The sequence below is a fragment of the Gordonia liuliyuniae genome (assembly GCF_021738805.1).
GTDB lineage: Bacteria > Actinomycetota > Actinomycetes > Mycobacteriales > Mycobacteriaceae > Gordonia > Gordonia liuliyuniae.
Genome location: NZ_JAKKOR010000009.1, coordinates 114,838 through 172,508 on the forward strand (window position 1 = coordinate 114,838; position 57,671 = coordinate 172,508).

The following is a 57,671-nucleotide window of genomic DNA, read 5'->3' on the forward strand; positions in this document are numbered from 1 at the left end:
GCCGACTACGCGCGCGGCAATCCCCTGATGTTCTCCATCGACCTGTCCGACAGCGTCTGCGACGACACGTTCTGTCCAGCCGTCGTCGGTAACATCATCGTCTACAAAGACTATGACCATTTGGGAGCTACGTACGTCCGCAGCCTGAGCAGCGCTCTTTCGCAGCTGCTGGCGCAGGAACTGCCCTGGACCGGACCCCCGTTCGGCCCGTTCGACTGACCGGGCGACCCCGTCGACGATCGGAGCGCCATGACGACGATCCCGGCCGACCCGGTCGCGACATACCGTGTCCAGCTGACGCCGGACTTCGCGTTCGCCGAAGTGGCTGGCATTCTCGACCACCTCGTGAGTCTGGGGATCAGTCACCTCTATCTGTCGCCGATTCTGGCTGCCATGCCAGGGTCGACGCACGGATACGACTGGTGTCCACCGGCCCGCATCTCCCCGGAGCTCGGCGGCGCCGACGGATACCGCCTGCTGCGGGCGCATGCGAGGGCCGTCGGGATCGGGATCATCCTGGACATCGTGCCCAATCATCTCGGTGTCTTCGACTCCCACCACAACGAGTGGTGGGCCGACGTCCTGCGCCACGGGTCGGATTCGGAGTACGCCGACTATTTCGACCTCGACACCGATTTCGGCGACGGCGCGCTGTGCCTGCCGTGGCTGTCCGCAGACGGCGACCTGTCATCACTCCGTGTCTCCGACGGCGAACTGTGGCTCGGCGACCGCTACCTTCCGACGGCCGACGGCACGCTTCGACCGGGCGCGACCCCCGATGAGGTCCTCGCCGCCCAACGCTACCGGCTCGTCCCGTTCGACAGCCGCCAGATCGGCTACCGCCGATTCCTCGCCGTCAACGAACTCGCAGCACTCCGCCAAGAGGTGCCCGAAGTGTACGAGGCCACGCACGCCTGGCTCCGGGAGCTCGCGGCCGACGACCTGTTCGACGGCGTTCGCGTCGACCATCTCGACGGACTCACCGATCCCATCGGCTACTGCCGCAGACTCCGCGCCGACATCGGCGATCGACTGCTGTACGTGGAGAAGGGATTGAGCGTCGGCGAACACCTCGACCCTGCCCTTCCGGTCGACGGGACGACCGGTTATGAACAGCTCCGGCTGATCGAAAGCGCGTTCACCGCGCCGTCCGGAGCGGTCGAGCTGTCCGAGGTCTACCAGCGGATCACCGGTGACGTCGGCGACGGCGACGAACTGAACGCGCGAGCCGCGGCGTTGCGGCATGTGACGCTCGTCGACATGTTCTCCGACCGCCTACGACGCACCACCGCACTGTTCGCCCGGAGCGCACCCGAGGTGCCTGTGCACAACGTCCAGCAGGCGGTCGCCACGATGATCTCGGGCGCGCGACTCGCACGACCGGGCTACCCGTCGTCCAACCCGGTCGTCCTCGAGACGATCGCTCGTCTACGCGTCGAGAACCCGTCGATGGCCGACGGTCTCGACGTGCTCGCGCGCGCGTTCGCCTCGCCCGAGCGTGCACCACAGGCCGTCGCCCGCCTCGGTGAAGCCGTCGCAGCGGTGTCGGCGAAGGCCATCGAAGACATCGGCTACCACCGCACGTCGCGTCTCGTGTCGGCGAACGAGTTGGGCTGTACGCCCTTGGCGCCCACGGCCAATCGAGATGAGTTCCACGGCACCCTGGCGGCACGTGCCCGCGACTGGCCACGTGCGCTGACCGCCCTGTCGACCCACGACACCAAACGCAGCGAAGACGTCCGCGCACGGATCGCGGTGATCGCCCAGATCCCGCAACGCTGGACCGTCCTCGTCCTCACGCTGTGGCAGGTGGCGCCGCCGCCGCACGCGCCGACTGCCTACTTCCTCCTGCAGAACCTGATCGGCGTCTGGCCCGACTCCGGGACGCCGGGCGCGACCGTCCGGGCACGGTTCCACGCGTATGCGCGCAAGGCGATGCGCGAAGCGCAGCTCATTTCATCGTGGACGGCGGTCGACGACGCGGCCGAGTCGGCGATCCTCGACTGGATCGACCGACTGCTCACCGGAACTCCCGCCGATCTGATCAGCGACTTGGTCGCCGTCATCGCCGAGCCCGCCCGTGACGAGTCGATCTCCCGCAAGACGCTGTCGTTGTTGATGCCCGGAGTCGGCGACGTCTATCAAGGCACCCAGTGGTGGGACGACTCACTCACCGACCCCGACAACCGTCGCCCCGTCGACTACCGGCGTTCCGGCGACGACGCGCACGGTCTGGACCACCCGAAAGCCCGCATGATTGCGACGGCGCTCGCCGTCCGGCGTCGCCACCCGGACTGCTTCGGTCCCGGCGGCGGGTACGCGGGTGTCGTCTGCCGCGGTCCGAGCGGCATCCACGTCATCGCGTTCACTCGCGGCGGCGCCGACGGTGAGCCGCAGGTATTGGTCGCCGCGATCCGGTTGGCGCACACGTTCCGCGCGGGCTCCGCACGCGAGCACGCCGTCATCCCACTCCCGCCCGGCGTCTGGCGGGACGCCGCCACCGGCGCCGATCACCACGGCTCGGTCACCGCCGACGCCGTCTTCGGTGACCGCCCCGCGGTCGTGTTGGAACGGTTGTGATCAGCCGGCTGGCTGCTGAGTGGGGGCTGCCGGTGCGGGAATCGCCTGCTCGGGCTGACCAGCCGACTCGCCCGCCATGCCCGGTACGGCCTGCACGTTGGAGACTAGCCAGTCGCCGTCGGACTTCTCGAGCGTCAACTGGATGAGGGTGACAGCGTGGCCGCCGCTCGGTGCGACCGCCGATGTGCCGGTGAACTCGAAGCTCACCACGGTCACCGCACGATCCTTCGAGAACGACTCGACCATCGTCGAGTTGACCTTCGTCGTCACGTTGGCGAGCTTCTGCGTGTCGCGCCACTGCACCGTGTCCGGCGCAGACTTCTCGATCTGTTCCTTCTGTTTGCCCGTCGAGAGCGGTCCGACCTTCGCCTTCAACTGGTCGGCCGATGCGCCCTCTTCCAGCAGGACGCCGAAGTACTCGGTGACGTAGTGGGCCGACGCCGCCTTGCTGTCGTCGAACGCGTTCAGTTCCTGCTCGGTGTCGTACCACTTCCACCCGCAGAAGCCGAGCACTGCCAGGACTGCGACCACGACGATCGCCGCACCGATGCGCGTCAGCACCCGCGCCGACACCGTGAACTGTTTGCCGCCCGACGTGTCGGTGGAGTCGGCTCGAGCTTGCGCCTTCGCCTTGGCCTTCGCGGCGACCCCGGTGGCGGTTCCACTCTCGACAGGGCCCGTCTCAGCGGTCCCAGCCTCAGCGGTCCCAGCCTCAGCGGTCCCAGTCTCGGCGGATTCAGTCTCGGCGGATTCAGTCTCCGTGGTTTCCGGCTCCTGCCCGGCGTCGTCGGTAGTGTTCTCGATCTCAGAATCCTCGGGCTTCATACATCCTTCACTTGTCCAATGGAACCGATCGTGCATTCGGATCGTAGTTCGGCGGCGGTCCCGCGGTGTCGTCGCCCTTCGGGCGGGGAGCGTTCTTCGAGCCTCGAGTCTGCAGCGTCAGGTCCTTGGTCTCGCAATACAGGTTGGTCGGCACTGTCAGCTCCAAGATCTTGGTCGGGCGGACCGGTGCCATTGTGTAGTTGCAGGCAGGCCGCGGATACACCGACGCCAGCGCCCACCAGGCTCCGTCGTGGAACATCTTCTGCGCCTGAATGCTGCCATCGCGGATCGACGGGAACAGGTTCGCCAGGGTGGGAGCGCGCAACGCGCCCTGCCGTCCGATGTCGAGGAACTGTTTGAGGATATCGCTGACCGGATCGGTGATCGTCGACAGCGACCCGGCGAGCGACGTGAATTGTGCAGGACCGCGGCCCAGCAGTTCGCGGATCTCGCCGTCCGACTTCGCGACCGCCGTCATCAGCTCGTTGGTGCCGGTCGCCAGCTTTCCGAAGTCGGGTTGGACGTCGGCCGTCGTCTTGAAGATCGTCCCGAGATTGTTGATGAGCTCAGTCGTCTGCGGGAGGACCCTCGCAAGATCGGCGAAGATCACGCCGCCCGAATGGAAGATCGACTTGAGTTGGTTCGGTCCCTTGTCGTTGAGGGCGATTTCCAGTTCCTGCAGTGTCGACGTCAGCTTGGGTGCATCGATCTGGCTGATCACATCCAACGTGGACTGCAGCATCGACGAGAACGCCACCGTCACATGGGTCTGCTCGCCCATCTCGATGGTGTCGCCGTCCTCCAGGTACGGGCCCTCGTTAGTGGCAGGCGTGAAGTTCACGTACTGTTCGCCCGCCGCCGAGAGGCCGAGCGCCGACACCTTCGACTTCTTGTTGATCTTCACATCGTCGTCCAGCCGGAGGTGGACCTGGACGCTCGACGGAGTCACCTGGATGTCGCGGACTTCACCGATCTGCGAACCGCGGAGCATCACCTTGCTGGTGCCCTGCAGTCCACCCGATTCCGGGAAGTCCACCGTGACGTCGTAGGTGCCCTGCCACGGACGCCAGCTCAACGAGCCGAAGGCCAGGTACGCCAGGCCGAGGAGCATCACCACGACCAGACCGAGGTTTCCGATGATGATCTTGTGTCTGGTCAGCCACTTCTTCATCGCTGTCCCCCAGTGTCGCCGGTGATCATCGCGAGCAGACGAGCCAAGGTCACTTGGAGGGCGTGATCGCCCTGGGTGATGTCGGAGGCGTCCGGCAGTCGCGACGCCGAGTCGAATCCGACACCGGGCGAGAGCCAGAAGACCTTCGCGGCGACGGAGGCCGCCGAACTCGCCGTCGACTTGGCCCACTTCGGGGTCAGCTCGGCCACGCGGTCCGACAGCGGCCCGAAGATGGGCGCCGACTCGTTGAGCGCACCCAGCGTCGTGTTGAGGTTGACCAGCAGTTCGCTGAAGTTCTGCTTCTCCGACTTCAGGAAGTCGTTGGTCGCGGACGTCACCTTGTTCGACTTGTCGAGCGTGGTCAGGATCGAACCGACCTGGCCGTCGACGGCGTCGATGGCCGCGGGAAGCTTGTTCACCGAGGCGGCGATCTGCGACCGGCCGTCCGCGAGTTCCTTGGTCAGGTCCGCGGTGACCGCCATCGCCTTGTCGACCTCGCCAGAGTTCCGGTTGAACTTGTCGATCGCCGTCGTGAAGCCTTCGATCGCACCGTGGAGCTCGGGCGCGTTCCCACCGATCGCGGTCGACAACTCCGTGAAGATCCGCTGCAATGCGCTCACTGATCCGCCGTCGACGAGAGCCGTCGTACTGATGAGCAGATCCTCGACCGTCGCCGCAGCCGAGGTCGGACCGGTCAGCGTTCCACCGTCGCCGACGACGCCCTTCGATGGGTCCTTCGGCGGGACGAGAGCGACGAACACGTCGCCGAGCGGCGTCGCCTGACGGAGTTCGGCTCCCGTTCCGACGGGCAGGGTCACACTCTTGGACACCGACATCGTCACGTTCGCGCGATAGTTCTCGGCGACGATGTCGTCGACCACGCCGACGTCGGTGCCCGCCAGACGGACCTTCGCCTGACTCGGAAGGTTGAGCGCGTTCTCGAACGACGCGTGGACGGTGATCGCGTCACCGATGCCGCCCGGGGCGGGCAACGGGATCTGTTCCACGGTGACACCCGGGACCGCGCCGCACGCGGCCAGGCTGATCGTGGTGGCCAAGGCGACGACCGCCGCGCCGACCTTCCTCATCCGTGGCTTTCTCATCCGTGTCATTTCGTCAACAGCCCCAACAGTCCCGAGTAGATGCCCATGTCGGGACCGAAATCGTTCAAACGTCCGGTCCGGCAGCCGTTCTTGTTCACGTTGATCGCCTCACAGAGAGTCGAAGTGAGCTCGTTGTCGACCAGCGACTTGTCGAGCAGCACCGACGCGCGCCACGCACCCTGCTCGGCGGAGACCGAATTCGACAGATTCTGGAAGAGCAGCGGGGCGATATCGACCGATTCGACGACCTGCCTTGAATAGTCCGACAGGTTCGCGATGACCGCGCTCAACCGCCCGGTCGACGAGCTGATGGTGCCCGCGTTGTTCTCCAAGAACTCGGACGTGTTCGTCAGGGTGCGATTCAAGTCGTCCAGCGACGAGACGAGGCCGACCGACTGCTCGCCGAGCATCTGCGACACCGTCGTCAGCGACGACGAGAACTGCAGCATCTTCGGATAGTTGTCGGTCAACGCCGTCGTCAACTTGCTCATCGACTTGAGGATGTCGACGATCGCGTCACCGTTGTCGGCGCCGGTCTTGCCTGCCTTCGCCAACGCGTCGAGCGCTTCTCGGAGGCGTTCACCGTTGCCGTCGGCGATACCGGACGTGATGTCGACCAAGTCGGCGATCGGCCCCTCGCCCGGCTCGTCGCCGGACAGGTTCACGACCAACTTGTCAATCGAGTCGAACAGGGTGCCGATCTCGACGGGAGCCTTCGTGTGCTTGATGACGTCGTCGGCGCCGAGCGTCGGGCCGCCGGTGTAGGCAGGCGTCAGCTCTATGTGGCGGGTCGTCACGATCGACGTGTTGACGATCGCCGCGGTGGCGTCGGCCGGGACTGAGACGTCGTTGTCGACGGTCATCTCGACCTTCACGCGGGTGCCCTGCGGCTCCACCGACAAGATGCGGCCGACCGGCATGCCGAGGACGGCGACGTCGTTGCCCTCGTACAGGCCCGACACGTCGTCGAAATACGCGGTCACGGTCTTCGACTGCCCCAGCGCCGACGACCAGCTCGCGGGCACCAGGGAACACCCGGTCACGGTGATCACGGTGACCGCGGTCATCGCGACCGCTGCGACGGCCCGCCGCGTTCGGGCTCGCGTCATCGTCAGCATCCGTCGACCACCTTCGCCAGGCACAGCCAGTTGTCGGGGAAGATGCCCCACGGGAGATAGCCGTTGGCGTACGGACCGTCACCCACCAGGTTGTTGGTCAGACGGGCCGTGACCGGCAGCACCTCGAGCATCTTGCGCAGATTGTCACGGTTCTTCTCCAGGCCCGACGAGATGGTGTCCAGGTTCGCCATGACCGGCGCGAACTGATTGCCGTTCTCGGCCGCCACTGCCCGCGCCTGCTCGGTGAGTTCGGCGACGCCGTCGAGCATGCGGGTGACCAGACGCTCGCGCGTCGATATCTTCGTCGCGAGCTGGGCGCCCTGCCCGACGATGATCGACAGCTGGAACTGGCTGTTCTCCACTTGCTCGGTGACCGCCTTGGTGTCGGTGAGGAGCTGGCCGATCTGGTCGGTCCGGTTGTTGATGACCGCGGACATCCGGGTCAGCGCGTCGAGAGTGGGCTCCGCGATCGCCGGAGCACCCTTGAGCTGAGTGTTCAACGTGCGGATGCTGTTCGCGAGGTCGTCGGCTTTGATGCCCGCCAGCACCGGGGTGCCCTTCTCGAGGGTCTGTTGCAGGTCGTACGGCACGCGCGTGGTCGTGATGCGGTCGCCGTCCAACTCCTTGTCGGATTCACCGAGGACGACGTCGACGTAGCGCTGGCCGAGGAGCGTCGACATCTTGATCTCGGCGGAACCGTCCTCACGGACGGTCACGTCGTTGTCCACCTTCATCGTAACCTTCACGTGGTCGCCCGCCAGTTCCGTGTCGGAGACTTCACCGACGTCGATGCCCGCGACACGCACCTTGTCGCCGGTGCGCAGACCGCCGGCCTGGATGAAGTCGCCCGTGTACGTCTTCTTCCCGATGTTCGCCGAACTGATGCCGACGATCGCGACGAGCAGAACGATGATGCCGATCGCACCGAAGACGCCGTACCAGAGTCCACGGCGGTCGCCGAACGAGGAGCGCAAACGATTCTTCACTGGCACACCACCGAGTGTTGGGTTCCGCCGATCTGGGTGATCAGCCCCGGCGGAAGCAGGACGTCGCCGATCGAGATGTCGAGTTCACATGCATAGATGTTCAAGTACGCGCCCTGCATCATGACGAGCGGGAAGTGACCGAGGAACTCGGGAAGAACCTTGGCCATGGTGTCGAGCTTGCCGCCCTGACCGATGAGTTTGGACGTGGCTTCGCGGGCCGCGGTACCGGCGTCGCGTAGCGACCCCCGGTTCTCGGCGAGCACATCCGCGAATCCGTCGGCGGTCGTGCCGATCTGATCGATCGACTTGCCGAACGCCGCCGAATTGCCGTTGAGGTTCTCGACGAGTTTCGAGGCGCTGTCGATCAAGGTCTGCACCTGCTTGCCCTGCGACGCCAATTCGCGCATCACCACCGAGAGGTTCGTGATGATCGAGCCGAGCACCTGGTCGCGGTTCGCCATGTCGTCAGCCACCTGGCCGATCTGCGAGAGCGTCCGAGACAGCGACACCTCGTCGCCCTGGAACGTCTTGATCAGGCTCTCCGAGAGCGAGTTGACCTGTTCGGGAGTGAGGGTGTCGAAGACCGGCTGGAAGCCGGCGAGCAGCTTCGTCACATCGAACGAGTCCTCGCCGGGCAGGTGGAGTGTCGATCCCTTGTCCAGTTCCCGTCCCGGCTTGTCGCCGTCGAGGTTCAACGCGAGATACCGCTGTCCAATCAGGTTCTGGTAGCGGATCGCGGCTCGCGTGTTGGCGTAGACGTGCTGGCCGTCCTGCACCTCGAACGTGACCTTGGCACGTCCGTCGTCGAGCTCGATGTCCTGGACTCGACCGACCCGCACACCGGCCATGCGGACGTCGTCACCGGACGCCAGACCGGACGCGTCGCCGAACGTGGTGGCATAATCGGTCACTTCGCCCTGCACCGAACGGTCCAGGGTCGACCAGATCAGGTAGGTGACGAGCAGCGCGACCACCGCGAACACACCGAAACCGATCAACGGCTTACGGATGCTGTCCGTGTTCTTGCTCATCGCTGTCCCTCCTGCTCAGGCGCAACCGAGACCAGCGGCCCGAGCATCAGCTTCTCCGCGGACGTCGGCGTGCGCCCCAGCGCGGTGCCCAACGTCCTGGAGTCCCGCGACGTCGATACGCCGCGCGACTTCTTCGCATTCCGGTTCCGGTCGGGCTGCATACCGCCTTCGGGATACACCAGCAGCGGACCCGACTGCGTCGGACCGGTTCCGGTGCCCGGTCCGACACATTCCGGGCCGCGGAGCTGACCGTACGGCCCGCCGTCGTACACGGGACAGTTTTGCTTCGTGTACATCCGGTAGGCGCCGAAGTTGATGCCCAGGTTCAGTTGGACGTGCCCGTTGACGCCGGTGAAGACGCCGAGCACGCGACCGGCGAGCACGTACAGTTCACGCAAGGCCTGCGGCAGGGCGTCGGGGTCGAGCATCGTCGCACCCAACGTCGTGTTGAGATCGCGGACGACGCGTTTTCCGGCGTCTCCGTTCTTCGCGAACAGCGCCTGCGTCGTGTCGAGCAGATCTTGGCTGTTCGAGAGCAGTGCGGTGAGATCGTCCTGCTTCTCGGCGATCGTCAATGCGGGCTTCACCGACTTGCCGAGTGTGTCGAGCAGTGTGGGCGTCGAGGACGCCAGCCCTTCGACGGCGTTGGTGAAGTTGTCGAAACCCGACGGCGCGCCCGGTGGGAACTGCGCGTTGATCGTCTTCCAGTACGTGTCGAGGACCCCGACGAAAGTCGAGAAGGTGGCCCCGCCGCCGTCGAGCGCGTCGGCGATGGTGCCGAGCACCATGCCGAGATCCTCCGGCGGGACGCTGCGCAGCAGGGTCCGCAGCTCGTTCTGTGCATCCTGCAAGCGGATCGTCGGCTCCGACGTATCGGCCTTGACGGTGGCACCGTCAGACAGACGGTCGTTCGACGGGTGTTCGGGACGGATGAGTTCGACTGAGTTGACGCCGAACAGGTTCGACGGGACGGTCCGCGCGGTCGTGTTCGCCGGAATGCCCTCGGCCTGCTTCGGATCGAGCAGCATCGCGACCTCACGCTGCTGTTCCGACGACGAGCCGACGACCGAGACCGTGTCGACTTGGCCGACGATCATGCCGTTGTAGCGGACGTCCGCCCCGCTGATCAGACCGTCGCCGACATCGGTCAACGCCGCCGACACCTCGGTGTTGTCCTCGAACTTTCCTTCGTACCGCGCCCACAGGAGCCCAAGCACCAACACACCGACGACGGCGAAGATCACTCCTCGCACGAAGTACGTCGTCATCGATGGATCGCGTCCACCTGTATCGATTTTCATGGCCGCCTACCCCGATATCCTGATTCCGGCAGTCAAACCCCAGAACACGAGCGTCAAGATCAGATTCGCGAACACGATCGTGATGATCGACAACCGGATCGCGTGGCCCGCTGCGATGCCGACGCCTTCGGGGCCGCCGGACGCGAAGTAGCCGTAGTAGCACTGAATGAACGTCGTCAACAGCACAAACACGATCACCTTGATGAACGAGAAGACGACGTCGCGCGACAGAATGAACGATTCGAAATAGTGCATGTACGTTCCAGAACCTTCGCCGCTCTGCACTTGGAACATCACCTGGCAGGCGATGTAGTTCGCGGCGAGCGAGATCGCGTACAGCGGGATGATCGACAGGACCGCAGCCGCCATGCGGGTGGTCACCAGATACGGCAGCGGGCGGATCGCAATGGATTCGAGGGCGTCGATCTCTTCGCTGATGCGCATCGAACCGAGCTGCGCGGTGAACCGACATCCCGACTGCGCGGTGAACGCCGTCGCTGCGAGGAGCGGCGCGATCTCGCGAGTAGTGGCGAACGCCGAGAGACCACCGGTCAGCGGCGACATGCCGAGCAGGTTCAACGCGGTGTAACCCTCGATACCGACCGTCGCACCGCCCATCACGCCCAAGATCACCATGACGCCGACGGTGCCGCCGCCGACGACGATCGCGCCGTTGCCCCACGCGACGTCGGACAGCAGCCGCCAGACTTCCTTCTTGTAGTGGCGGAACGTGATCGGCGCGAGCGCGATTGAGCGCACCAGGAACGTGATCAGGTGCCCCATTGCGACGAGTCCGTCACGCGGACCCGCCAGCGCTTTGCGCCCCCACTCCAGCGGTTTCAGAACGGGCGGGGTATATCGAGACGCTGTCATGTCACACCACCTTCGCCGGGACGACGAGCGCGAACACCTGGGTGAGCACCACGTTCACGGTGAACAGCAGCAGGACGGAGTTGACGACCGCCGCATTGACTGAGTTCGCGACACCGGCCGGGCCGCCGCTCGTATTCAGTCCGCGGTCGCAGGCGACGACGGCCACGATGGCCCCGAATATCACCGCTTTCACCAAGGCGAATATCAGGTCCGATGTGCTCGCGAAGGACGCGAACGTCCCCGTGTAACTGCCTGGCGTGCCGCCCTGCGCGTACACGTTGAACACATAACCGGTGATGAAGCCGACGAAGCAGACGAAGCCGCACAGCAGGAACGCGACGAGCATGGTCGCCAGCAGGCGAGGCGAGATGAGACGTTGGATCGGGTTCACCCCCATGACCTTCATCGCATCGATCTCGTCGCGGATGGTGCGCGAACCGAGGTCGGCTGCGATGGCCGATCCGACGGCTCCGGCCAGCAGCAGCGAGGTGACCAGGGGTGCGCCCTGCCGGATCACGCCGAGGCCGGTTGCCGCGCCGGAGAACGACGTCGCACCGATCTGTCCGGCGATGTTCGATACCTGGATGGAGACGATGACACCGATCGGGATGGCGACGAGAAGAGTCGGAAACACCGACGTCGAGGCCATGAAGGCGCATTGGCGGACGAACTCTTTGAAGGGGAATCGACGTTTGGCGATGTCGACGATCAAGACTTTGAAGACTTCGACGAACATCGCCAACTGGCGGCCGAACGTCTCGAACGATTTGGTGATGTGCTCGCGATACCACTTGCCCGCACCGCTCGCCGACCATCTCGTACCGAGCCCGGTTCGCGTACTTACCGTTTCCGTGCTCACTCCCCTACCTTCGCGTCGTCAAACCAAGGCCGTCAGCCGGACGGGAAGATCATCCCCGACGCCCGCCACGGTCTTCCGCGAGGATTCCCGCCGATGTCCGCTAATCCGTGGATCGAAGCATACACAGTGCAGACGGTTTCGTGTGCACGGAGTCACAGATACTCCGTCTGTGTCGCGCGCCGCATACATGCGGATACACGTATGCGCAGGTCAGTAGGCATCCTGCCGCACACGGCTGGTGGTTCGACGGCCACCGCCAGTTGAATTCTGAACCGCGTCAGGTCAAATATCGGTACGCGGGCGACCCCGGTTCCAAGCGCTCGACGTTCAACCGAGATCGCGACATCCGGCTCTGCAAGCCCTCCAGTCCGGTTGGATCGCCGAGTTCGATGCCGACGAGCGCTTCGCCGGTGTCCCGGTTGTTTCGCTTGACGTACTCGAACAAGGTGATGTCGTCATCCGGCCCGAGGACCTCATCGAGGAAACGACGCAGGGCCCCGGGCTCCTGCGGAAAGTTCACCAAGAAGTAGTGCTTGAGCCCACGGTGCACGAGGGACCGCTCGATCACCTCTCCGTAGCGAGACACGTCGTTGTTGCCGCCGGAGACGAGTGAGACCACGCGGGCGTTCGCGGGCAGCGACAGCTCCGCCAGCGCGGCCGTCGCCAACGCCCCCGCAGGCTCGGCGATGATCCCCTCGTTCTGATACATCTCCAGCATCGTCGAGCAGACGGCGCCCTCGTCGACGTGCATGATCGTGACACTGCCCGGCGCCACCTCGACATCGGCGAGCTCGACGACCGGGACCGCAGGCGTCTGCGCGATACCGGCCAGATCCGGATGTGCGACGACGCGGGCGCCCGCCGCGGCCATCACGGCGTGCCCGAGTCCACCGATCCGTTTGACGGACGCGCCGTCGACGAAGGGGTCGATCACATCCAGCGTGTACGGCGATCCGTTGACCAGTGCGGCGGCGAGCGATGCCGCCCCGCTCGGTTCGACGCCGACGATCGCCACGTCGGGCACCACGTCGCGCAGATAGGTGACGATGCCCGCCATGCATCCCGCACCGCCGACCGGCAGCACGACGACGTCCGGCGCCTCGCCGAGCTGATCGACGATCTCTTCGCCGATGGTGCCCTGCCCGGAGGCAGTCCTCGGGTCGTCGAACGCATGGATCCACGTGGCTCCGGTGCGCAGCACATCGGCCTGCGCCGCCGAAGCCGCCGCGTCGTAGGTCTCGCCCACTGCGATCAGCTCGACGAATCCCTTTCCGTGCCAATTGATCCGGTCGCGCTTCTGCTTGGGGGTCGTGGTCGGCACATAGATCCGACCTTGCACGCCCATCGTCGCGCACGCGAACGCGACTCCCTGGGCGTGGTTGCCCGCGCTCGCTGCGACGACGCCTGCCGCGCGTTCGGCGTCGGAGAGTTGCGCCATCACGTTGTACGCGCCGCGGATCTTGTACGAGCGGACACTCTGCAGATCCTCGCGCTTGAGGTAGACCCGCGCGCCGGTGTCGACGCTCAGTCGCGGACACGGCTCCAGAGGGGTGCGCACGATGACGCCCGCGAGCCGCTCCGCGGCCTCGATGATGCTGCCGCGGTTCAGCCCGGGGACCGGATCGTCAATGCTCTTCGCAGCGACAGTCGGTTCTGCGTTATTCGGCCCTGCGGTTTTCGACCCTGCGCTATTCGGCCCTGCGGTTTTCGACGACGTACTCACGCGCACTATGTTCCCACCGTCGGCTATACCAGGCGTAACCGCCCCACCACACAGCGGCCGTCGCGATCGCCGCGGTCCATGCGGCGACGACGGCCGAGCCGCCGAACATCAGAACACCCACTACCAGGAGGAACCCGACGCCCACTGCCGCCAGTTTGTTGAGCGGCCACCGCGCGCCCGCGAGGTCGACGACCGGAACCGGTCGCTGCACACTCTGAATGTGGGTGGTCATAGATCCGAGTGTAGCGCATTCTGATCAAAAGTTTCGGCCACCCGAATCCACCCGTGCTCCGCGCTGAGTCGGCCGCGTCAGTCCAGGATCGTCGCCGAGCCGGACGTGACGGACCGGATGTGATCGCAGAGTCGCTCCTGTGCGTCGGCCGAGACGTCGACGACGAAGTCGACGGCGTCCGCTCCGTACTCGGTGGACCGCACCGTCGCCATCGAATGCAGGTCGGTCGCGACACGGCCTGCGTCGTCGACTCGAACCCGGAGTCGGACCACGCACGACGGCATCACCTCCTGGAGGGGAGCCGCGTCCAGCACGGCGCTGGCGCTGCCGCCGTACGCGCGGATCAGGCCGCCCGCACCGAGTTTCACGCCGCCGAAGTGGCGGACGACGACGATCGCAGTGTTCACCACGCCCCGCCGACGCAGTGCGGTGAGGATGGGTGGGCCTGCCGTGCCCGCGGGCTCCCCGTCGTCGGCCGATCGGCTCGTCTGGTGCGGACCGGAACCGATCACGTACGCCCAGCACACGTGGTTCGCTCCGGCCGACGGAACGCGCTCGATGAGCGATGCGACGTCGCCGGGCGACTCGATGGACGCCGCCGTCGCGATGAAGCGCGACTTCTTGACGGTCGTCGAGACGACGACCTCACCCGCATCCGGTCTGAGGACGAGCATCGTCTCAGGTGAGGCATCCGGGTCCGAGCAACGCCTTCAAATCGCCCATCAGCGCCGACGACGGAGTGACTCGGAGCGCGTCGGTGAGTCGCAGTTGTGTCTGCTTTCGGTCGCTGACGAGCGTCACGTGGACGTCGGATGTCCCCGGATGCCTGATCAGGATCTGTTTCAGGTCGCTCACCCGATCGGGTGTGCACCGGTTGGTCGGCAACGTCAAGGTCAACGGCTTAGTCGCGCCGACTTCGGTCAGGTCGGGAACGGCGAGATCGTTGGCGCTGATCATGAGCGAGTCCTCACGCTTGTTGACCCGCGCCTTCACCAGAACGATGTTGTCCTGCAAGAGATCCATCCCGTACGCGGTGAACGCGCGCGGGAAGAAGTAAACCTCGACACCGCCGACCATGTCTTCGATGGTGACGGCCGCCCATGGCTCGCCCTTCTTGTTGACGCGCCGGGTGACCGACGAGATGATCCCGCCGATCGTGATCTGCGCACCGTCGGCGATGCTGCCTTCCAGGAGTGTCGAGATCGACGTGTCGGTGTGGGCGGAGATCGCGTGCTCGAGCCCGGCGAGGGGGTGGCCGGATACATAGAGGCCGAGCATGTCGCGTTCGAGTGCGAGCTTGTGCTTGGTGTCCCATTCCTCGTCGGGGATCTTGACGGCGAACACGTCGCCGACATCCTCGACGTCGGCGCCGCCGAACAGGTCGAACTGGCCCATCGCTTCGGCCTTCTTGGTGCTCATCACCGCGTCGACCGCGTCGGCGTGCACGAGGAAGAGTCCCTTGCGGGGGTGTTCCATCGAGTCGAACGCGCCCGCTTTGATGAGCGATTCGGTGACCTTCTTAGTACAGGCGACAACGTCGATCTTCCCGAGGTAGTCCGAGAAGTCGGCGTAGCGCTCCTTCGCTTCGCGGGCCGCGATGATCGACGAGACGACACCGGTGCCGACGTTGCGGATCGCGGCGAGTCCGAAGCGGATGTCTTCGCCGACGGCGGCGAAGTTGGGCAGCGACTCGTTGACGTCCGGCGGCAGGACGGTGATGCCCATCTTGCGGCAGTCCGCGAGATAGATCGCCGCCTTGTCCTTGTCGTCGCCGACCGAGGTGAGCAGGCCTGCCATGTACTCGGCCGGGAAGTTGGCTTTGAGGTACGCGGTCCAGAAGGAGACGAGTCCGTAGCCTGCGGCGTGCGACTTGTTGAACGCGTAGCCGGCGAACGGCAGGACCGTGTCCCACAGGGCGGTGATCGCGGCCTGCGAGTAGCCGTTGTCGCGCATGCCGTCGGCGAAGCCGTCGTAGGCCTCGTCGAGGATCTCCTTCTTCTTCTTGCCCATGGCTCGTCGCAGCAGGTCGGCCTGGCCGAGCGAGTAGCCTGCGACCTTCTGGGCGATCTGCATGATCTGCTCCTGGTAGACGATCAGACCATACGTCTCCGAGAGGATCTCCTTCAGCGGCTCCTCGAGCTCCGTGTGGATCGGCCTGATGTCTTGCAAACCGTTCTTGCGCTTGGCGTAGTCGGTGTGCGCGTTGACGCCCATCGGACCCGGCCGGTACAGCGCCAGGACCGCGACGATGTCCTCGAAGCCCGTCGGCTGCATCATTTTGAGCAGTTCTCGCATGGCCGCGCCGTCGAGCTGGAACACGCCGAGCGTGTCTCCTCGAGCCAGGAGCTCGTAGGTCTTCTCGTCTTCGAGGGGCAGAGTGTCGAGGTCGAGATCGATCCCTCGGTTGGTCTTGATGTTCTCGATCGCGTCGCCGATGACGGTCAAGTTCCGCAGCCCGAGGAAGTCCATCTTCAGCAGGCCGATGGCCTCACAGGAGGGATAATCCCAACCGGTGATGATCGCACCGTCTTGGGCCCGCTTCCACACCGGGATCGCATCGGTGAGAGGCTCCGACGACATGATCACCGCACATGCGTGGACGCCGGCGTTGCGGACCAGTCCCTCCAACCCGAGAGCGGTGTCGTAGATGCGCTTGACGTCCGGATCAGTCTCGATCAGCGTCCGCACCTCCGACGCCTCGGAATACCGTTCGTGCTCGGGATCGGTGATCGCCCACACCGGGATGTCCTTGGCCATGATCGGCGGCGGCAGCGCCTTGGTGATCCGGTCCGCGATCGAGAAGCCCGGCTGACCGAATTGCACACGCGCCGAGTCCTTGATCGCGGCCTTCGTCTTGATCGTGCCGAAGGTGATGACCTGCGCGACCTTGTCCTGGCCCCACTTGTCCGAGGCGTACGTGATCATCTCGCCACGACGACGGTCGTCGAAGTCGATGTCGATATCGGGCATCGATACGCGCTCGGGGTTCAAGAATCGCTCGAACAGCAGACCGTGCGGGATCGGATCGATGTTCGTGATGCCCATCGCGTACGCCACCAATGATCCGGCCGCAGAACCACGACCGGGACCGACCCGGATACCGACCTCAAGCGCGTGACTGATCAGGTCGCCGACCACCAGGAAGTACGCCGGGAACCCCATCTGGTTGATCACCGACAACTCGTACTTCGCCCGATCGAGGTATTCGGTCGGCACCACTTCGCCGGCGAACCGCCGATCCAATCCGGTCATCACCTCGTGTTCGAGCCACGACTCCTGCGTGTACCCCTCGGGAACCGGGAAGATCGGCATCCGGTCGTGGTGAGTGAACACGTCCTCGTAGGACTGCACACGTTCGGCGATCTCCAACGTCGAATCACAGCCGCCGGGCACCACGTCGTCCCACAACTCGCGCATCTGCTGCGCCGACTTGAGGTAGTAGCCGTCGCCGTCGAACTTGAACCGCGTCGGATCCGACAACGTCTTACCGGTCTGGATGCATAGCAACGCCTCATGGGAGGACGCGTGCTCACGCGTCACGTAGTGGCAGTCGTTGGTCACCAACGGCTTGATCCCGAGCTTGCGGCCCACGTCCAGCAGTCCCGACCGGACGCGCTGTTCGATCTCCAGTCCGTGCTCCATCAACTCCAGGTAGAAGTTGTCCTTACCGAAGATGTCCTGCCACTTGGCCGCGGCAGCCAACGCCTCGTCCTCATGCCCCAGACGCAACCGCGTCTGCACCTCGCCTGACGGACACCCTGTCGTGGCGATGATCCCCTCGGCGTGCTCGGCGATGATCTCGGCGTCCATCCGCGCCCACTTGCCCAACTGTCCTTCGATCGACGCCATCGACGACAGCTTGAACAGATTCCGCAAGCCCGTCGCGTTCTCGGCGACCATCGTCATATGCGTGTACGCACCCGAACCCGACACGTCGTCGGACTTCTGATCTCGACTGCCCCACAGCACACGCTTGGTGTTGAACCGCGATTCCGGCGCAATGTACGCCTCGATCCCGATGATCGGCTTGATGTCGAACTTGCTCGCCGTGTTGTAGAAATCCGACGACCCGTACATATTTCCGTGATCGGTCATTCCGATCGCAGGCATCTCCAACCGCTTCGCCTCGGCGAACAACGGAGACATCTTCGCCGCCCCGTCGAGCATCGAGAACTCGGTGTGATTATGCAGATGAACGAACGACCCGGACACGCTGGCGACTCCCCGCATTGAAATTCGATGGAACGGTTCTACTGTATGCGTCGCGTACGACAGTCTCGGCCCGGCACGCCTACACGTCGCGCAGCACCTCGAGCGCGTGCTGCAGATCGTCCGGGTACTCGGTAGTGAACTGGACGCGGCGCCCGTCGGCGGGATGCGCGAACGCGAGCGAACGCGCATGCAGCCATTGCCGTTCAAGACCGAGCCGCGCCGCGAGCGTCGGGTCCGCCCCGTACGTCGGATCGCCCGCGCACGGGTGATGCAGCGCCGAGAAGTGCACACGAATCTGGTGGGTTCGCCCGGTCTCCAAGTGCACGTCCAGCAGTGATGCCGACGCGAACATCTCGAGCGTCTCGTAGTGGGTCGTCGACGGCTTGCCGTTCGAGGTGACCGCGAACCGCCAGTCCGAGCCGGGGTGTCGGCCGATCGGCGCCTCGATGGTGCCGACCGGTGGATCCAGATGGCCTTGGACGATCGCGTGGTAGACCTTCTCGACGGTCCGATACTTGAATGCTCGCTTGAGGACCGTATACGCGTTCTCGGACGCCGCCACGACCATCACTCCCGACGTGCCAACGTCGAGTCGATGGACGATGCCTTGGCGTTCCTGCGCGCCGGACGTCGAGATCCGGAAGCCCGCGGCCGCGAGCGCGCCGATAACGGTCGGCCCCGTCCAGCCTTGCGACGGGTGCGCGGCGACGCCCGGCGGCTTGTTCACCACGACGATGTCGGAGTCGTGGTAGATCACGTCGAGATCTTCGACTGGCGTCGGCTCGACCGTCAACGGCCGCTCCGGTTCGGGCAGGGTGACGTCCAACCAGGTGTCGGCGACGAGTTTGTGGGCCTTGTCGACGGCAACGCCGTCGACCGTGATGTCGCCTGCGTCGGCGAGCCCCGCCGACACCGTCCGCGACAGCCCGAGGAGCCGAGCGACTCCGGCGTCCGTGCGCATGCCGTGGAGCCCATCGGGCACTGGCATCGCTCGTGAGTCACGCATCGTCGCCATCCTTGTCGTCGGCGGTCCCGCCGCGGGTCGCGTCAGTTGTCCCGGCGCGGGTCGCGTCAATTGTCCCGGCGCGGGTCGCGTCAATTGTCTCTGCCGGACTCTTGCGGGCCGCCCAGCCGGACCGGGTGCCGTCGTAGTCGTAACCGAGGAGGGTGAGGACCACCAGCAGCACGGCGCCGCAGACGACCGCCGAGTCGGCGACGTTGAACGTCGGCCACCAGTCGCCGACCTGGATGAAATCGACGACGTGACCGCGCAGCGGACCCGGCGCGCGGAAGATGCGGTCGGTCAGGTTGCCGATCGCGCCGCCCAGCACCAGTCCGAGACCGATCACCCAGCCCGTCGAGACGAGTCGTCGGCTGTATCGGATGATCCCGATGACCACAGCCAGTGCGACGAACGTCAGCACCCACGTGTATCCGGTCGCCATCGAGAACGCGGCTCCGCTGTTGCGGATCAGTTTGAACGTGACGAAGTCGCCAATCACGTGTGTCGGATTCCACGGGTCGAGCCGGGCGACGGCCAGTGTCTTAGTCACCAGGTCCAGCACGTAGGCGATCACCGCCACGAGGGCCAGCAGCGCGACTGTCCGGGCCGTGCTCCGCCCGGCGGGCCGGGTGCCGCCGTCCCCGGTCTCGGTTTCACTCATTCCACGATTGTCCACGATCGAGGTTCGTCACACCGACGCTGCCCTCGCTGACCCGTCGCTCGTGCGCGGTCACTACTCTCGGAGCGGTGAGTGTCACGCCGATCGCGTCCGTCGCGAACCCGCACCAGCCGTCGTCGAAGAGACGTGTCGTCGCCGCATTGGCGGTACTGCCCGTGGGCGTCGCCGTCGCCCTGAGCGGATGCTCGTCCGACGACGCAGGCACCGCCGACTCCGGGCCGTGTGCGCCGTCGTCGAGTGTGGGCAGCGAGGGTGTTCGCCCGATCCCCATCGCGCCCGCCGAGGTCCAGGTGCTCGACGCCGGGGCCGGTGATCGCGCGGTCCTGACACCGAGGCCCGACGCGGCCAGCCCGCAGACGGTGACGTTGACGACCGATTCGACGGAGGCGTCGATCACTCCGGGTGACGACAACGCGGCGTCGATCCAGCGGACCCAGCAGGAGTTGAGCACACCGATCACCGCGCGGGTCGTCTGCGACGACCCGTCGAATCTCGAGTTCACCATCGGCACGCCGACGAGTAAGGACGCCGAGCTAACACCCGAGCTCGATGCGATCGCCGGTTCGGCCGGCGGGGTGACCGTCGCCGACGGGTTGAGTGTGCGCTCGCTGCGACTGTTCCCGAACGAGGAGTCCGGGTCGCCCGCACGCAGCGCCCTCGAGCAGTCGTTCTCGGGGGCCCTCGACCAGTCGGTGCCCCTCCCTGCCGAGCCGGTCGGCGTCGGTGCCCGCTGGCAGTCGGTGCGGACCGTCTCGTCGGCGGCCACGATCAAGCGGACGACGACCGTCACGCTCACCGAACGCACGGGCGACACGGTGAAACTGGCGGTCGCCGTCGACGAGGTGCCGGTCGACTCGGTGTTCCGGATCCCGGGGTCGGCTCAAACGTTGGCGATCAACCGATACTCGATGGCGGGCACCGGCGACATCACCGTCGATCTCTCGCGCATCCTCCCCGTCGCAGGGTCGATCACGACCAAGGGGGCGCGTGAACTGGTCGGTGACGCGAACGCTGCTCCGCTGTTGCAGCAGAACGAGTACACGGTGGGCTGGAAGTCGTGACCCGCGGGGAGACGCCGTGACGGGCAGAGGGCCCCTCACCGTGTGGTGAGGGGCCCTCTGCGAACGTGGTCGCCTCTAGCTCGACTTCTTCTTCGACGCCTTGGCGCTGCTCGACGGCGAGTCGTCGGCGCACAGCACGCTGTCGACGTCGTTGGCCGACAACAGCGGGCACACCGTCGACTTGGACAGCTTCCACCGACCGTTGTCGTAGACGATCGCGGCGTCGATCGGCTGCGCCGGGTTGCCCGGAACCTTGACCTCGACCTTGACCTTGGCCTTCTTCGGGCCGTTCTTGGTCACCGGCGGCTTGATCTTGTAGGTGACGTCCGGGTTGTCCTTCGCGGCCTTGACCAACTGGTCGAACAGCTTCGGGTCCGCCTCGGACCCTTCGACGAGCTCGGTCTTCTCGGACGCGTCGACCTTCGGGTCGAGCGCCGTCTCGAGCATCTCGTTGAGGGCCTTGATGCTGGGCACCTTGTTCGGATCGGTCATACCGCCGTCGGCCGACGACGTGCTGCCTGATGCGGCGCTCGTCGACGAACCTGCGGTGGGCACCGGAGGCAGGTCCGAGCCGCCGTCGTCAGAACCACACGCAGCGGTTGCAGCGACCGCGGCGGCCACGATGGCACCGGTCACGAAATTGCGAATCTTCACGGATAATCCTCACGTCTGGTTCTGCGCGGGACCTTGGTCTGGCCCCCGAGCCCACCCCACTATGCCAAAAGGTCGCGCGGCTGCGCATCCGGGCACCTGACGCACCGTTCGTCACACCCGTCCCGCGCGCCGCCGTCGACCAGGGGGCATCGCGCCGCGACAAGTGCAAGAATCGGGCCATGAGCCCACGCCAGGTTGTGATGATCACCACCGGCGGCACAGCCGCCTCACGCACCACCGACGACGGGGCGGTCCCCGTGCTGTCTGCGCAGGATCTGCTGCCCGACACGGCCGCTGACGTCGTCGTTCGTCCGCGCGAGTTGATGGCAGTCGACTCGTCGTCGCTGACTGTGCGCGAGCAGTTCGACATCGTCCGGGCCATCGCCGCGGAGTTGTCCGACCCGGCGGTGGACGGCGTCGTCGTCACGCACGGCACCGACACCTTGGAAGAGACGGCGTTCCTCGCCGATCTGTTCGGCGACGACCCCCGACCGGTGGTGTTCACCGGAGCACAACGTCCCGCCGACCACCCGAGCCCGGACGGTCCAGCGAACATCGCCGCCGCGGTCGCGCTGGCGGCTGACCCCTCGGCTCGGGGGCGCGGAGCGCTAGTCGCCCTCGGCGGCACCGTCCTCGCCGCTCGTGGCGTGTTCAAGACGTCGACGACCGCTCTGCGTGCTTTCGACACCGTGCATGCCGAGTTGCCCCGCCCGATCGTCGCGGAGTCGGTGCCCACACGTCCGGCACGGGTCGACCTCCTCGCGCTCTACCCAGGCGTGTCCCCCGGCACCATCGCCTCCGCGGTCGAACAGCGGGCCGCAGGAATCGTTCTGTCCGCCACGGGGTCCGGCAACACCCATCCGGACATCACCGCACAGGTGAACCTCGCGGTGCAGCGGAACGTCCCGGTGGTCGTCTCGACTCGCGTGCCGTACGGCGCCGTCGAACCGACCTACGGCGGCGGAGGCGGCGGCGTCGACCTGATCCGCGCGGGCGCGATCTTCTCGCCGTGGCTGCGCGCGCCGCAGGCACGCGTAGCACTCATCGCGCTGCTGTCGACCGGCGCCGATCGGAACGCGATCGAAGCCTTCTTCACCGCATCGTCACCGCGTTAGGCGACCGGTGAGGCTCCCTGCCCGGTGACCCGCGGCCCGTCGTCACAGATCCCAGTCCAGGCTGTCGAGCGGATCCGCGCGTGTCAGGAGGGGTTCGGGCAGGCGGAAGTTCCGAGTACGGCCCGGCCCGGTCGCACGCGTCTCGAAGCGGACGGTGACGAATCCGTGTCCGCCGCCCTGCACCCAGCCGTGCCCGTGCTCGGGGTGCGCGACGTCCGTGCCGGTGGGCCAGTCGTCCACCGCAGCGGGCCCGCGCGGGATCTGGACGCTGGTCGGGGCGGGTGAACTCTCGTCGTCCTCGTCGGGGGCGGCGTCGAGTTCGGGAAACAGCGAGTCCTGACGGACGTCGTCGAGGCCCGAGTAACCGACACCGACGAGCCGGACCGGCCCGATGTCGAGTGGATCGAGCATCACCCGGTAGGCGGCGGCGGTGAGGGCACCCAGGTCGGTGGTCGCGGTCGCCAGAGTCGACGACCGGGTCAGTATCGACATGTCGCTGAGTCGGTGTTTGACGACGACGGTACGGGCGCCGCGACCGTCGTCGAGGAGTCTGCGGTGCGCGTGCGAGGCGGCAGACGATACGGCCGCTCGCACCCCGGTGAGATCGATGATGTCGGTGGCGAACGTGCTCTCGGCGCTGATCTGTTTGGCGTCGGCGCGCTCGGCGACCGGGCGGTGGTCGATACCGTGCGCGAGGCGGTGCAGTGCGGGTCCGACGGTCGCTCCGAGCACCGAGGCCACCTCGGTCTCCGACAGCGCGGCGAAGTCGCCGATCGTCTCCACGCCCAGGCGTCCGAGCCGCTCGCCGGAGACGGGGCCGATCCCCCACAGTTTGCGGACCGGAAGCCCGTGTAGGAACTCCAGTTCCGTGCTCGGGAGGATCGCGCGCAGCCCGTCGGGCTTCGCCACCCCGGATGCGATCTTGGCGATCTGTTTGCCCGAGCCGAGTCCGACGGAGGCTGCGAGCCCGGTCTCGTCCCGGATCGCGGCGCGCATCGCCGTCGCGAACTCTTCCGCTTGCGCCGCGCTCGCACCGGCGAGTTCCGGTGGTTCGCCGAATGCCTCGTCGAACGACAACGTCTCGATGACGGGCGTGAAGCGGCGAACGATCTCGAACACGCGGCCGCTCACCACTCGATAGACGGATCCGCGCGGCGGCACGACGACGGCGGCCGGCCCGATGAGTCGGCGCGCCTCGTGCATCGGCATCGCCGATCGGGCCCCGTACACCCGAGACTCGTAGCTCGCGCCTGCGACCACACCGCGTCCGCCGGACCCGCCGACCACGACGGGCCGACCGGCCAGAGTAGGTCGGGTGAGTTGTTCGACGGACGCGAAGAACGCGTCCATGTCGATGTGGAACACCCAGCGTGAGCTGCGCTCAGCGGCGGAGGCGTTCACCACCGCTCACGGCACAACGCCAGAACTCGTGGATCACTGGTGACGAATCGGTCGACCTCTTCGCCCGCGTCGCAGCGCAGTAACGAGATGGTCGCCGAATCCGGCCGGAGGGCGGCCACCTCCCAGACCGCGCCCGCGTCTTCCCAGCGCTGCAGGCGCGCGAGGTCGTCGGTGCTCATACGGTGATCTTATCGCCGGTCACGCGCCCGGACTGTGGCTGGTCGGCCTGGTCATCTCGCCCTCGGCACGGCCGGTAAACTCAGGCGAGTGAATTTCACTCGATACGTCGCACTCGGCGACTCGTTCACGGAAGGGGTCGGCGATCCCGACCCGGCGCTCCCCAACGGCGTCCGCGGGTGGGCGGACCGCGTCGCTGGCGCGCTGACGGCCGTCGACCCGGACACCCGGTACGCGAATCTCGCGATTCGCGGACGCAAACTGGTGCCGATCGTCGACGAGCAGGTCGACACCGCAGTCTCGTTGAATCCGAACCTTGTCACCATCCACGCGGGTGGCAACGACATGCTGCGGCCGGGCGTCGATCTCGACGCGCTCGGCGAGGTCTACGACGAGGCAGTCGGCAGGCTCGTCGCGACCGGCGCGACAGTCGTCATCTTCACCCCGCACGATCCCGGGGCGTCGAAGTTCTTCCGGCCGCTGCGGGGCCGCTTCGCGATCATGGCCGAGATCACCCGCCGGATCGCCGACCGTCACGGCCTGGTGCTCGTCGACTACTGGCGGATCCGCGATTTCGACGACATGCGCATGTGGGCGTCGGATCGCCTCCACATGTCGTCCCAGGGACATCAGCGGATGGCGATCGCGGTCCTCGACGCGCTCGGCGTCGCCCACGACCTGGAGCCGTTACCGCTCCCCGACTCCATCCCGGCGGGCGCAGCCGAGAATCTGCGGTGGACTCGTGAGTTCCTCGGTCCGTGGGTCGGTCGTCGCCTCCGCGGCACGTCGAGCGGTGACGACCTCGAGGCGAAGTACCCGACCTGGTCCGCCGCACCTGCCTGACAGCCGTTCACGCCTAGGGCGCGAGACGATTGTGCCCTAGGCACCACCATTGTGCTCAGGGTTGAACCCTGAGCACAATGTCGTGCCCTGGGCGCAATGTCGTGCCCTGGGCATGCGCGACTAACCGCTGACTACACCTTCGCGATGTCGGCGCTCACGCCGTCGCCCAATTCGATCGAGCCGGGCTCGCCGGTGCCGACGTCGAACGTGGTCGCGAGGACCTCCCCGGCGATCAACTCGGCGTGAGTACGCGCCGACTCGACGGCGTCGGCGGGCACCACGAGACGCACCGAGATACGGTCAGACACCTCCAGCCCCAGGTTGCGGCGCGCGTCCTGCAATTCGCGGACACGGTCCTTGGCCCAGCCCTCGGCTTCGAGTTCCGGTGTCACCTTCGTGTCCAGGACGACGAGGCCTCGCCCGCCCGGCATCTCGGCCGTCGAATCCGGCGACGCCGCGACCAGCTTGCGAGTGAACTCCTCACCGCGCAGTTCGATACCGTCAGCGACGACCACCTGATCGCCGGTCTCCGCGTCAGTCCCGAACTCCCAGTTCCCCGACTTCACCGCCTTGATGGCCCGCTGCACGTCCTTGCCGATCCGCGGCCCGGCGGCACGAGCATTCACCGCGACCTCGACCCGACCGTACGCACCGACATCGGTCGACAAGTCGACGGACTTGACGTTCATCTCTTCGGCGATCAGGTTCGCGTACGGCTCCATCGCCGCCGCCGTCGGCGACGCGACCGTCAGCCCCGGCAACGGCAGCCGCACACGCAGCTTGTTCGCCTTACGCACACTCGACGCGACCGAGCACACCGATTGGATCTCGTCCATCGCCGACACCAGCTCGGGGTCCGCGGGCAACTCTGTCTCGGTCGGCCAATCCGCCAGGTGGACCGACCGCTCGCCGGTCAAACCACGCCACATCGCCTCGGTCGCCAACGGCAGCAGCGGAGAGGCCAGGCGGCCGGCCACCTCGAGCACCGTGTACAAGGTGTCAAACGCGTCCGGCTCCTCGCCCTGGCCCGCCCAGAACCGTGCGCGTGAACGACGCACGTACCAGTTGGTCAGCGACTCACAGAACTCGCGGAAGCTCTCGCACGCGCCAGCGATGTCGTAGACGTCGAGCGCCTGGGTCATCTCGTCGCGCGTCGACGCCAGCTTCGCCAGAATGTATCGGTCCAGGACGTTATCCGAGTCGGTGCGCCATGTGGCACGACGGTCCGCGTACAGCTGCAGGAAGCTGTACGCGTTCCACATCGGCAGGAGCGCCTGACGGACGCCCTCGCGGATGCCTCGCTCGGTGACGACGAGGTTGCCGCCCCGCAGGATCGGCGACGCCATCAGGAACCACCGCATGGCATCGGAACCGTCCCGGTCGAACACCTCGTTGACGTCCGGGTAGTTGCGCTTGGACTTACTCATCTTCTGACCGTCGTCGCCGAGCACAATGCCGTGCGCGGCGACCGTCTTGAACGCCGGACGGTCGAACAGCGCGGTCGCCAGCACGTGCAGGTTGTAGAACCAGCCGCGCGTCTGACCGTTGTACTCGACGATGAAATCGCCCGGATTGTGCGGCAGCTGGTCGCCGCCCCCATCGAACCACTCGGTGTTCTCGAAGGGATAGTGCACCTGCGCGTACGGCATCGACCCCGACTCGAACCAGCAGTCGAGCACCTCGGGTACACGACGCATCGTCGACCGGCCCGACGGGTCGTCCGGATTCGGTCGCGTCAGTTCGTCGATGTACGGCCGATGCAGATTGTCCGGACGCACCCCGAAATCGGCTTCGAGCTCGTCGAGACTGCCGTACACGTCGACACGCGGGAACTCCGGATCGTCGGACACCCACACCGGGATCGGCGCCCCCCAGAAACGGTTGCGACTGATGTTCCAGTCCTTCGCGCCCTCGAGCCACTTGCCGAACTGGCCGTCTCGGATGTGCGACGGCGACCAGGTGATCTCCTGGTTCAACTCGAGCATCCGCTCCTTGATCGGCTGCACGGCGACGAACCACGACGGGACCGCCATGTAGATCAACGGCTTACCCGACCGCCACGAATGCGGATACGAGTGCTCGATCGTCTCGTGCCGCACGATGCGGCCCTGTACATTCGACCCGCTCGCTGCGCTCCCGGCGTCGGCGGCCTTCAAGTCCTTGATGATCACCGGATTTGCGTCGAACACCATCATGCCCTCGTACGGCGGAACCAGCGACGTGAACCTCCCGCCCGGATCGAGCGGCTGCACCACCTCGATACCGTTCGAGGTCGCGACGTCCATGTCCTCTTCACCGAAGGCCGGGGCGAGGTGAACGACTCCGGTGCCGCTGTCCGTCGTCACATAGTCTGCGAGCAGAAAGAGGTGGGAGTTCGGATGCCCCACGAAGAAGTCGAACGGCGGCGTGTACGACAGCCCGGCCAGGTCGCGACCGGCGTAGGTCGCCACGGTCTCCGGTTCCGGTAGTTCTTTCGCGTACGCGCCGACGAGCGCCGACGCGAGCAGATATTCTCCACCGTCGGCCGTCCGGACATGCGAGTACTCCACGTCCGGGTGGACGGCGATCGCGAGGTTCGACGGCAGCGTCCACGGCGTCGTCGTCCAGATCAACGCGTTCACGCCGTCGAGTGCGGCGAGCGGCGAGTCCGCGGCCACAGCGAGCGGCATGGTGACGGTCAACGCCGGATCCTGACGCATCCGGTACGCGTCGTCGAGCTTCGCCTCCTGATTGCTCAGCGGCGTCTGCTCGTACCAGGAATACGGCAGCACGCGGTAGCCCTGGTAGATGAGCCCCTTGTCGTTCAGCCGTTTGAACGCCCACATGACCGACTCCATGAAGTCCACGTCGAGCGTCTTGTAGTCGTTGTCGAAGTCGACCCAGCGGGCCTGACGCGTCACATAGTCGCGCCACTCGCCGGTGTAACGCAGCACGGAGTCACGGCAGTAGTCGTTGAACTTCGCGACGCCCATCGTCTCGATCTCCGACTTGTCGGTGATCCCGAGTTGCCGTTCGGCTTCGAGTTCGGCAGGCAGACCGTGCGTGTCCCAACCGAATCGGCGATCGACCTTCTTACCGCGCATCGTCTGGTAGCGCGGGACGACGTCTTTGACGTACCCGGTCAGCAGGTGACCGTAGTGCGGCAGTCCGTTCGCGAACGGCGGACCGTCGTAGAAGACGAACTCCTGCGCACCTTCACGGTTGGCGATGGACGCCTTGAACGTATCGTCGGCCGCCCAGAAGTCGAGAACCTTCTGCTCGAGGTCGGGAAACGACGGAGCGCCGCGTCCCGCGCCGCCGGTCAGGTCGACGATCGGGTACACCGGGCTCATCGGAGTGTCAGGGGTCTGCTCGCTCATGCGGTCTCCTCGTGCCTGCTGATCTCTCAGCGCTTCCTGGCACGGGGACGCTCGCCTACGGCTCGCGCGGTACCACCCCGCTTGCCGCGACCCACACTCTGACGTGTGGCGCGGCCTCTCATCTGACACGGCTGTGACGGGCCTGCCCGTCCGGTTCTACTGGGGCGTGAACGCCTGTTCTTCCGGAAGCTCCCCGGTGATAGCCGGATCGATGCTGACTGCTGTAGACCTTACCTGTTGTCGGACTCGTCGTCAGACGGGGCTTCGGCCGGAGCGGCGGCCGGAGCGGTGTCCGACGGTGGGGCTTCGGCCCGGCGCTCACCGGTATCCGCACCGTCGTTGTCGCGGTACACGAACTGCATCGCGGGCAGCGTCGGATCGGAGGTGTTCACCACCAGGTTCTCCGACTGCTCGATGCGGCGCCTGCGGCCGACGTATCGGTCGGAGTCGACGTCTTCGGCATCGGGCCCGGTGGGCGCAGCGCCCGATGGGGTCTCGAAGGACCCGCTCGCGGGCGCCGACGCATCCGCACCGGGGGCCGCGGTCGACTGCTGGCCGGTCTGCACCGGGAAGGAGCCGGTCACCGACCGGATGTAGTCGTTGGCGTCACCGGTCTCGTCGACGGGAGCCTGCGACGACGCGTCGCCGACCGCACTGCCGTGCGCGTCCGGCGACACGATTGAACCCAATCCCGGCGAACCCAATCCCGGCGAACCCAGGCCAGGCGTCGCCGCTGCGTCACTCTCCCACGTCGGGGTGTAGCCCTGCGTCACCGGGGCGACGACTTCGGTCGCGTCGTCCGCGGCTCGGGCGCCCGGACGTCCGGCGTCGAAGTCCGCACCCCTGGACTGGATGTCGGCGGACTGGATGTCGGCGGACTGGGCACCAGCCGCATCGTCGGCGTCGGCGATCAGCGGTTCGGCACGGGCGGCCGACTCGCGGCCGCGAATCGTGAAGAGCGGTTCATCCTCGACGCCGCCTCGGCCCCGCTTGTTGGCGCGGAGGGTGTCGTACAGCAGGATGAGCAGGCCGACGACACAGACGACGATGCAGCCGATGGCGAGCCAGAAACTCGACTGCATCAGTGCGACGACGAGCAAGACGAAGCCGATGAGGGTCATTCCCACGGCAATTGTCAGCATGGGAAGTTCCTCATCGGCTCGGTCTGATCAGTTGTGACGGCCACGTCAGCTCTGCTGGTAGCCGCCGTCGAAGCCCTGGCCCTGCCCGGACTCCGCGGGCGCGGCGCTACCGCGCTGCTGCAGTTCTTCCAACTGCGACTCCAGGTAGGTCTTCAGACGCGTACGGTACTCACGCTCGAAGGTCTTCAACTGCTCGATCCGACCCTCCAGCACACCGCGCTGCTGGTTGATGGTCGTCATGATCTCGGTGTGCTTCTGCTCCGCGTCCCGCTGCAGGAAGTCGGCGCGCTCCTGCGCCTGACGGACCTGAGTCTCGGCACGCGTCTGCGCGTCGGCAAGGAGGGCTTCGCTGCGCTGGCGGGCGTCGGCGAGGGTTGCGTCGGCGTTGCCCTGGGCGTCGGCGACGAGTCCTTCGCTGCGCTGGCGAGCGTCGGAGAGGAGTCCGTCCGCCTCACTGCGTGCCGAACCGGTGACCCGGTCGGCGGTGTCCTGCGCGAGAGCGAGGATACGAGCGGCACGGCTGCTCGCCTCATCGTCGGTGGCAGGCGCCTGGGTGGGTGCCGCCGCTGCTGCGGGAGCCGGGGTCGGCTCCGGCGTCGGAGCGGGCGCAGCAAATGCCTGCGTCTGAGCGGGCCCTGCGGCGCGAGCTTCGGCGAGCTCGCTCTCCAACTCGCTGACGCGCTGCTTGAGATCGTTGTTCTCGTCGATCAGGCGTGCGAGTTCCGCCTCAGCGAAGTCGAGGAATTGGTCGACCTCGTCCTCGTTGTAGCCCCGCTTGCCGATCGGCGGTTTACTGAACGCCACGTTGTGCACATCAGCCGGTGTCAGCCGCATTTGCCGAGTCCCCTCTTACCTTTCGTTCGCATCCGGGTGGATGCGAGATCGTCCGCCCGGGCGAACACGTCTATGCGACGATTTTCATCGCCATTCCATTAATACCAGTACCACTACGTCACTAGCGTGTCATCTCGTCACTTCAGGACCAAGTGTCGCCGGAAGCCTCCACCAGTTCGACATCGAAACTCGATCGAATCGTCATCTGGCCCTGTTATGCCACGGCGTCTACTTGCACGGAATCTCGTCTGGCCTGCGCCGATGGCAGCATTTGCTCGACACCGATGGGGCCTACGGTCCGGCTCGCGGATCACGTGACGGACGCGTACGCGAAGTGCTGTGTGATCTCCATTCCTATCGACACGACGATGAGCACAATCAGCAGAGATAGATCCAGACGAACGGCGCCGAGATTCAGCGGCGGGACGACGCGGCGCAAGAATTTCACGGGTGGGTCGGTCGAGGTGAACACGACTTCGATCGCGATCACGGACGGACCTTTCGGTCGCCACCGTCTGGCGAACGACTGCACCGTCTCGAGCACGAGCCTCGCGAGGAGCAGCATCGTGTAGACGAACAGAACGAAATAGAGGATCCACAGGAAGGACGTCACCCTACAAGGGTGCCTGATGACGAACGACAACGCCGCGTCGACGCGCCCGTTGGCGCGTCGACGCGGCGCCGGGCACAGCCGCCCCCCCCCCACAAGACAGGGTGGGGTACCCCCTCGGGGGCCGTGCCCCCCCCCCCCCCCCCCCGGGCCCCGCCCGGGGGGGGGCCCCCCCCGCGGCGCGAGTCACTGCCGACACCGACGATCAGGACTGGTTGGAGAACCCCGTCTCAGCGATCCGTCGACGCTGTTCAGGCGTCACGTCGATGCCTGCGGGCGAGAGCAGGAACACCTTTGTGGCGACCTTCTCCAGCGAGCCGCGCGCGGCGAACGCGAGGCCGGCAGCGAAATCGACGAGGCGCTTGGCGTCGTCGTTGCTCATGTCGACGAGATCCATGATGACCGGGTTGCCGTCGCGGTACCGCTCGCCGATGGTGCGCGCCTCCGAGTAGTCGGCCGGGCGCAGAGTGCTGATCTTGCCTGCCGCGTCACCCATCGGGTCGACCTCCATACGGGGCTCGGGAGCGATCGCGTTGGCGCCGCGCACGCTGAGGGTAGACGGGCGGTCGAGCGGCTCCAGTCGTGAACGAGCCGGAACCTCGTCGGACAGGCGGCGGGACGGGTGCGCATCGGCCATGTGGCGCGATGCACCGTACGGACGGCTGGCCCGGGGCGCGTACCCGCGTGCAGCCTCGAACCGCTCCTCGCGAACCGGAGCCTCGAACTCGATCTCGCGGTAGCCGGCTTCGCGGTACTCGCCGCGGTACTCCGGCTCACGGAGTTCTCCCCGCACCATGTCGCCCCGCACCATGTCATCGCGGTAGTCGTCGTCGTAGAACGGCTCCTCGCGCATCGCGTTAGAACGGTACTTCTCCATGTAGGTGCGCTCGCGCGCACTGAGCGGAGCGCCGTCGCCGGGCTCGTCGAAGTAGTCGTCTTCGTACTCGTTCGGAGGCACCATGCCGAAATATGCCTTGAACTTCTGCATCGTCGTCATCGGAAGCCTTTCTACGGATGCGCGAGGTGGTTGTGAAAGTCGGGGTCTACTGATCCAGATGGTTCTGCTGTGGCCAATGTGACTAAGGGGAGAGTATCGGCCTCGCGCCCATGATTGCGGTTCCGACACGCACACACGTCGATCCGTGTGCGATGGCCTGTTCCAGATCACCGGACATCCCGGCTGACAACTCGCGCGCGCCCGGATGGTCGGCGACGAAGCGTTCGCGAATGCCAGCGGCCCTCGCCATCGCCTCTTCCGGCTCCAGACCCAACGGTGCGATCACCATGAGCCCGTCCAACCGCAGTTCGTCCGCGTGGCCGGCGACCCGGTCCGCCGCGCCGCGCAGATCGGACTCGACCAGTCCCCCACGTTCGGGATCGCCGTCCAAGCTCATCTGTAGCAGGACACCGAGCGGATCGGTCCGCTCACCGTCGTCCAGGCTGCGTCGTGCCGCTCCCCCGAGCGCGTCGACCAGGTCGATCGAGTCGACAGAATGCACACGCCGCGCCCACCGGCTCACCGAACGCGCCTTCTTCCGCTGCACTCGGCCGATCATGTCCGCGTCGAAGACAATGTCGCCACGATCGGCGCGGATCTGCGCGACCTTCCGGCTCGCCTCCGGCTCACGGGACTCACCGAACTCGCGGACCCCGAGATCGATCAGATGCTCGACGTCTGCTGCGGGGAAGAACTTCGTGACGACGAGGAGGGCGACATCGCCGTGGGCGCGGCCCGTGGCGCGTTCGGCGACGGCGACCCGCTCACGTGCCGCCGCGAGCGCCGTCGCGAGTTCGGCGCGGCGGCCGCCGGTCACTCCGAGTCCATCCAGATCACCGATGCGATCCGGCCGGTCGGCGCACCGCGTCGATGACTGAACAGGCGCGTGTCGGTGATCGTGCAGCGCGGATCCGCGGCGACAGCCGCGACTCCCGCCACGATCAGCTGCCGCCGGATGCCTGCGCGCAGGTCAAGGCCCGCGGTTCCCTTCGCGGTCCGCACCGCGCTGCCGGGGAGATGCTTCTCGACGTCCGCCTGCATCGCAGGCGGGACCTCGTACTCGTCGCCGCTGGCGGCGGGGCCGAGGAAGGCTCCTATGCGCTCGGGCTTCGCCCCGAGTTCGATCATCTTGTCGAGCACCCGCGGAACGATCCCGATGCGTGCGCCGACCCGTCCGGCGTGGACGGCGGCGATCACACCGGCCTCGTCGTCGCTGAGCAGTACCGGGACGCAGTCTGCGGTCAGCACGGCCAGGACGAGATCGGTCTGCGTCGTCACGAGTGCGTCGGTGACCGGTACCGGCGCGGCGACGGGTCCCTCGACGACGGTGACCGTTCGCGAGTGGACCTGCTCCATCCAGACGACGCGATCGGGCCCCACCCCGAGATCACGCGCCAGACGGGCACGGTTGTGTGCAACGGCGTCCGGGTCGTCGCCGACATGGTCACCGAGATTAAACGAGTCGTACGGCGCCTGCGAGACGCCACCGGCCCGCGTGGTCACGGCACGACGGACCTTGAAGGTCATGCGTTGTCTGGTCCTTCTACTTCATGAAGTCGGGCACGTCGACGTCGTCGTCGTCGAAACGGAGCGAGTTGCGGCGCGGCGCGGGCTCACCGAACGGGTTCCCGGCCTTCTCCCGGTTGCCTCCGAACAGCGGATCGTCCTTGGACGCGGGCGTCGTGACCTCGCCGGCACTGGCGTTGGCGACCGACCCCGAGCCCGCAGCCGGAGCGGCCGCTGCGGGCGTCTCGGAGCGTTTGCGCGAGGCGCTGCCGTCGAAGCCTGCGGCGATGACGGTCACCCGGACCTCGTCACCGAGGTTGTCGTCGATCACGGTGCCGAAGATGATGTTGGCGTCCTCGTGCGCGGCCTCCTGCACCTGTGACGCGGCGTCGTTGATCTCGAACAGGCCGAGATCACTGCCGCCCGCGATCGAGATCAGCACGCCGCGAGCGCCTTCCATCGACGCTTCCAGAAGCGGCGAGTTGATCGCGGCCTGGGCGGCCTTGCTGGCCCGTCCCTCGCCGCGTGATGCGCCGATGCCCATGAGCGCACTGCCCGCATCGCTCATGACGCCCTTGACGTCGGCGAAGTCGACGTTGATCAGGCCGGGGGTGGTGATCAGGTCGGTGATGCCCTGCACGCCGTTGAGCAGAACCTCGTCGGCGCTGCGGAACGCGTCCATCAGCGACAGTTGCGAGTCGCCGAGCTGGAGGAGTCGGTCGTTCGGGATGACGATCAGCGTGTCGCAGGACTCGCGGAGGGCGGTGATGCCGTCGTCGGCTTGGTTGCCGCGTCGCTTGCCCTCGAAGGAGAACGGTCGTGTGACAACGCCAACGGTCAATGCGCCCAGCTTGCGTGCGATCGACGCGACGACGGGCGCGCCGCCGGTGCCGGTGCCGCCGCCCTCGCCCGCGGTGACGAAGACCATGTCGGCACCCTTGAGGAGCTCCTCGATCTCGTCACGCGCGTCCTCGGCCGCGGCACGGCCGACGTCGGGATTGGCACCCGCGCCGAGACCGCGCGTCGAGTCGCGTCCGATGTCGAGTTTGACGTCGGCGTCGGAGATCAACAGGGCCTGCGCATCGGTGTTGATCGCGATGAATTCAACGCCTTTGAGTCCCTGCTCGATCATGCGGTTGACAGCGTTGACACCGCCGCCGCCGATGCCGACGACCTTGATGACAGCCAGGTAGTTGTGGGGTGGCGTCATGATGCCTTCCTACTTCGAACTCGAACCCTAAAGCTCAACCAAAGGGTTATAGTTATGTCAAGTACTTGCGCTGTGCTCAACGGTATTGACTTCGCCCGGCCACGCCGTGCAAGGCGTCTGGGCGTGTCGCGATTCGCCACCGGAATTGTTCGCCCGGGCTCAGAACACTGCGTTCCCAGCACACGGGACTCCGGAACACGGTCAGAACGCAGGGACGCTCTCCGTCACTTGACCGCCGGATAATCCGGGCTCGACACGTTGAACTCGTCGCCTTTGAGCCTGAGGATCTGACGGAGCGACTCGGCCTTCTCGTCGTTCTGGGACGAATCGCCCCACACCGCACGGCGTTCGCTGTCGAGGACGAGCGTGATGTCCACCGGCGACGACGCCTCGATCGACGCCGTCCGATCGTGTAACCACTGCGGAAGCGCCTGCGCGACCTTCAGCACGGCCGTCGTCGTCGGATCCTTCGGCCCCGGATGATCGGTGACGAGCGTCGGCAGCCCGGCGAAGGTCGACGGCAGCGACTTCCGGTCCGGGAAACTCTGGTACGTGACGCCGAGCCGGTCCATCACGGCGACCTTCCCGTCCTGATCCACGATGGCGACGGGGACGCGTTCAGTCACATCGATTGCGAGCGTCGACGGATACTCCCGCTCGACTGTCACCTCTTCGATCGCGGGCAGCACGGCGATCCGGCTTGCGATCGCGCCAGTGTCGACCTGCAGGAGCGGTGTGCCGGTCGGCGCCTGCGCGACGCGCAGTATCTCGGTCTCGTCGACGACCTTCGCGCCGACGACGTCGACGTTGCGGACCGACATGAGCGGGGTGAGATAGGCGACGGCAACCGCGGAACCGACGACGATCAGCGCCAAGACCAGTGCGACGATCACCGTCGCACGGCTCGGACGTCGACCGTTCTCGCCGCGGCCGCGGCGAGAACTCATTCGCTCGCAGCCAGCGCCGACAGGATCGACGCGGCCTGCATCGTGATGTCCCCCGCACCGATCGTCAGCACCAGATCGCCGCGTCGCGCGCGCTCGGCGACCGCACCAGCGATCTCGGACATATTCGGCACGAACGCGGCGGGCACCGTCACCTGGTCGGCGATGAGGAGCCCGCTCACTCCGGGCTGCGGAGCCTCCCTCGCCCCGTACACGTCGGCGACGAGGACCTCGTCGGCGAGGCTGAGGGACGCCGCGAACGCGGAAGCGAACTCGGCGGTACGCGAGTACAGGTGCGGCTGGAAGACGGCGATCACCCGGCCGGAACCGTGACGGACCACGTCGCGCGCAGCCTCCAGCACCGCGCGGACCTCGGTCGGATGGTGTGCGTAGTCGTCGTAGACGTCCACTTCGCGTTCCCGCCCGCGGAACTCGAATCGCCGGTGGACTCCACCGAACCCCTCGATTCCGTCGGCCACCGTGTCGGCGTCGACGCCGGTGCGCACACAGCCGACGAGCGCGCCGAGCGCGTTGAGTGCCATGTGCCGTCCGGGCAGCGTCACTTCGAGCGACCGCTCGACGACGCCGTCGATGATCGGCGGGTGCAGCCGGACCGCCGACGTGCTGCCGGCTCCGCGCGGGGTCACTTCGAGCAGTTCCGCGACGAGCGGGACTCCTGGAGCCAGGTCGGCGTGGGTGCCCGCCCCGTAGCCGAGTACGGCCACTCCCCGATCGGCCAGCGGGGCCGCGCACCGACCGCCGAGCGCCGCCGATCCCGGATCGTCCAGGCACAGCACGAGGCTGCCGCCCGGGCGGATCTGCGAGGCGAACGCGTCGAACACGTCGACGTATGCGGCTTCGGTCCCGAAGAAGTCCAGATGATCGACTTCGATGTTGGTCACGACGACGACGTCCGGCGTGTACTTCAGCAGCGAGCCGTCGCTCTCGTCGGCTTCGGCGACGAACACGTCACCGCTCCCGTGATGGGCGTTGGTACCCGACTCGTTGAGCTCCCCGCCGATGGCGAACGACGGGTCGACGCCGCTGTGCTGGAGGGCGACGACAGACATCGACGTCGTCGACGTCTTCCCGTGTGTGCCGGACACGAGCAACGTCCGATAGTCGGTCATGAGCAGTGCGAGGACTTCCGGGCGGTACAGGATCTCAATGCCGCGCTCGCGTGCGGCGACGAGTTCCGGGTTGTCGTCGGGGATCGCCGCGCGGGTGGTGACGACGACGGTCGGCCCGCCGTCGAGCAGGTCAAGGGCCGACGGGGCGTGGCCGACCTGCACGAGGGCTCCCCTCGTGCGCAACGCGAGAATGCCGCGGGAGTCCTTGGCGTCAGAACCGGACACCTGCCCGCCGCGAGCGAGCAGGATTCGAGCGAGGCCCGACATGCCTGCTCCGCCGATACCGACCATGTGGACCCGGGCGAGCTGCGTGGGCAGCTGCTGCGGTGTTGCGGGCGCGGTCATCGGCTTCTTCTCTCTCGTGCGAGTTCCAGTGCGGCGTTCGCGACCGCGACGGCGGCGTCGCGATGGCCGACGCCCGCAGCGGACGCGCCCATCGCATCCAGTCGGTCGGTGTCGTTGATGAGCGCCGGAATCTCGCGGCCGACCCATTCGGCGGTGACGACGTCGTTGTCGACGATCACGCACCCGCCGACCTGTTCGACGGGCAGCGCGTTGAGCCGCTGCTCCCCGTTGCCGTGGGGAAGCGGAACGTACACCGCGGGCAGTCCCGTCGCGGAGATCTCGGCGACAGTCATCGCACCGGACCGGCACATGACCAGGTCCGCGGCCGCGTACGCGAGGTCCATCCGGTTGAGGTAGCTGACCCCGACGTACGGGGGTGCTCCGTCCGGCGAGATCGGGTCGATCGAGTTCTTGGGTCCGTACGCGTGCAGCACGCCGACTCCGGCGGCCCCGAGGGCGGTCGCGGCGGGCGCGACGGCCTCGTTGAGCCGTTGTGCGCCTTGAGAACCACCGAAAACCAGGAGCGTCGGCGTGTCCGGGGCCAGACCGAAGAACTGCCGCGCCTGGGCACGGATCGCAGCGCGGTCGAGGGTGGCGATTGCGCCGCGTACCGGAATTCCGACGACCTGCGCGTCCGCGAGACCGCTGTCGGCGACGGCGGCCAGCACTCGATCGGCGAACTTGGCGCCGACCTTATTGGCGATGCCCGCGCTGGCGTTCGCCTCGTGGATGACCACGGGCAGCCGACGTGACCGACGCGCGTGCGCGCGCGCCGCGAGGTACGCGGGCAGTGCCACGTAACCGCCGAAACCGACGACGACGTCGGCGTCGACCTCCGCGAAGACCTTGCGGGTCGCGGCAACCGACCTGGCGACACGCCATGGTGTCTTGGCCAGCTCGACACCGGGTTTACGCGGCAGCGGAACGGGCGGGATCAGTCTAAGGTCGTAGCCGCGGTCGGGCACGATCGTCGTCTCTAACCCTCGCGTGGTGCCGAGGGCGGTGATGCGCGCGGCCGGCTCGAGTCGGCGGACCGCGTCCGCGACGGCGAGCGCCGGTTCGATATGGCCTGCCGTTCCGCCTCCCGCGACGACGACGGACAACGGCCTCACGCCGGACCCACTGTTCTTGCTCACCGGCGCCTGTACTCCCGTTCGTTCAGCCAATCGTCGCCGCGGCCTCGCCGCCTGTCTCGGCGAGGCTGCGACCGGTCACGCCGGAACGACTCCGGCGGTGTCTCAGACTGCCGGGCCGACCGGCCTCTCCCGCCAGGATAGTGGATCTCACCGGACGAGACCGAGCCCCGCCGACGCGGCGCGGCCTGCGTCGGGCGCGACTGCCGGGCACGGACGGGCGCGGGTCGCCGTCGGTCGCTCTGCGTCGTACGGCGACGTTCGAGACGGTCGCGGAGCTGCTCGGCGCGTGGCGGACGGTACATCTCGGGGACCGGCAGGCGTAGGACTCGCGAGAGTCCGCGCGGACGGGCTGCGCTGATCGCGCGGACCGCGTCCGGTTCGTGTCGGGCCGCCGTCGCGAGCAGACCGAGCATCGTCAGCATCGTCAGCATCGACGTGCCGCCATTCGATAGAATCGGCAACTGGATACCGGTCACCGGAAGCAGCCCGACGACGTACCCGATGTTGATGAACGCCTGTACCAGGAACAGCACGGTGATCGTCGCGGAGAGCAGCCGCAGGAACGGGTCGACCGAGCGGCGGGCGATGCGCATGCCGACCCAGCCGAGCAGCAGGAACAGCGCGACGACGGTGAGCGCACCGATGAGGCCGAGTTCCTCACCGATGATCGCGAAGATGAAGTCGTTGTGCGCGTTCGGCAGATAGTTCCATTTCGCGGTGCTGCGGCCAAGGCCGACGCCGAAGACACCGCCATTGGCGAGCGCGTACTGCGCCTGCGTCGCCTGGTAGCCGTCACCGAGCGGATCGTCGGTGCGGCCCAGGTAGCTGAACACGCGGGCGGCGCGGTAACTCGACGACAGCGCGAGCACGACGGCGATCGCGATGAATCCGATGGTGAAACCGCCGAACACCCGGCCGGGCAGCCCGGCGAACCACAGGAGCGCGCCAACGATGAGCGCGATGATCATCGTCGTCGACTGGTTCGGTTCGAGGATGATGAGCGCACAGATGAGGACGCCGACCGGCACGAGCGGAAGGAGCAGTTCCTTGCCGAAGGCTCCGACGCTCCGCCGTGACGCCAATAGGTGTGCACCCCAGACGCAGAGCGCCACCTTGACCAACTCGGACGGCTGGACGGACAGGCCTGCGACGGAGAACCAGCGGCGAGCACCGTTGACGGTGACGCCGATGCCGGGAACGAGCACGAGGACCAGCAGCAGCGTCGCCACCATGATCCCGACGGTCGCGAACCGACGGAAGAAGCGGATCGGGACCTTCAGCGTCCCGTAGAACAGGACGAGTCCCAGCGCGGCGAAGATCGCCTGGGTGGTGACCATCCCGTACGCGGAGCCGTCTTTGGCGTAGCCTTCGACCGACGACGCCGACAGGACCATGATGAGCCCGAGGACGGTCAGGATCACCGTCAACGACAGCACCATGTGGAACGACGTCAGCGGTTTTCCGAGGAGCGTCTTGACGCCGTCGCGGAACGTCGTCACGACGCCGCGGACGTCGACCGACGACATCGACAGGTTCAGGCTCCGAGACGAGGACTTCTCCGGGCCATCGAGCCCCGTTTTCCCCTCCGGCCCCGTTTTCCCCTCCGGCCCCGTTTTCCCCTCCGGCCGAGTCGAGTCCTCCTCGTCGTCTGGCGTCTCGATGTCGAGGAAGTCGTCGAGGTCGCGAGCCACGTCGGTACTCGTCTGGTCGGTACTCGCCTCGTCTGATCCGGTACGCCGTCGACGCGCCCCGGGTACCCAGGCGCTCATCGGCGTCGCGCGTCGGCGAGGGCGGCGGATGCGGCAGCGAACGAATCGCCGCGCACCCCGTAGCCCGCGAACATGTCCAACGATGCGGCCGCGGGCGCCAAGAGCACCGCGTCCGCGCCGCGTCCGCCGCGAGCGTCTGCCTCTGCCAACTGCCAGGCGGCGGAGACCGCCTGAGCCATCACCGCGTCGGCACCGTTCGCGCCGGTCGCCGTGATGGCGGAAGTGTCGTCACCAGTCCGCTGAGTCATCACCGAACCATCGTCCCCTGTGAATACTGTGACTGCTGGGACTTTTGGGGCGTGTCGCCGGATCGCATCGAGAATGATCTGGCGATCTGTCCCGATCGCGACGATTCCGGCCAGCCGATCCGCGTTCGCAGTGACGAGATCGTCGACCGCCGCGCCCTTCAGCAAACCGCCCGCGATCAGGACCACCCGGTCGAACGCGGCGATGGCGGCGTGCGCCGCATGCGGGTTGGTCGCCTTCGAGTCGTCGACGAAGACGACGCCGTCGATGTCGGCGACGACCTGTCCGCGATGCGCCCCGGGCGTGAATCCCGCGAGCCCTCGTTCCACCGCATCTGCCGATACGCCCGCCGCACGCATGAGAGCGGCTGCGGCGAGGGCGTCGGCCAGCCCCGACGGGCCGACGGGTCGGACCCGGTCGGCGGCGATCAACGGGACCGGAGCGCCCGCGAACGCACGGTCGACGAGGACGCCCTCGATCACCCCGAACTCGCCGGCCGACGGAGTGCCCGCGGTGAACCCGACGCGACGCGAGCCGTCGCCGACCGGGAGTCGAGAGGCGACGTCGTCGTCGAGCCCGACGATCGCGACGTCGCCGAGGAGCGCCCGCTGTTTAGCGTGCGCGTACGCGTCGAACGACCCGTGCCAGTCCAGGTGGTCGGCCGCGACGTTCAAGACGAGGCCTGCGGTCGGACGGATCGACGGAGCCCAGTGCAACTGGAACGACGACATCTCGACGCACAGAACGTCCGCACGCGGCTCGGCGCGCAGCGCCTCGACGACGGTCAACCCGATGTTTCCGCAGGCCGCGACGGCCAGTCCCGCCGTGTCCCCGATGGCTTCGGCCATCGAGGTGGTCGTCGTCTTGCCGTTCGTCCCGGTGATCACCAGCCAGGTGCGCGGCTCGCCGTACAGGCCTGCCCGATCGACGCGCCAGGCCAGCTCGACGTCTCCCCACACCGGGATGCCCGCCTCGGCCGACGCGACGAGCAGCGGATCGTCCGGCCTAAAGCCCGGCGAGACGACGATCAGGTCCGTGTCCGACGGAGCCCGCACCGCTCCGTCGTCGAAGACGAATGCATCGGGCCCGACCGTCGCGACACCGCGCGCACTCAACTCGGGGTCCATCGCGCCGTCGACGAACTTGGTGTCGAGCATCGTGACCGTCGCGCCTTGGTCGGCGAGCAGGTTCAATACCGCCAGCCCCGTCGCACGAGCTCCGGCGACGAGCACCCGCGCGCCGTCGAGTGTGAGTGGCGCCGCGACGTCAGCCGGCATGCGAAATGTACTCGCCGTAGAACAGAGTAAGGCCGAGCGCGCACGCGATCGCCGTCAACAACCAGAACCGGATGATGACGGTGGTCTCAGCCCACCCGCCCAACTCGAAGTGGTGGTGGAACGGCGCCATGCGGAACACGCGTTTGCCGGTGGTCTGGAAGAACGCGATCTGTACGACGACGGAGACGATCTCTGCGACGAACAGCGCGCCGAGGACGACGGCGAGCAACTCGGTCTTCGTGGTGATCGACAGACCAGCGACGAGTCCGCCGAGAGCCAGCGACCCGGTGTCGCCCATGAAGATCTTCGCCGGCGCGGCATTCCACCAGAGGAAGCCGAGGCATGCGCCGCCCGCGGCGACGGCGACGACGGCGAGGTCGAGCGGGTCGCGGACCTGGTAGCAACCGGCCTTGTCGTCGGTGGCGCCGAGCAGTTCACACGACTGCCGGAACTGCCAGAAGGTGATCAGCACGTACGCGCCCATCACCATCGCCGCCGATCCGGCGGCGAGACCGTCGAGTCCGTCGGTGAAGTTCACCGCATTCGACCAGGCGGCCACCACGAGCCAGCAGAAGAACACGAAGCCGATCGCCGACAGCGAGATGACGTTGATGTCGCGGACATACGAGAGGTGTTCGCTGGCAGGAGTCAGTTCAGCGCCGTTGCGGAACTGCAGGAGGAGGACACCGAAGATGATCGCGGCCAGGAACTGCCCGACCGACTTGGCGGTCTTGTTCAATCCGAGGTTGCGCTGCTTGCGGATCTTGATGAAGTCGTCGAGGAATCCGACGATGCCCAGCGCCGTCGCCAGACCGAGCACGAGTAGGCCCGACGCGCTCGGCCCCGACCCGTCCTGGATGTAACCGACGAGGTGCGCGCCCAGATAACCCAGCCACAACGCCGCGAGGATCGCGACGCCGCCCATGGACGGGGTGCCCCGCTTGGACTGATGACTCTGCGGCCCCTCGACGCGGATCTCCTGGCCGAAGCCTTGACGAGAGAAGACCTTGATCAGTACGGGGGTGAGCAGAATCGACACAGCCAGCGAGATCGCTCCCGCGATCAGAATCTGGGTCACAGCTGGAAGTCCTCACTCGTCGAGAGAAGTTGAATTCTGAATCTATCGTGACGGCGGCCCGGTGCGACGCATCGGGTGACCCGTCGCGCGTCGGAGATCACAGGTCTACGATCCTGACCTGCAGTCCTGCCCTGTTCTGCCAGTATTCGAGAAGAGTGGTGGCGAGATCGTCGGGGCCGGCGACGACGGCGACGTCGCCCGGCCCGGGCGCATAGCCAGGCTCGGTCCGCATGTGCTCGACGGCGTCGGCGGGGGTCGCCACGAAAGCGGCCTCGTCGCCCCACGAGCCCTCCATGACCGCGCCCTGGTGGAGCGCACGGACGATGCGCGTCTGCCCCACCGCGATGATCTTGTCGACGGCTACCCGGACGGCTTGTCGGCCAAGACCGTCGTGCGCGACCGCGCGCGCATTGTCGTCGAGGCACTCGGGGTCGGGGAGTTCGCCGAACACCGCCCACGTACGTCGCACAGGCTCGTCGCCGGTCCCGCGATGCTGACTTCCGGCCCCGGATTCGGCTGCCACCGCGACCATCTCACGTAGGAGCCGTTTGGCGTCGGCTACGTCGGCTCCCGAGTCGGCGATCAGCACGTGCAACGGCTCGGACGACGTCGTCCGCGCGGCCAGAGCGTCGGCGAGCACGAGGCGGTCGTCGAACGGATGCGTGACGCCCGCGATCTCCTGGCCGGTCTCGTGCCCTTTGCCCGCCACCAGGACGACGTCACCGGGTTCGGCCCACTCGACGGCGGCGGTGATCGCCGCCCGCCGATCGCCGATCTCCCGGACGTCGATGGCTCGACGCTCGCCGCCGGGCGTCCGGTCCGCGCCCGCGATGACCGCTGCGCGGATCGCGGCGGGCTCTTCGTTGCGCGGGTTGTCGTCGGTGACGATCACGAGGTCCGCACCGCGCGCGGCGGCCTCCCCCATCAACGGTCGCTTCTCAGTGTCGCGATCGCCGCCCGCCCCGAGGACCACGCCGATCCGCCCGGACGACTGTGCGGCGAGCGTGGCCAGGACTGCGTTCACGGCTGCGGGCTTGTGCGCGTAGTCGACCACCGCGAGAAAGTCCTGACCGCGCTCGATCTTCTCGACACGCCCCGGCACGCTCACCTGCGCCAACCCGTCGATCGCCCGGTCGACGTCGACACCGGCCTCGGCTACGGCCGCGACGGCGAGCAGCGCGTTCGCGACGTTGTACGCCCCGGGAAGCGGAACCAGCAGGTCGTGTTCGGCGCCCGTCGGGTCGACGGCGCGCACCCGCTGACTGCCCTGCCCCGACGGGGCGGTCGCCAGGACGCGCCACCCCCCGGTGCCACCGGTACCGGTCGACACGGTGACGACTCGGCGTCCGCTGTCGGCGGCGACGGCAGCCATTCGGGACCCCCACTCGTCGTCGACGCAGACCACCGCCCGTTCCGCGCGCACGCCGGAGTCGGCGGCGAACAGACGCGCTTTCGCGGTGAAGTACTCGCCCATCGTCTTGTGGTAGTCGAGGTGGTCCTGCGACAGGTTCGTGAACGCGCCGACCGCGAAGCGACAACCGTCGACGCGGCCGAGCGACAACGCGTGGCTGGACACCTCCATCACGACCGCGTCCGCGCCGCGCTCGAGCATGACGGCCAGCAGACGCTGGAGGTCGGGGGCCTCCGGTGTGGTCAACTCGCTCGGAATCGGTTCCCCGTCGAGCCGCGAGCCGGTCGTGCCGACGATGCCGACGCTCGCTCCGGTCGCCCGCAACGCGGCTTCGGCCAGGTAGGACGTCGTGGTCTTGCCCGACGTGCCCGTGACGCCGATCAGGGTGAGCGACGACGACGGGTCGCCGTAGACCCGCGACGAGAGTGCTCCGAGCACCGAACGCGGGTCCGGGTGGACGAGGACGGGCAGGTGCGCGGCACGACCGACGGCCCGGACGATCGCGAGACCCGCCTCGTCGGTGAGGACGGCGACCGCACCGGCGTCGAGCGCCTGCTCGACGAACTCTGCCCCGTGCCGCGACCGGCCGGGCATGGCGGCGAACAGATCGCCGGGGGCACAGCTCTGCGCCCGCAGGGTGGCGCCGGTGACGTTCACGCCGTCGGCGAGGCCGTCGACGTGAACGTCACCGGCGCGTTGCGCGAGTTCCGCGATGCCCACCGGCTCGGTCGTCCGCGGTCGAACCGTGTGCGAACCGTGGTCTGCGTGCACTGCGCTACCCCTCTCGTCTCGGCGGCCGCTCGTCACGGCGGCGCGTCGCCGCCGCACCCGCCTGCCACCAGGTGTTCGGAAGATGAATCTACCGCGACTCGTGCGCGGCCAGGACTGCAGACGGCAGTCAGGACTGCAAACTGCGGTCAGGACTGCAAACGTAGGCGCGGAGCCGGCTCAGCCGAGTACGGCACGCGCTCGTGTTGCAAGAGCCACTTGCCGATCGTGCCGAACAACGGCGCGGCGCTCTGCCCGCCGGTGCCGTCAGAACTCCGAACGGGATTGTCCATCATGAGACCGACGACGTACCGAGGCTTCTCGGCGGGCAGGATGCCTGCGAACGTGATGTTGTAACTCGACCGCGAATAGCAGTTGCATTTGGGATCGACCTGCTGGGCGGTCCCGGTCTTACCTGACGTCTGATAGCCGGCGATTGCTCCGGACGCGCCGGTGCCCTGCTGCGGCCCCTCGTCGTCGTCCTGCATCACGGCCCGGAACATGTCGCGCACGGTGTGCGCGGTGCCCGGCGACACGACTCGCACCGATTCGGGCTCGTCGCCGCCGGTGATGATCCGGGGCGTCACCCGCACGCCGTCGTTGGCGATGGCCTGGTACATCGACGTCATCTGCAGCAGAGTCATCGACAGTCCCTGGCCGATCGGCAGGTTCGCGAACGAGCCGCCGGACCACTGACTGAGAGCGGGAACGGCGCCCGGGCTCTCGCCGGGGAGTCCGACGCCAGTCATGGCGCCCAGACCGAATTTGCCGAGCATGTCGGCGAATCGCCGTTCGCCGACCCGCTGCGCCAGCATCAGGGTGCCGACGTTCGACGACTTCCCGAAAATGCCGGTGGTCGTAAACGGCGCGGTGCCGTGCGGCCACGCGTCGTTGACGGTGATTCCCGACATACGAATCGAACCCGGCACCTGCAGGACCTCGTCGGGGTTGGTGACTCCATACTCGATCGCTGCGGACGCGGTGACGACCTTGTTGACCGATCCCGGTTCGAACGGCGAGGTGACCGATCGGTTGCCGCGGTCGGCGTCCACCTGCTCGTCGGCGGGTATCGCCGGGTTGAACGTGTTGTCGTTGGCCATCGCCACCACCTCACCGGTGTGGCTGTCAAGGACGACCGCGGAGACGTTGTTGGCGCCCGACGCCTTCTTGGCCATGTTGACCTGGGTCTGCACGAACCACTGCACGTCGGCGTCGATGGTGAGGCGGACGGTCTCGCCGTCGACCGCCGGGTGCACGTTGCGACTGCTGCCGGGGATGACGGCTCCGTCCGCACCCTGGTCGAAGGTCTCGGTGCCGTCGGTGCCCGCGAGGACCGATTCCATCGACGACTCGAGACCTTCGGCGCCGTTGCCGTCGTAGTTGACGTCGCCGACGAGGTTCGCGGCCAGCGATCCGCCGGGGTACACGCGGATGCTCTGCGGGTCGGCGCCGACCTCGGGGAAGTCCGTCATGATCGCGCTAGCGACCTCAGGGGTGATCGATCGGGCAAGATACACGAAGTCTTTGTCCGAGGACAGCTTCGCGAGGAGGTCTTCGGTGCTGATGCTTCCGCCGAGGGCCGACGACACGCCGGCCGCGATCTCCTTGAGGCGGGTGTCCACGTCGGGAAGCGTCGGGTCCTTCTCGTGCTCCTCGGCGATCGACTTACGGACCGACTTGGGCAGGAACGTGAGTGCGCGGGCGTCGTCGGTGTGCGCCAGTAGCTGGCCGTTGCGGTCGACGATCGAACCGCGGGTGGCGGGCAGGACCTCGGTGACTGTGCGCTGCTGCGCGGCCTGCGCCGAGATGGAGTCCGCGGCGATCACATGGACGTACACCATCCGACCGGCGACCAGCGCACACGCCAGCGCGACGATCACCCACATCATCCGTTGTCTGCCGATGAAACGCTTGGACGGCGCGGTGTCGAGTTCGGCGAGCCGATCGTCCTCGGGCCCGGGCTCGGTGACACCAGCCGTCGATCGTGCGCCCGGCCGGAAGGCCGGCGGGCGCATGGAACGGGATCGGGTCATGATGGTCGATTCTGCACCGCGTCAGCGCGGAGGTTCGGTATTACGTTCCGGCGTGGCGTCCGCAGGCGGAGTGACATTCGTCCGCGGAGCACCCACCTGGCGTCGACCGTCCGGCGCGGGGCGCACGTTGGGGTGCGGTCCGTTCGTCTGGGTGGTCTCGGTCGGGGTGGTCCGGGTCTGGGTCGGCGTGGTCTGGGTCGGCGTGGTCTGGGTCGGGGGTGCAGGCGTCGACGGCGTGGCGGGCGTGGGTGTCGCCGTGGTGCCGGTGGTCGGTCCGGCGCTTGACTCGGTGTCATCTGAGCCGTTCAGGCCCTCAGAGTCGTCGACGCCTTTCGGGTCGATCTTGTCCACCGGGTCCGGAGCCGGATTCAGGTCGGGTAAGCGCTTCCCGTTCGATGCCGTCGCGGCTCCGACCTTCCGCGCCTTGCCGTCGGCTCCGATGACGATCTGGACGGATCCGTCACTGGGCACCATGCCGAGTTCGCCCGCCTTCGCCGCGAGGGCGGGGGCCGAATCGGCGAGGTCGTGTTGGCGTTTGAGGTTGTCGCGCTTGTCCTGGAGCGTCTGGTTCTGTTTGCGCATGGCATCGAGGGCGTACGAGTCCTGCGCGGACTTCGTCGTCAAGTACAGGGTGAGGCCGAGCGCGCCGACGATGAGGAGCAGCACGGGAAAGACCAGCGGGATGCCGCCGACCCGCTTGCGAGTGACGGCAGCGACCGCGCCTTCGGGGGCGAGGCGACGCTCGCGCCGGTTGAGTGCACGCTGGGCGGCCTTCGACCTCGTGGCGCGATCGGCTGTGGCGGATCCTCGGGTCCGGCGTGCCGTGCTCGCGTGGGCCCGCGGCCTCGGGGCCCGGTCCCCGCGCCCCTTCTTGCGATCGTCGATCACTGTGCTCATCGCGCTCCCCCTTCGTTCACTGACGTCCCCCGACGTCTGCCGTTACCCGTTCGATGGTCCGGATACGCACCGGCGCCGACCTCGGATTCTCTTCTCTCTCTGCCTCATCGGCCTGTTCCGCGCCCCGTGTGACGAGCGCGAACCGGGCGGCCGTGCCCGGTAGATCCACCGGCAGCCCGGCCGGGGTGGTGTTGCGGACGACCTTCGCGAAGTCGCGTTTGACGATCCGGTCCTCGAGCGACTGGTAACTCATCACGGCGAGCCGTCCGCCGACCGCCAACAGGTCGAGGGAGGCCGGGATCACACTGCGCAACGATTCGAGTTCGCGGTTCACCTCGATCCGCAGCGCTTGGAAGGTGCGCTTGGCGGGATGTCCTCCGGTTCGCCGGGTGGCCGCCGGGATCGTCGCGTACAGCAGTTCCACCAGCCGTCCGGACGTGGTGAACGGCTCGATCGCCCGCTCGCGCAGGACCGCCGACGCGATCTTCCCGGCAAATCGCTCTTCGCCGTACTCGCTGAGGACCCGAGCCAGAGCTCCGTGGTCGTAGGTGTTCAAGATGTCGGCCGCGGTCATGTCGTCGTCGGCGTTCATCCGCATGTCGAGCGGGGCGTCGACCGAGTAGGCGAACCCGCGGTCGGGCCGGTCCAGTTGCATCGAGGACACACCGAGGTCGAGGAGCACTCCGTCGACCGAGGCCAGCCCTGCTTCCGCGGCGACGGCGCCGATCTCGTCGTAGCGCGCGTGGTGGTACACCAGCCGGTCGCCGTACGACGCGAGTCGTTCGCGCGCGATGTCGATCGCCGAGGTGTCGCGGTCGATCGCGTGGACGGTGAGTCCGGGCAGCCTACTCAAGAAGTACTCGGCGTGACCGCCCGCTCCGAGGGTTCCGTCGACGAGGACGCTGCCGGCCGCGTCCTCGGCCGAGCGGGTGAGCGCCGGCTCCAGCAGTCGGAACATCCGCTCGGCCATCACCGGCACGTGGCCGTGTTCGCCGTGCTGACGTTCGTTCACCGTGTCCTCCCCTGCGTTCGCCGTTGCCGCGTACTTCTGGCGGATACGACGCTGCGGTGAGGCGGGGTCCCCGCCCGAGCGCACCTGGCGTTGGGGAAGTACGTCAGGGTCGATCGGGCCGAGGCCTCATCTCACCGCAGGTGTCGTCGTATCGTGTTCAGTTCGTCGAGCTTTTCGTTCTTCTCTAGGTGGTCCGGGTCGTCTAGAGGATTGAGTCCAGGGCCGCCGAGCCGGCGCTCGAGAACGCTTCCTCGTGTGCCGCCTGGTACTCGCGCCACTTCTGCGCGTCCCAGATCTCGAGGTGGTCGTACGAGCCGATCACCACGCATTCCTTGGTGAGCGACGCATATCCGCGATGCTCACTCGAGAGACTCACGCGCCCCTGCCCGTCGAGTCGCTGTTCGTCGGCGCCTGCGAAGAAGTACCGGAGAAACGCTCGCGCTTCTGGATCGTTGCGCGAAGCCGCCACGGCCTTGTCCGCGATGGAGTCGAACTCTTCGGCTCGATACACCGACAGGCTGTGATCCTGGCTTCTCGTGACCATGACCCCTCCTGACAGTGCGTCCCGAAACTTCGCGGGCAATGTGAGTCGCCCTTTGTCATCGAGTTTGGGTGTGTACGTGCCGACGAAACGAGCCATGTCGGCACCTCCTCACCCTGTCCCGAGCTTGGCGGTTCCGGTATCCGCCTCGCTCAGTGATGCCCACACTACCCCACTTTCCACCACTTTCCACCCCTCCCACCCCACTCTCCCACCACGACGACATAAAACCCCAGGTCATGGCAATTACACCTGCGGGATTCTCAGACTCTTCTGTTGCGCCATCCGCGTGTCGCGCGTTTCCAACGGGGCTAGAAGCTAGTGAAGTGCCTGGTGAGACAGCACTAGACCCCGCGGTGGGTCAAAGTGGGGAAACCGGGTGGGGAAAGGTGGGGAACGGGGTGGAACGGGGTGGCAGACGAAAAGATCGGGGCCGCACCCTCGTAAGAAAGGTGCGACCCCGATCTCGGGTCGTGCTATCGCGTTGTGACGGTCAGGTCCTGCCTACCGGTGATCGTCTGTATATTAGTGATCGTCTTGGTCGAATCGTCGCTGGAAGCGCGACTCCATCCGTTCACTGAACGACGACCTTCCGCCGTTGTGCGGCTTCGATCCGCCGCGGCCCTCGGACCGCCCGCCCGCATCGGGTGCGCCGTGGTGTTTCGGAGCGAGCAGCCCGAAGGCAGCCGCGCCGAACATGACGAGGAATCCGATGAAGCTCAGAATCTTGAGCCCGCCGATGTCGAAGTCGATCATCAGTCCGCCGACCAACATGGCGAGCCCGATGAGGAACCCGAGCGACGCGATCAGACGACGTCGCGCTGTCGGACGACCTACGCGCTGCTTAGTGACGCTCGAGGCGAACTTCGGATCCTCGGCGTACAGCGCGCTTTCAATTTCATCGAGCATCCGCTGCTCGTGCTCGGAAAGCGGCACCATCCCTCCCTCGCTGGTCGTCCGGGCGTCATCTTGTCAATGCCCAGTTAAGTCTCATGATACGAGCAGATCGGCCGAACGACCACCTTCCCTGGCTGATGCACGGCGTCGATGCCCGATCTTCCCCTGTTCATACGCCAACAGCGTGGCATCTGCCACATCGAGGAACTCCATCGCACGTCGCTCCACACGTGCACAGAGCGTCGAGTCCACCGACCGAATGAGTCCGGCTTCCACTTTTGCGCGCATGCCCGACAGCCCGCCGAAGTACTCGGCGAGATCGTGCGCTTCGGGAGCCACCGCGCGGATGCGGCTCCATGCGTCCCGCGCGTCACGGCGGCGACGAACGGGCCCCGGGGGTTCGTGCACGGCGAGCACGGCGCCCGCTGCCCGGATCGCTGCCAGATAGAACACGCGGAAACGCTCGGCTCCGTCGTCGTCGATCGCGGCTGCGTCGTCGAACAACGCTTCGGCGCGTTCGAGGAGTTCCCGGCTGCGCATGACGACACGCTCGTCGACGATCTGCTTCGACTGTGACCGCACGGTCTGTGCCATCTCGCCTCCTCACCCACTTCAGATCGGCCCGTCTCGGGCCCGGTTGAGTAGAGACTCCCACGAGGGTCTGACAATTCCCGCGCGCTAATGTCTTCGCGAAGGATTCTCACCCACTCGCGGTGCGAGATCGTTTCGACCAGCCAGGCCGACCAGACAGGGGAGGGTGCACGCGGATGACAGCGCCGCCTCAGGCATCACCGTCCCCGTTCCAGATCGTCGCCCTCGACGCCTCCGACGCCGACCTGTGGCTCGCCCCCGCGGTGCACACCTATGTGACCGCGATGAATTACCCACGCAGTACCGAGCAACATCGGGCGCCGCTGTGGCGCGACCACTTCGCGCGTCCCGGCTGGTTCGCAGTCGGCGCCGTCACGCGGGTCTCGGCCGTTGACGCGCTCCGACCCGCGGTGAGCCGCCTGCGCGTGGACGGCCTTCTCGGCTTCGAACGGGAGATCCTGGTCGGTGTCGCGTACGGCTATCGCGGCGCGCGCGACCAATGGTGGAACCAACAGTTACGTTCGGGGCTGCGCCGCACCGGCCGGACCGGCGACGAGATCACCGCGATTACCGCGGACTACTTCGAACTCACCGAGTTGCACGTCCACCCGATCGCACAGGGCCGCGGCGTCGGTGAACGCCTGCTGACTGCGCTGCTCGCCGACCGACACGAGTCGACGGTTCTGCTGTCGACGCCGGAGGTCCCGTATGAGGAGAACCGCGCCTGGTCGCTGTACCGTCGGCTCGGATTCACCGACATCCTGCGCCACTTCTCATTCGTCGGCGACCCGCGCCCGTTCGCATTTCTCGGTCGAGCGCTCCCGTTGTCCGGCCCCGCCGACCCGTGTCGCGACGCTGATCGACGCGACCCTCTGGCACGATGACACCGTGAAGTCACTGCGCCGCATCCCGATACTCGCTGTCGTCGCACTGCTCGCGCTGGTGCCACTGCTGTCGGGATGCCTGACCAAGTCGACGACGGTCGGCGACCAGTTCTCCGGTCGCGTCATCGTCGCCACCAGCCCGGACTCGGGTCCGACGACGCCGGCGTTCGACATTCCCGCCTCACTGAGCGGGCAGGTGTGGGCGGCCGACTTCCCGTCGAAGGACACCGCCCCGGCGCCGACCAAGACCTCGGGCGCCGAGCAGATCGACGAGGAGTCGGGCGAGGAGCAGACCGGGCCGACCGCGGAGGGTAAGACCGGAGCCCAGCTCTCGTTCGACCATCTGTCGACCGGTCAGTTCGGGCAGCTCGGCGCGATCATCGCGGGCGCGCTCCCCGATCCGACTGCAACAGTCGACATGAAGGTCACGCGCAGCGGAGACTTCGTGCGCCTGCGAGGTTCGACCGCGCTCGCCGAACTCGACGCGAAGACGTCCTACATCGCGATCACCGTCGACTTCGCGGGACCGGTCGTCGCGACCAACGGTCAGCAGTCCGGCGACTCCACGGTCACGTGGCTGCCCGAACCCGGCCAGGCGACGGAGTTCAACGCCGACGCCGAGTACGCCGACCCGGCGACCGCCGCCGTCCCCAGCTGGACGTGGTTCATGCTGCTGCTGTGCGCCGCTGTGATCGCATTCATCGCCATCGCGGCCTACAAGAACCGAGACAACAGTCCGCGCCCCGGCCGCGTCCTCAAGTCCAAGCCGCTGCCCGCACCATTGCAGAAGGTGGCCGACAAGGTCTCGAAGGACGAGACCGATCCGGAGGAGCCCTAGCAGAGCGCTCGTCTCAGGATGTCAGCGCGGAGCGTTCACACCGGGGTGAACGCGCCTCGGGTGTCGACGCCGATCCGGTCGAGCACCTCGCTGGTGGCCTTGGCGAAGTTGAGGCTGCAGAAGTGCAGGCATGGCGCACCCTCAGCGATCAGCCGTTCCGACGTCTCGGTGCAGAGGTCGATGCCGACGGCACGGACGGCTTCCCGATTCTCCTCCGGCCCGTCGCCCGCCGCGCGGGCCAGTCGCTCCTCGACGTCGGCGGGGATCCGGCTGCCCGACAGTTCGGTCATGCGGCGCGCGCCCGCGAGTGATGTGATCGGCATGAGGCCCGGAATGATCGGCTTGGCGCCCTGCTCGGGGTCTGCGGCGACGACGCGGTCGCGCAGACGCAGATAGTCCTCGACGTCGAAGAAGACCTGCGTCACCGAGTACTCGGCCCCGGCCCGGAGCTTTCGGACGAGATTCTCGGTGTCGGCGTCCAGGTCGGGTGCCCGGTGGTGCCCTTCGGGGAACGATGCGACGCCGGTGTGGAAGTCACCGAGACCACCGATCAGGTCGACGAGTTCTGACGCGTACTCGACGCCGTCGGGGTGCGCGGTCCAGTCACCGAGCGGGTCGCCGGGCGGGTCGCCGCGCAGCGCAAGGAGATTGACGATTCCCTTGTCCGCGTAGGCGCCGACCAAGGCGCGCAGTTCGTCGACGCTGTGGTTGACGGCGGTCAGATGGGCGATGGTCAGCAACGTGGTCTCAGTGGCCAGTTCGCCTGCGATGCGGACGGTGCGGTCGCGGGTCGAACCGCCCGCGCCATAGGTCATCGAGACGAACGCCGGGTTCATGCGCTCGAAGATCCGCACGGCACGCCACAGCCGGGCTTCGGCGTCGGCGTCCCGGGGCGGAAAGAACTCGACGGAGAACGGCACCGGTCCGCTGTGGTCCGCTGCGATCGCTTCGACGACCGATTGGCCGCCCGCGCGCGCGGGGACAGACGTAGTTGCTTCACTCACGCCCCGATCATACGGATGCGTCCACGTCGGTCCTCCTGACCGCCACCGCCGACGTCGCAGCGCACGCGGCAGCCGTGAGAGCAGTCACGCGATAGCACCCCGGTAGGCTGACCGCGTGCTGAATCTGACCGATGTGCCCGCCGCAGTGGACGCGGTCCTCGATGAGTTCTTCCAGGCCACGGGGCCGATCCTGGAATCGATCTATCCGACGGTCGGTGACGGCGGCCGCGCACTGCGTGACTTCGTGATGACCGGAGGCAAGCGTATCCGGCCGATGTTCGTCTACGCCGGACGACACTGCGCCGGAGATAAAATCACGGTGAGCGAAACTCCGGAGTCGGTCGCTGAGACGCTGCGGGTGTGCGCGGCGATCGAGCTGATCCAGGCGTGCGCGCTGGTGCACGACGACATCCTCGACAGGTCGGACACACGACGCGGCAATCCGACCGTGCATCGCCGTTTCGAGGCGCTGCACCGCGCTCGGGGCTGGGACCGCGACGCCGCGCACTACGGCGACTCCGCGGCCATTCTGATCGGCGATCTGGCGTTGGCGTGGGCGGACGACCTGTTCCATGGAGTGCTGCCCGTCGGCGACACCGCGCAGCGCGAGCCGCCGCGTCCGACGCCGTTCGCGGCGTCCGCCGTCTGGTCGCAGATGCGGACCGAGGTTCTCGCAGGCCAGTTCCTCGACATCACGAACGAGGCGTCGGGCGACGAGTCGTCGACGGCCGCCGAGCGCGTCATGGCCTACAAGACGGCTGCGTACACCGTGGCGCGGCCGCTGGAACTCGGTGCGACGCTCGGCGGCGCCGACGAGACGCTGCGCCGTGAGCTCCACGGGATCGGCATCGACCTCGGCATCGCATTCCAGCTGCGCGACGACCTTCTCGGGGTGTTCGGCGACCCGGTACAGACCGGCAAACCGTCCGGTGACGACCTGGTCGCGGGTAAGCGGACCGCGCTCCTGGCCGTCGCCCTGCAACGTGCCGACGGCGACGCTGCGGCCGTCCTGCGGGCGAGCATCGGGCGCGCCCTCGACGAAGCGGAGCTCGCCGCGGCACGCGGAGTTCTCGTCGATTCCGGCGCGGTCGCCGAGACGGAGCGCCAAATCACCGAGCGTCGCGACGCGGGATTGGCGCGGATCGAGGGGCTCGACTGTGCCGAGTCGGCGCGCGCCGACCTGCGCGCGCTCGCGCATCGCATCACGGTCCGGAGCCGGTGATGCGCTCACGCGCGCCCCGCGTGGCCGTGATCGGTGCAGGGCTCTCCGGTCTCGCCGCCGCGGCGCACCTGCGCGCGACCGGGGTGGACGTCACCGTGTTTGAGGCGTCGGGCTCGCCCGGCGGACTCGTTCGCACCGAGACCGTCAGCGGCCACAGATTCGACACCGGAGCCACCGTGCTCACCATGCCGTCACTGTTGGTCGATGTGCTGGGGGCTCTCGGCGTCGGCGGTGACGAAGCGCATGGACGTCTCGCGCTGGCGCCGGTGGACCCCGGTTATGTCATGAACTACGCGGACGGCTCGTCGCTGTCGATCCCCCACGACGCGGCCCAGATCCCGGCCGCGGTCGCATCGGTGTTCGGCGCGCAGGCGGGCGACGGCGTCGCCGACCTCCTGCGATGGCTTCGCCGCGTCTACGACGCCGAGTTCGACACGTTCATCGATCGCAACTACGACGGCCTCGCCGACTTGACCGATGCGCGCACGCGGCAGGCCGCAGCCCGCCTCGTTGGCCTGCGCACCCTCGGCGGGCTCGGCGGCGCCGTCGCTCGACATGTCACCGACGAGCGGCTGCAGCGCGCGTTCACCTTTCAAGCCCTGTACGCGGGCGTACCGCCGCATCGGGCGCGGGCGATCTACGCGATCATCGCCGACATGGACATCGGCCGCGGCGTCTCGGCGCCCGAGGGCGGCATGGGCCGAGTCGGACAAGTCCTCGCCGATGCGCTCGTGGACAGCGGGGTCGACATCGTCTACCGAACCCCGATCACGTCGATCAGGCGCAACGCCCACGGCCGGGTCACGGCGGTCGCGACCGATGACGACGTCGTGGAGGTCGACGCGGTCGTCGCGACGCTCGAGCGCGACGGCGTCGCCCGACTCACCGGGGAACGCCCGAGGCGACGACTCCGCTACTCCCCCAGCGCGCTCGTCGTGCACGGCGTGCTGCCCGATGCGACGACATCGACCTGGCGCTCCGGGCACCACACCGTCGATTTCGGCTCGGCCTGGTCGCAGACGTTCGCCGAGATCACCGCGCGTCGCGGACGGCTCATGTCCGACGGGTCGTTCCTGGTCACCCGCAGCGCGGTGAGCGACCCGTCGACGTTCGTCACCGACGGACTGGAGTCGGTGTCGGTCCTGGCTCCGGCCCCGAACCTCCAGTCGGCCGGACTCGACTGGGATCGGATCGCCGGACCGTACACCGACGAGGTCCTGGGCACGCTCGCATCGCGCGGATACACCGGGATCGACGGGATGCACGTGCTGCGCGTCGACCACCCGAAGACATGGGCGCGTGCCGGGCTACCGGCAGGCACACCGTTCTCGGTAGCGCACACCGCGTCGCAGACCGGACCGCTACGAACGGCGAATGTGTGGCCTACGAGCGAGAACCTCGTCCTGGCCGGCAGCGCGACAGTGCCCGGTGTCGGCATCCCGCCGGTGCTCGTATCCGGCGGTCTGGCGGCCGTCCGAGTCGCCGATCTGCTGCGCGGCCCAGGTGGTGGACGGTAGATGTCGTCTGTGAGCGATCTCCTCCGTCGATACCCGGACTCGGCCCTCGGCTTGCTCGGCTCGGTCGCCGTCACCGTCGGGACCTACGGGCTGGCCGACATCCCGCGGAACGATGCGACGCTCGAGGACCTGGGCTTGGCGCCGATGGCGTACGGGCACGGCAAGACGTTGTCGGGCATCGTGTTCTGGCTGGGCGTCACATTGATGGTGATGGCGTGGGTCAGGATCGGGCGCGACCGCGAGGCGATGAGCCTGCGCGCGACGTCCGCAACGGTCCTCGTCTGGGCCGCTCCGCTGGTGTTCGCGATCCCGGTCTTCAGCCGCGACGTGTACGCCTACCTCGGACAGGCCGCGGTCCTCGCGGATGGTTTCGATCCCTACAACGACGGCCCGGCGCACGTGCCCGGTCCGATCGTCGACTCGATGGCGCAGATCTGGGCGCCGACGACGTCGCCGTACAGTCCGGCGTTCATGCTGCTGGCGCGCGGGGTCGTCGCAGTGACCGGAGAGAACGTGTTCGCCGGCGTGATGGCCTTCCGGATCGTGCTTCTCCCGGGTCTGCTGTTGGCGTTGTGGGCGGTGCCGCGGATCGCCACGCACTTCGGTGCGAGCCGTCGGTCGGGGCTCTGGCTCGCCCTGTTGAATCCGCTGCTGTTGATCCATCTGGTCGGTGGCCCGCACGGCGAGATGCTGTTGATGGGCGTCCTCGCCGCCGGTGCCGCTCTGGTGTTGGGCGGGCGGCACGCGGCGGGGCTGGTCGTACTGGGGCTCGCGGTGTCGTTGAAGGTGACGGCGGGCGTGGTGGTGCCGTTCGTCGTCTGGATCTGGCTGGATCATCTCCGTCGCGAGCGGACAGTCACCGCGCGTGATCGGATCGGTGTCTTCGCGGCGACGGCGGCGATTCCGGCGGCGGTGTTCGCTGCGTTCACGCTCGCTCTCGGTCTCGGCTTCGGCTGGTTGAACGGTCTCGCGTTCGCCAACCGGATCATCAACCCGTTCACCCTGCCCACCCTGGCCGCCCACCTGATCGCCTGGATCGCATCGCCGTTCCACGCCTGGAACCTCCACGAGGTGTTGGGGGTCACTCGGACGGTCGGTTCGGTCGTGATGGGCGTGCTGCTCGTCTATCTCTGGTGGCGCGGACGACGCGACGAGCGGGCGGCGATGGCGTTCATGTGCTGGGCGGTGTTCGCCGTGCTGGTGTTGGAGCCGTCCACGCTGCCCTGGTATTACACGTGGGTCACTGTTCTCGTGGTCGCGTTCACGCTGCCGATGTGGGCACGCCAGGTGGTCGTCGTGGCGAGCGTCGTCCTGTTGATCCTGTTCCAGCCCGACGACTCGATCCTGTTCTACAAGCCGTTCGAATCCCTTCTGGCTGTGGCGCTCGGGGTCCTCGCCGCGGTGTCTCTGCGCCGCCGAGACCCGTTGCGGTTGAATCGGTTCGGCGCCGTCCTGCGCGGCCATGGGTGAGGCGACCATGAGTGAGGCGGCTGGGAGTGAGGCCGCTGGGGGTGACGCGGCGCGCG

Annotated in this window: 51 protein-coding genes (2 of these 51 only partly in view); 11 read left to right on the forward strand and 40 right to left on the reverse strand. The window is 67.2% G+C overall.

From position 1 onward, the window contains the following. On the forward strand, window positions 1-219 hold the 3' end of the coding sequence (locus L5G33_RS12370; RefSeq protein WP_236998487.1) for an acyltransferase family protein. The gene continues 1,929 nt to the left of window position 1, outside the view; only the last 219 of its 2,148 coding nucleotides appear in the window; the start codon falls outside the window, past its left edge; it ends in the stop codon at window positions 217-219. Window positions 220-249: 30 nt separating this feature from the next. Continuing rightward, complete coding sequence (gene treY / locus L5G33_RS12375; protein ID WP_236998488.1) at window positions 250-2,580, forward strand: malto-oligosyltrehalose synthase; 2,331 nt, start codon at window positions 250-252, stop codon at window positions 2,578-2,580. On the opposite strand, the gene L5G33_RS12380 is transcribed toward treY, so the two are convergent. The 15 genes from L5G33_RS12380 to lspA form a co-directional block, all read right to left on the reverse strand. Next, complete coding sequence (locus L5G33_RS12380; RefSeq protein WP_236998489.1) at window positions 2,581-3,405, reverse strand: hypothetical protein; 825 nt, start codon at window positions 3,403-3,405, stop codon at window positions 2,581-2,583. 7 nt (window positions 3,406-3,412) lie between these two features. Then, entirely contained in the window at window positions 3,413-4,576 is a 1,164-nt protein-coding gene (locus L5G33_RS12385) for an MlaD family protein (protein WP_236998490.1), read from the reverse strand. Next, window positions 4,573-5,664, reverse strand: a complete 1,092-nt coding sequence (locus L5G33_RS12390; protein ID WP_236998491.1) for an MCE family protein — start codon at window positions 5,662-5,664, stop codon at window positions 4,573-4,575. The genes L5G33_RS12385 and L5G33_RS12390 overlap by 4 nt, the downstream gene beginning before the upstream one ends. Before the next feature lie 20 nt (window positions 5,665-5,684). Continuing rightward, window positions 5,685-6,797, reverse strand: a complete 1,113-nt coding sequence (locus L5G33_RS12395) for an MCE family protein (RefSeq protein ID WP_236998492.1) — start codon at window positions 6,795-6,797, stop codon at window positions 5,685-5,687. Beyond that, entirely contained in the window at window positions 6,791-7,783 is a 993-nt protein-coding gene (locus tag L5G33_RS12400) for an MCE family protein (protein ID WP_236998749.1), read from the reverse strand. Before L5G33_RS12400 ends, L5G33_RS12395 begins: the two co-directional genes overlap by 7 nt. Beyond that, a complete protein-coding gene (locus tag L5G33_RS12405; protein ID WP_236998493.1) occupies window positions 7,780-8,814 on the reverse strand; it encodes an MCE family protein in 1,035 nt (344 codons plus the stop codon). The genes L5G33_RS12400 and L5G33_RS12405 overlap by 4 nt, the downstream gene beginning before the upstream one ends. Next, window positions 8,811-10,115: an MCE family protein gene (locus tag L5G33_RS12410; protein WP_236998494.1), complete on the reverse strand. Its 1,305-nt coding sequence runs from the start codon at window positions 10,113-10,115 to the stop codon at window positions 8,811-8,813. The genes L5G33_RS12405 and L5G33_RS12410 overlap by 4 nt, the downstream gene beginning before the upstream one ends. Window positions 10,116-10,121: 6 nt before the next feature. After that, the gene (locus L5G33_RS12415) at window positions 10,122-10,988 is read right to left on the reverse strand and encodes an ABC transporter permease (RefSeq protein WP_236998495.1); all 867 of its coding nucleotides are present in this window, start codon (window positions 10,986-10,988) and stop codon (window positions 10,122-10,124) included. A 1-nt stretch (window position 10,989) separates the two neighbouring features. Then, window positions 10,990-11,847, reverse strand: coding sequence for an MlaE family ABC transporter permease (locus L5G33_RS12420; RefSeq protein ID WP_372476899.1), 858 nt, complete (start codon window positions 11,845-11,847; stop codon window positions 10,990-10,992). 277 nt (window positions 11,848-12,124) lie between these two features. Further along, window positions 12,125-13,456, reverse strand: coding sequence for a threonine ammonia-lyase IlvA (ilvA, locus tag L5G33_RS12425; protein WP_265742898.1), 1,332 nt, complete (start codon window positions 13,454-13,456; stop codon window positions 12,125-12,127). Between the two features lie 79 nt (window positions 13,457-13,535). Then, window positions 13,536-13,802 carry a hypothetical protein gene (locus L5G33_RS12430; RefSeq protein ID WP_236998496.1) on the reverse strand — a complete coding sequence of 89 codons (267 nt, stop codon included), beginning with the start codon at window positions 13,800-13,802 and terminating at the stop codon, window positions 13,536-13,538. Window positions 13,803-13,879: 77 nt separating this feature from the next. Further along, complete coding sequence (locus tag L5G33_RS12435) at window positions 13,880-14,476, reverse strand: IMPACT family protein (RefSeq protein WP_236998497.1); 597 nt, start codon at window positions 14,474-14,476, stop codon at window positions 13,880-13,882. Between the two features lie 4 nt (window positions 14,477-14,480). Then, complete coding sequence (dnaE, locus tag L5G33_RS12440) at window positions 14,481-18,014, reverse strand: DNA polymerase III subunit alpha (protein WP_236998498.1); 3,534 nt, start codon at window positions 18,012-18,014, stop codon at window positions 14,481-14,483. Between the two features lie 79 nt (window positions 18,015-18,093). Continuing rightward, complete coding sequence (locus L5G33_RS12445; protein WP_236998499.1) at window positions 18,094-19,020, reverse strand: RluA family pseudouridine synthase; 927 nt, start codon at window positions 19,018-19,020, stop codon at window positions 18,094-18,096. After that, a complete protein-coding gene (lspA, locus tag L5G33_RS12450; protein ID WP_236998500.1) occupies window positions 19,013-19,678 on the reverse strand; it encodes a signal peptidase II in 666 nt (221 codons plus the stop codon). Before lspA ends, L5G33_RS12445 begins: the two co-directional genes overlap by 8 nt. Window positions 19,679-19,764: 86 nt before the next feature. Between lspA and L5G33_RS12455 the strand changes: the two genes are divergently transcribed. Continuing rightward, entirely contained in the window at window positions 19,765-20,757 is a 993-nt protein-coding gene (locus L5G33_RS12455) for a hypothetical protein (RefSeq protein WP_236998501.1), read from the forward strand. Window positions 20,758-20,832: 75 nt separating this feature from the next. Here L5G33_RS12455 and L5G33_RS12460 read toward each other — a convergent pair whose 3' ends face one another. After that, window positions 20,833-21,411: a WKL family lipoprotein gene (locus L5G33_RS12460; RefSeq protein WP_236998502.1), complete on the reverse strand. Its 579-nt coding sequence runs from the start codon at window positions 21,409-21,411 to the stop codon at window positions 20,833-20,835. A 179-nt stretch (window positions 21,412-21,590) separates the two neighbouring features. On the opposite strand from L5G33_RS12460, the gene L5G33_RS12465 reads away from it, so the two are divergent. After that, window positions 21,591-22,526, forward strand: coding sequence for an asparaginase (locus L5G33_RS12465; protein WP_236998503.1), 936 nt, complete (start codon window positions 21,591-21,593; stop codon window positions 22,524-22,526). 42 nt (window positions 22,527-22,568) lie between these two features. On the opposite strand, the gene L5G33_RS12470 is transcribed toward L5G33_RS12465, so the two are convergent. Continuing rightward, complete coding sequence (locus L5G33_RS12470) at window positions 22,569-23,876, reverse strand: DNA polymerase IV (RefSeq protein WP_265742899.1); 1,308 nt, start codon at window positions 23,874-23,876, stop codon at window positions 22,569-22,571. A gap of 47 nt (window positions 23,877-23,923) precedes the next feature. Next, window positions 23,924-24,106 carry a hypothetical protein gene (locus L5G33_RS12475; RefSeq protein WP_236998505.1) on the reverse strand — a complete coding sequence of 61 codons (183 nt, stop codon included), beginning with the start codon at window positions 24,104-24,106 and terminating at the stop codon, window positions 23,924-23,926. Between the two features lie 88 nt (window positions 24,107-24,194). Here L5G33_RS12475 and L5G33_RS12480 point away from each other — a divergent pair, with 88 nt between their 5' ends. After that, a complete protein-coding gene (locus L5G33_RS12480) occupies window positions 24,195-24,947 on the forward strand; it encodes an SGNH/GDSL hydrolase family protein (protein ID WP_236998506.1) in 753 nt (250 codons plus the stop codon). Between the two features lie 131 nt (window positions 24,948-25,078). Here L5G33_RS12480 and ileS read toward each other — a convergent pair whose 3' ends face one another. The 21 genes from ileS to L5G33_RS12585 all read right to left on the reverse strand — a co-directional run bounded on the left by ileS (window position 25,079) and on the right by L5G33_RS12585 (window position 50,683). Further along, on the reverse strand, window positions 25,079-28,306 hold the full coding sequence (gene ileS / locus L5G33_RS12485) for an isoleucine--tRNA ligase (RefSeq protein ID WP_236998507.1): 3,228 nt from the start codon (window positions 28,304-28,306) through the stop codon (window positions 25,079-25,081). A gap of 230 nt (window positions 28,307-28,536) precedes the next feature. Beyond that, entirely contained in the window at window positions 28,537-29,448 is a 912-nt protein-coding gene (locus tag L5G33_RS12490; protein WP_236998508.1) for a hypothetical protein, read from the reverse strand. Between the two features lie 45 nt (window positions 29,449-29,493). Further along, window positions 29,494-30,282 carry a DivIVA-like cell division protein Wag31 gene (wag31, locus tag L5G33_RS12495; protein ID WP_236998509.1) on the reverse strand — a complete coding sequence of 263 codons (789 nt, stop codon included), beginning with the start codon at window positions 30,280-30,282 and terminating at the stop codon, window positions 29,494-29,496. Between the two features lie 310 nt (window positions 30,283-30,592). Further along, the gene (locus L5G33_RS12500; RefSeq protein WP_236998510.1) at window positions 30,593-30,895 is read right to left on the reverse strand and encodes a YggT family protein; all 303 of its coding nucleotides are present in this window, start codon (window positions 30,893-30,895) and stop codon (window positions 30,593-30,595) included. Between the two features lie 202 nt (window positions 30,896-31,097). Next, window positions 31,098-31,889: a cell division protein SepF gene (locus tag L5G33_RS12505; RefSeq protein ID WP_236998511.1), complete on the reverse strand. Its 792-nt coding sequence runs from the start codon at window positions 31,887-31,889 to the stop codon at window positions 31,098-31,100. An 82-nt stretch (window positions 31,890-31,971) separates the two neighbouring features. Further along, window positions 31,972-32,706, reverse strand: a complete 735-nt coding sequence (locus tag L5G33_RS12510) for a YggS family pyridoxal phosphate-dependent enzyme (RefSeq protein ID WP_236998512.1) — start codon at window positions 32,704-32,706, stop codon at window positions 31,972-31,974. After that, window positions 32,703-33,416: a peptidoglycan editing factor PgeF gene (gene pgeF, locus L5G33_RS12515; RefSeq protein WP_236998513.1), complete on the reverse strand. Its 714-nt coding sequence runs from the start codon at window positions 33,414-33,416 to the stop codon at window positions 32,703-32,705. Before pgeF ends, L5G33_RS12510 begins: the two co-directional genes overlap by 4 nt. Before the next feature lie 16 nt (window positions 33,417-33,432). Continuing rightward, window positions 33,433-34,605: a cell division protein FtsZ gene (gene ftsZ, locus L5G33_RS12520; RefSeq protein WP_236998514.1), complete on the reverse strand. Its 1,173-nt coding sequence runs from the start codon at window positions 34,603-34,605 to the stop codon at window positions 33,433-33,435. A gap of 224 nt (window positions 34,606-34,829) precedes the next feature. Next, complete coding sequence (locus L5G33_RS12525) at window positions 34,830-35,552, reverse strand: cell division protein FtsQ/DivIB (protein WP_236998515.1); 723 nt, start codon at window positions 35,550-35,552, stop codon at window positions 34,830-34,832. Then, window positions 35,549-37,024 (reverse strand): UDP-N-acetylmuramate--L-alanine ligase, encoded by a 1,476-nt coding sequence (murC, locus tag L5G33_RS12530; protein WP_236998516.1) that lies wholly within the window; start codon window positions 37,022-37,024, stop codon window positions 35,549-35,551. Before murC ends, L5G33_RS12525 begins: the two co-directional genes overlap by 4 nt. Then, the gene (gene murG / locus L5G33_RS12535) at window positions 37,021-38,160 is read right to left on the reverse strand and encodes an undecaprenyldiphospho-muramoylpentapeptide beta-N-acetylglucosaminyltransferase (RefSeq protein ID WP_236998517.1); all 1,140 of its coding nucleotides are present in this window, start codon (window positions 38,158-38,160) and stop codon (window positions 37,021-37,023) included. The genes murC and murG overlap by 4 nt, the downstream gene beginning before the upstream one ends. Next, a complete protein-coding gene (gene ftsW / locus L5G33_RS12540) occupies window positions 38,157-39,929 on the reverse strand; it encodes a putative lipid II flippase FtsW (RefSeq protein WP_372476902.1) in 1,773 nt (590 codons plus the stop codon). Before ftsW ends, murG begins: the two co-directional genes overlap by 4 nt. Then, window positions 39,926-41,452, reverse strand: coding sequence for a UDP-N-acetylmuramoyl-L-alanine--D-glutamate ligase (murD, locus tag L5G33_RS12545; protein ID WP_236998518.1), 1,527 nt, complete (start codon window positions 41,450-41,452; stop codon window positions 39,926-39,928). Before murD ends, ftsW begins: the two co-directional genes overlap by 4 nt. Continuing rightward, the gene (gene mraY, locus L5G33_RS12550; protein ID WP_236998519.1) at window positions 41,442-42,530 is read right to left on the reverse strand and encodes a phospho-N-acetylmuramoyl-pentapeptide-transferase; all 1,089 of its coding nucleotides are present in this window, start codon (window positions 42,528-42,530) and stop codon (window positions 41,442-41,444) included. Before mraY ends, murD begins: the two co-directional genes overlap by 11 nt. A gap of 97 nt (window positions 42,531-42,627) precedes the next feature. Next, window positions 42,628-44,712, reverse strand: coding sequence for a UDP-N-acetylmuramoyl-L-alanyl-D-glutamate--2,6-diaminopimelate ligase (locus L5G33_RS12555; RefSeq protein ID WP_236998520.1), 2,085 nt, complete (start codon window positions 44,710-44,712; stop codon window positions 42,628-42,630). 146 nt (window positions 44,713-44,858) lie between these two features. Then, complete coding sequence (locus L5G33_RS12560; RefSeq protein WP_372476903.1) at window positions 44,859-46,742, reverse strand: peptidoglycan D,D-transpeptidase FtsI family protein; 1,884 nt, start codon at window positions 46,740-46,742, stop codon at window positions 44,859-44,861. A gap of 21 nt (window positions 46,743-46,763) precedes the next feature. Then, window positions 46,764-47,639 (reverse strand): cell division protein FtsL, encoded by an 876-nt coding sequence (gene ftsL / locus L5G33_RS12565; protein ID WP_236998521.1) that lies wholly within the window; start codon window positions 47,637-47,639, stop codon window positions 46,764-46,766. Window positions 47,640-47,655: 16 nt separating this feature from the next. Continuing rightward, window positions 47,656-48,651 carry a 16S rRNA (cytosine(1402)-N(4))-methyltransferase RsmH gene (gene rsmH, locus L5G33_RS12570; protein WP_308191572.1) on the reverse strand — a complete coding sequence of 332 codons (996 nt, stop codon included), beginning with the start codon at window positions 48,649-48,651 and terminating at the stop codon, window positions 47,656-47,658. Between the two features lie 202 nt (window positions 48,652-48,853). Next, on the reverse strand, window positions 48,854-49,291 hold the full coding sequence (gene mraZ, locus L5G33_RS12575) for a division/cell wall cluster transcriptional repressor MraZ (protein ID WP_236998522.1): 438 nt from the start codon (window positions 49,289-49,291) through the stop codon (window positions 48,854-48,856). Window positions 49,292-49,717: 426 nt separating this feature from the next. Next, window positions 49,718-50,128, reverse strand: a complete 411-nt coding sequence (locus L5G33_RS12580) for an SCO2097 family morphological protein (protein WP_236998755.1) — start codon at window positions 50,126-50,128, stop codon at window positions 49,718-49,720. Window positions 50,129-50,182: 54 nt separating this feature from the next. After that, complete coding sequence (locus L5G33_RS12585) at window positions 50,183-50,683, reverse strand: SAV_6107 family HEPN domain-containing protein (RefSeq protein ID WP_236998523.1); 501 nt, start codon at window positions 50,681-50,683, stop codon at window positions 50,183-50,185. A 173-nt stretch (window positions 50,684-50,856) separates the two neighbouring features. Here L5G33_RS12585 and L5G33_RS12590 point away from each other — a divergent pair, with 173 nt between their 5' ends. Together L5G33_RS12590 and L5G33_RS12595 are read left to right on the forward strand one after the other, a co-directional pair. Then, complete coding sequence (locus L5G33_RS12590) at window positions 50,857-51,564, forward strand: GNAT family N-acetyltransferase (protein ID WP_236998524.1); 708 nt, start codon at window positions 50,857-50,859, stop codon at window positions 51,562-51,564. Window positions 51,565-51,568: 4 nt separating this feature from the next. After that, window positions 51,569-52,402 (forward strand): LppM family (lipo)protein, encoded by an 834-nt coding sequence (locus L5G33_RS12595; RefSeq protein ID WP_236998525.1) that lies wholly within the window; start codon window positions 51,569-51,571, stop codon window positions 52,400-52,402. Window positions 52,403-52,437: 35 nt separating this feature from the next. On the opposite strand, the gene L5G33_RS12600 is transcribed toward L5G33_RS12595, so the two are convergent. After that, on the reverse strand, window positions 52,438-53,406 hold the full coding sequence (locus tag L5G33_RS12600; RefSeq protein ID WP_372476904.1) for a methylenetetrahydrofolate reductase: 969 nt from the start codon (window positions 53,404-53,406) through the stop codon (window positions 52,438-52,440). A gap of 115 nt (window positions 53,407-53,521) precedes the next feature. Here L5G33_RS12600 and L5G33_RS12605 point away from each other — a divergent pair, with 115 nt between their 5' ends. The 4 genes in view from L5G33_RS12605 to L5G33_RS12620 are tightly spaced (at most 9 nt apart) and all read left to right on the forward strand, a layout consistent with a single transcriptional unit that may run on beyond the window. After that, window positions 53,522-54,628 (forward strand): polyprenyl synthetase family protein, encoded by a 1,107-nt coding sequence (locus L5G33_RS12605; protein ID WP_236998526.1) that lies wholly within the window; start codon window positions 53,522-53,524, stop codon window positions 54,626-54,628. Continuing rightward, a complete protein-coding gene (gene crtI / locus L5G33_RS12610; RefSeq protein WP_236998527.1) occupies window positions 54,628-56,145 on the forward strand; it encodes a phytoene desaturase family protein in 1,518 nt (505 codons plus the stop codon). The genes L5G33_RS12605 and crtI overlap by 1 nt, the downstream gene beginning before the upstream one ends. A 9-nt stretch (window positions 56,146-56,154) precedes the next feature. Next, window positions 56,155-57,615 (forward strand): polyprenol phosphomannose-dependent alpha 1,6 mannosyltransferase MptB, encoded by a 1,461-nt coding sequence (gene mptB, locus L5G33_RS12615; RefSeq protein ID WP_372476905.1) that lies wholly within the window; start codon window positions 56,155-56,157, stop codon window positions 57,613-57,615. A 7-nt stretch (window positions 57,616-57,622) separates the two neighbouring features. Then, on the forward strand, window positions 57,623-57,671 hold the 5' portion of the coding sequence (locus L5G33_RS12620; protein ID WP_236998529.1) for a phytoene/squalene synthase family protein. 908 nt of this gene lie beyond the right edge of the window; only the first 49 of its 957 coding nucleotides appear in the window; the start codon lies at window positions 57,623-57,625; its stop codon lies beyond the right edge, outside the window.

Excerpts from the sequence above, each read along its gene's own strand:
- treY (WP_236998488.1), top strand. The coding sequence starts at position 250 with ATGACGACGATCCCGGCCGACCCGGTCGCGACATACCGTGTCCAGCTG.
- L5G33_RS12380 (WP_236998489.1), bottom strand. The coding sequence starts at position 3,405 with ATGAAGCCCGAGGATTCTGAGATCGAGAACACTACCGACGACGCCGGG.
- L5G33_RS12385 (WP_236998490.1), bottom strand. The coding sequence starts at position 4,576 with ATGAAGAAGTGGCTGACCAGACACAAGATCATCATCGGAAACCTCGGT.
- L5G33_RS12390 (WP_236998491.1), bottom strand. The coding sequence starts at position 5,664 with ATGAGGAAGGTCGGCGCGGCGGTCGTCGCCTTGGCCACCACGATCAGC.
- L5G33_RS12395 (WP_236998492.1), bottom strand. The coding sequence starts at position 6,797 with ATGCTGACGATGACGCGAGCCCGAACGCGGCGGGCCGTCGCAGCGGTC.
- L5G33_RS12405 (WP_236998493.1), bottom strand. The coding sequence starts at position 8,814 with ATGAGCAAGAACACGGACAGCATCCGTAAGCCGTTGATCGGTTTCGGT.
- L5G33_RS12410 (WP_236998494.1), bottom strand. The coding sequence starts at position 10,115 with ATGAAAATCGATACAGGTGGACGCGATCCATCGATGACGACGTACTTC.
- L5G33_RS12415 (WP_236998495.1), bottom strand. The coding sequence starts at position 10,988 with ATGACAGCGTCTCGATATACCCCGCCCGTTCTGAAACCGCTGGAGTGG.
- L5G33_RS12430 (WP_236998496.1), bottom strand. The coding sequence starts at position 13,802 with ATGACCACCCACATTCAGAGTGTGCAGCGACCGGTTCCGGTCGTCGAC.
- L5G33_RS12435 (WP_236998497.1), bottom strand. The coding sequence starts at position 14,476 with ATGCTCGTCCTCAGACCGGATGCGGGTGAGGTCGTCGTCTCGACGACC.
- L5G33_RS12445 (WP_236998499.1), bottom strand. The coding sequence starts at position 19,020 with ATGCGTGACTCACGAGCGATGCCAGTGCCCGATGGGCTCCACGGCATG.
- lspA (WP_236998500.1), bottom strand. The coding sequence starts at position 19,678 with ATGAGTGAAACCGAGACCGGGGACGGCGGCACCCGGCCCGCCGGGCGG.
- L5G33_RS12465 (WP_236998503.1), top strand. The coding sequence starts at position 21,591 with ATGAGCCCACGCCAGGTTGTGATGATCACCACCGGCGGCACAGCCGCC.
- L5G33_RS12470 (WP_265742899.1), bottom strand. The coding sequence starts at position 23,876 with ATGGACGCGTTCTTCGCGTCCGTCGAACAACTCACCCGACCTACTCTG.
- L5G33_RS12475 (WP_236998505.1), bottom strand. The coding sequence starts at position 24,106 with ATGAGCACCGACGACCTCGCGCGCCTGCAGCGCTGGGAAGACGCGGGC.
- ileS (WP_236998507.1), bottom strand. The coding sequence starts at position 28,306 with ATGAGCGAGCAGACCCCTGACACTCCGATGAGCCCGGTGTACCCGATC.
- L5G33_RS12490 (WP_236998508.1), bottom strand. The coding sequence starts at position 29,448 with ATGCTGACAATTGCCGTGGGAATGACCCTCATCGGCTTCGTCTTGCTC.
- wag31 (WP_236998509.1), bottom strand. The coding sequence starts at position 30,282 with ATGCGGCTGACACCGGCTGATGTGCACAACGTGGCGTTCAGTAAACCG.
- L5G33_RS12505 (WP_236998511.1), bottom strand. The coding sequence starts at position 31,889 with ATGACGACGATGCAGAAGTTCAAGGCATATTTCGGCATGGTGCCTCCG.
- pgeF (WP_236998513.1), bottom strand. The coding sequence starts at position 33,416 with ATGACCTTCAAGGTCCGTCGTGCCGTGACCACGCGGGCCGGTGGCGTC.
- ftsZ (WP_236998514.1), bottom strand. The coding sequence starts at position 34,605 with ATGACGCCACCCCACAACTACCTGGCTGTCATCAAGGTCGTCGGCATC.
- L5G33_RS12525 (WP_236998515.1), bottom strand. The coding sequence starts at position 35,552 with ATGAGTTCTCGCCGCGGCCGCGGCGAGAACGGTCGACGTCCGAGCCGT.
- murC (WP_236998516.1), bottom strand. The coding sequence starts at position 37,024 with ATGACCGCGCCCGCAACACCGCAGCAGCTGCCCACGCAGCTCGCCCGG.
- ftsW (WP_372476902.1), bottom strand. The coding sequence starts at position 39,929 with ATGAGCGCCTGGGTACCCGGGGCGCGTCGACGGCGTACCGGATCAGAC.
- murD (WP_236998518.1), bottom strand. The coding sequence starts at position 41,452 with ATGCCGGCTGACGTCGCGGCGCCACTCACACTCGACGGCGCGCGGGTG.
- L5G33_RS12560 (WP_372476903.1), bottom strand. The coding sequence starts at position 46,742 with ATGACCCGATCCCGTTCCATGCGCCCGCCGGCCTTCCGGCCGGGCGCA.
- ftsL (WP_236998521.1), bottom strand. The coding sequence starts at position 47,639 with ATGAGCACAGTGATCGACGATCGCAAGAAGGGGCGCGGGGACCGGGCC.
- mraZ (WP_236998522.1), bottom strand. The coding sequence starts at position 49,291 with ATGGCTCGTTTCGTCGGCACGTACACACCCAAACTCGATGACAAAGGG.
- L5G33_RS12585 (WP_236998523.1), bottom strand. The coding sequence starts at position 50,683 with ATGGCACAGACCGTGCGGTCACAGTCGAAGCAGATCGTCGACGAGCGT.
- L5G33_RS12590 (WP_236998524.1), top strand. The coding sequence starts at position 50,857 with ATGACAGCGCCGCCTCAGGCATCACCGTCCCCGTTCCAGATCGTCGCC.
- crtI (WP_236998527.1), top strand. The coding sequence starts at position 54,628 with ATGCGCTCACGCGCGCCCCGCGTGGCCGTGATCGGTGCAGGGCTCTCC.